45 protein-coding genes and 1 pseudogene (2 of these 46 cut by a window edge) are annotated in these 57,671 nt (G+C 66.6%); 25 read left to right on the forward strand and 21 right to left on the reverse strand.

The genetic code is table 11. From position 1 onward, the window contains the following. On the forward strand, window positions 1-1,243 hold the 3' portion of the coding sequence (locus ACZ0AE_RS20255) for an amino acid permease (protein ID WP_038691561.1). Its footprint begins 173 nt before the window's first position; only the last 1,243 of its 1,416 coding nucleotides appear in the window; the start codon falls outside the window, past its left edge; its stop codon occupies window positions 1,241-1,243. A gap of 296 nt (window positions 1,244-1,539) precedes the next feature. On the opposite strand, the gene ACZ0AE_RS20260 is transcribed toward ACZ0AE_RS20255, so the two are convergent. Together ACZ0AE_RS20260 and ACZ0AE_RS20265 are read right to left on the reverse strand one after the other, a co-directional pair. After that, on the reverse strand, window positions 1,540-2,790 hold the full coding sequence (locus tag ACZ0AE_RS20260) for a dipeptidase (RefSeq protein WP_463602009.1): 1,251 nt from the start codon (window positions 2,788-2,790) through the stop codon (window positions 1,540-1,542). A gap of 159 nt (window positions 2,791-2,949) precedes the next feature. After that, window positions 2,950-4,119: a class I SAM-dependent rRNA methyltransferase gene (locus ACZ0AE_RS20265; protein ID WP_038691557.1), complete on the reverse strand. Its 1,170-nt coding sequence runs from the start codon at window positions 4,117-4,119 to the stop codon at window positions 2,950-2,952. Window positions 4,120-4,533: 414 nt separating this feature from the next. On the opposite strand from ACZ0AE_RS20265, the gene ACZ0AE_RS20270 reads away from it, so the two are divergent. Further along, the gene (locus ACZ0AE_RS20270) at window positions 4,534-5,490 is read left to right on the forward strand and encodes a TerC family protein (RefSeq protein ID WP_038691555.1); all 957 of its coding nucleotides are present in this window, start codon (window positions 4,534-4,536) and stop codon (window positions 5,488-5,490) included. A gap of 96 nt (window positions 5,491-5,586) precedes the next feature. Further along, on the forward strand, window positions 5,587-6,372 hold the full coding sequence (locus ACZ0AE_RS20275; protein ID WP_038691553.1) for a rhomboid family intramembrane serine protease: 786 nt from the start codon (window positions 5,587-5,589) through the stop codon (window positions 6,370-6,372). A gap of 7 nt (window positions 6,373-6,379) precedes the next feature. Here ACZ0AE_RS20275 and ACZ0AE_RS20280 read toward each other — a convergent pair whose 3' ends face one another. The 8 genes from ACZ0AE_RS20280 to rpmH all read right to left on the reverse strand — a co-directional run bounded on the left by ACZ0AE_RS20280 (window position 6,380) and on the right by rpmH (window position 15,650). After that, a complete protein-coding gene (locus ACZ0AE_RS20280; protein WP_463602010.1) occupies window positions 6,380-7,339 on the reverse strand; it encodes a hypothetical protein in 960 nt (319 codons plus the stop codon). Window positions 7,340-7,420: 81 nt separating this feature from the next. Continuing rightward, the gene (locus tag ACZ0AE_RS20285) at window positions 7,421-8,476 is read right to left on the reverse strand and encodes a glycerophosphodiester phosphodiesterase (protein ID WP_051599025.1); all 1,056 of its coding nucleotides are present in this window, start codon (window positions 8,474-8,476) and stop codon (window positions 7,421-7,423) included. A gap of 194 nt (window positions 8,477-8,670) precedes the next feature. Then, on the reverse strand, window positions 8,671-9,057 hold the full coding sequence (locus ACZ0AE_RS20290) for a hypothetical protein (protein WP_244880152.1): 387 nt from the start codon (window positions 9,055-9,057) through the stop codon (window positions 8,671-8,673). Window positions 9,058-9,174: 117 nt separating this feature from the next. Continuing rightward, complete coding sequence (gene mnmE, locus ACZ0AE_RS20295) at window positions 9,175-10,524, reverse strand: tRNA uridine-5-carboxymethylaminomethyl(34) synthesis GTPase MnmE (protein WP_463602011.1); 1,350 nt, start codon at window positions 10,522-10,524, stop codon at window positions 9,175-9,177. A 3-nt stretch (window positions 10,525-10,527) separates the two neighbouring features. Beyond that, window positions 10,528-12,501 carry a polysaccharide deacetylase family protein gene (locus tag ACZ0AE_RS20300; protein ID WP_463602120.1) on the reverse strand — a complete coding sequence of 658 codons (1,974 nt, stop codon included), beginning with the start codon at window positions 12,499-12,501 and terminating at the stop codon, window positions 10,528-10,530. A gap of 811 nt (window positions 12,502-13,312) precedes the next feature. Continuing rightward, a complete protein-coding gene (gene yidC, locus ACZ0AE_RS20305) occupies window positions 13,313-15,013 on the reverse strand; it encodes a membrane protein insertase YidC (RefSeq protein ID WP_038691545.1) in 1,701 nt (566 codons plus the stop codon). Further along, window positions 15,013-15,504 carry a ribonuclease P protein component gene (gene rnpA, locus ACZ0AE_RS20310; RefSeq protein WP_081797298.1) on the reverse strand — a complete coding sequence of 164 codons (492 nt, stop codon included), beginning with the start codon at window positions 15,502-15,504 and terminating at the stop codon, window positions 15,013-15,015. The genes yidC and rnpA overlap by 1 nt, the downstream gene beginning before the upstream one ends. Window positions 15,505-15,509: 5 nt before the next feature. Continuing rightward, window positions 15,510-15,650 (reverse strand): 50S ribosomal protein L34, encoded by a 141-nt coding sequence (rpmH, locus tag ACZ0AE_RS20315; RefSeq protein ID WP_006404565.1) that lies wholly within the window; start codon window positions 15,648-15,650, stop codon window positions 15,510-15,512. A 253-nt stretch (window positions 15,651-15,903) separates the two neighbouring features. Here rpmH and dnaA point away from each other — a divergent pair, with 253 nt between their 5' ends. The 15 genes from dnaA (at window position 15,904) to ACZ0AE_RS20390 (ending at window position 33,324) form a co-directional block, all read left to right on the forward strand. Next, entirely contained in the window at window positions 15,904-17,238 is a 1,335-nt protein-coding gene (gene dnaA / locus ACZ0AE_RS20320; RefSeq protein ID WP_463602012.1) for a chromosomal replication initiator protein DnaA, read from the forward strand. Between the two features lie 276 nt (window positions 17,239-17,514). Then, window positions 17,515-18,615 (forward strand): DNA polymerase III subunit beta, encoded by a 1,101-nt coding sequence (dnaN, locus tag ACZ0AE_RS20325; protein ID WP_019184048.1) that lies wholly within the window; start codon window positions 17,515-17,517, stop codon window positions 18,613-18,615. A gap of 884 nt (window positions 18,616-19,499) precedes the next feature. Continuing rightward, entirely contained in the window at window positions 19,500-20,597 is a 1,098-nt protein-coding gene (recF, locus tag ACZ0AE_RS20330; protein ID WP_137191475.1) for a DNA replication/repair protein RecF, read from the forward strand. Window positions 20,598-20,706: 109 nt separating this feature from the next. Continuing rightward, window positions 20,707-23,166, forward strand: coding sequence for a DNA topoisomerase (ATP-hydrolyzing) subunit B (gyrB, locus tag ACZ0AE_RS20335; protein WP_038691537.1), 2,460 nt, complete (start codon window positions 20,707-20,709; stop codon window positions 23,164-23,166). Window positions 23,167-23,239: 73 nt separating this feature from the next. Further along, window positions 23,240-24,094 (forward strand): CPBP family intramembrane glutamic endopeptidase, encoded by an 855-nt coding sequence (locus tag ACZ0AE_RS20340; RefSeq protein ID WP_447729321.1) that lies wholly within the window; start codon window positions 23,240-23,242, stop codon window positions 24,092-24,094. Between the two features lie 72 nt (window positions 24,095-24,166). Beyond that, window positions 24,167-24,973, forward strand: a complete 807-nt coding sequence (locus tag ACZ0AE_RS20345) for a M48 family metallopeptidase (protein WP_463602013.1) — start codon at window positions 24,167-24,169, stop codon at window positions 24,971-24,973. A 132-nt stretch (window positions 24,974-25,105) separates the two neighbouring features. Further along, entirely contained in the window at window positions 25,106-26,305 is a 1,200-nt protein-coding gene (locus ACZ0AE_RS20350; protein WP_038691531.1) for a tetratricopeptide repeat protein, read from the forward strand. A 146-nt stretch (window positions 26,306-26,451) separates the two neighbouring features. Beyond that, window positions 26,452-27,120: an energy transducer TonB gene (locus tag ACZ0AE_RS20355; protein ID WP_038691530.1), complete on the forward strand. Its 669-nt coding sequence runs from the start codon at window positions 26,452-26,454 to the stop codon at window positions 27,118-27,120. 85 nt (window positions 27,121-27,205) lie between these two features. Next, window positions 27,206-27,967, forward strand: coding sequence for a TonB-system energizer ExbB (exbB, locus tag ACZ0AE_RS20360; protein ID WP_038691528.1), 762 nt, complete (start codon window positions 27,206-27,208; stop codon window positions 27,965-27,967). Between the two features lie 57 nt (window positions 27,968-28,024). Beyond that, window positions 28,025-28,450, forward strand: a complete 426-nt coding sequence (locus ACZ0AE_RS20365) for an ExbD/TolR family protein (protein ID WP_038691526.1) — start codon at window positions 28,025-28,027, stop codon at window positions 28,448-28,450. A gap of 3 nt (window positions 28,451-28,453) precedes the next feature. Beyond that, window positions 28,454-28,867: an ExbD/TolR family protein gene (locus ACZ0AE_RS20370; protein ID WP_038691524.1), complete on the forward strand. Its 414-nt coding sequence runs from the start codon at window positions 28,454-28,456 to the stop codon at window positions 28,865-28,867. Between the two features lie 600 nt (window positions 28,868-29,467). Further along, window positions 29,468-30,928: a cardiolipin synthase gene (gene cls / locus ACZ0AE_RS20375; protein ID WP_447591075.1), complete on the forward strand. Its 1,461-nt coding sequence runs from the start codon at window positions 29,468-29,470 to the stop codon at window positions 30,926-30,928. Between the two features lie 64 nt (window positions 30,929-30,992). Next, window positions 30,993-31,247: a hypothetical protein gene (locus tag ACZ0AE_RS20380; RefSeq protein WP_038692733.1), complete on the forward strand. Its 255-nt coding sequence runs from the start codon at window positions 30,993-30,995 to the stop codon at window positions 31,245-31,247. Window positions 31,248-31,251: 4 nt separating this feature from the next. After that, window positions 31,252-32,001 carry a pyridoxine 5'-phosphate synthase gene (locus ACZ0AE_RS20385; RefSeq protein WP_463602014.1) on the forward strand — a complete coding sequence of 250 codons (750 nt, stop codon included), beginning with the start codon at window positions 31,252-31,254 and terminating at the stop codon, window positions 31,999-32,001. A 231-nt stretch (window positions 32,002-32,232) separates the two neighbouring features. After that, window positions 32,233-33,324, forward strand: coding sequence for a PA0069 family radical SAM protein (locus tag ACZ0AE_RS20390; protein ID WP_463602015.1), 1,092 nt, complete (start codon window positions 32,233-32,235; stop codon window positions 33,322-33,324). A gap of 215 nt (window positions 33,325-33,539) precedes the next feature. Here ACZ0AE_RS20390 and ACZ0AE_RS20395 read toward each other — a convergent pair whose 3' ends face one another. From ACZ0AE_RS20395 to ACZ0AE_RS20405, 3 genes are all read right to left on the reverse strand, one after another. Continuing rightward, window positions 33,540-34,250, reverse strand: coding sequence for a 2OG-Fe(II) oxygenase (locus tag ACZ0AE_RS20395; RefSeq protein ID WP_463602016.1), 711 nt, complete (start codon window positions 34,248-34,250; stop codon window positions 33,540-33,542). 124 nt (window positions 34,251-34,374) lie between these two features. Further along, a complete protein-coding gene (locus tag ACZ0AE_RS20400; RefSeq protein ID WP_038691499.1) occupies window positions 34,375-35,391 on the reverse strand; it encodes a class 1 fructose-bisphosphatase in 1,017 nt (338 codons plus the stop codon). A 178-nt stretch (window positions 35,392-35,569) separates the two neighbouring features. After that, the gene (locus ACZ0AE_RS20405; protein ID WP_128095310.1) at window positions 35,570-36,772 is read right to left on the reverse strand and encodes an amino acid aminotransferase; all 1,203 of its coding nucleotides are present in this window, start codon (window positions 36,770-36,772) and stop codon (window positions 35,570-35,572) included. A gap of 175 nt (window positions 36,773-36,947) precedes the next feature. On the opposite strand from ACZ0AE_RS20405, the gene ACZ0AE_RS20410 reads away from it, so the two are divergent. After that, window positions 36,948-39,074: a TonB-dependent receptor family protein gene (locus ACZ0AE_RS20410; RefSeq protein ID WP_463602017.1), complete on the forward strand. Its 2,127-nt coding sequence runs from the start codon at window positions 36,948-36,950 to the stop codon at window positions 39,072-39,074. A gap of 47 nt (window positions 39,075-39,121) precedes the next feature. On the opposite strand, the gene ACZ0AE_RS20415 is transcribed toward ACZ0AE_RS20410, so the two are convergent. Further along, complete coding sequence (locus ACZ0AE_RS20415; RefSeq protein WP_463602018.1) at window positions 39,122-39,316, reverse strand: hypothetical protein; 195 nt, start codon at window positions 39,314-39,316, stop codon at window positions 39,122-39,124. A gap of 275 nt (window positions 39,317-39,591) precedes the next feature. On the opposite strand from ACZ0AE_RS20415, the gene ACZ0AE_RS20420 reads away from it, so the two are divergent. From ACZ0AE_RS20420 to ligD, 3 genes are all read left to right on the forward strand, one after another. Continuing rightward, complete coding sequence (locus ACZ0AE_RS20420) at window positions 39,592-39,990, forward strand: hypothetical protein (RefSeq protein WP_038691493.1); 399 nt, start codon at window positions 39,592-39,594, stop codon at window positions 39,988-39,990. Window positions 39,991-40,083: 93 nt separating this feature from the next. Further along, entirely contained in the window at window positions 40,084-41,031 is a 948-nt protein-coding gene (ku, locus tag ACZ0AE_RS20425) for a non-homologous end joining protein Ku (protein ID WP_463602019.1), read from the forward strand. Between the two features lie 6 nt (window positions 41,032-41,037). Continuing rightward, window positions 41,038-43,584, forward strand: a complete 2,547-nt coding sequence (gene ligD / locus ACZ0AE_RS20430; protein WP_463602020.1) for a DNA ligase D — start codon at window positions 41,038-41,040, stop codon at window positions 43,582-43,584. 74 nt (window positions 43,585-43,658) lie between these two features. On the opposite strand, the gene ACZ0AE_RS20435 is transcribed toward ligD, so the two are convergent. The 4 genes from ACZ0AE_RS20435 to adh all read right to left on the reverse strand — a co-directional run bounded on the left by ACZ0AE_RS20435 (window position 43,659) and on the right by adh (window position 47,266). Further along, window positions 43,659-44,045: a hypothetical protein gene (locus ACZ0AE_RS20435; RefSeq protein ID WP_448132628.1), complete on the reverse strand. Its 387-nt coding sequence runs from the start codon at window positions 44,043-44,045 to the stop codon at window positions 43,659-43,661. A 49-nt stretch (window positions 44,046-44,094) separates the two neighbouring features. Then, the gene (locus ACZ0AE_RS20440; protein ID WP_038691486.1) at window positions 44,095-44,472 is read right to left on the reverse strand and encodes a DUF779 domain-containing protein; all 378 of its coding nucleotides are present in this window, start codon (window positions 44,470-44,472) and stop codon (window positions 44,095-44,097) included. A 149-nt stretch (window positions 44,473-44,621) separates the two neighbouring features. Next, entirely contained in the window at window positions 44,622-45,650 is a 1,029-nt protein-coding gene (adhP, locus tag ACZ0AE_RS20445) for an alcohol dehydrogenase AdhP (protein ID WP_038691484.1), read from the reverse strand. Window positions 45,651-45,736: 86 nt separating this feature from the next. Then, window positions 45,737-47,266 carry an aldehyde dehydrogenase gene (adh, locus tag ACZ0AE_RS20450; RefSeq protein WP_038691482.1) on the reverse strand — a complete coding sequence of 510 codons (1,530 nt, stop codon included), beginning with the start codon at window positions 47,264-47,266 and terminating at the stop codon, window positions 45,737-45,739. Window positions 47,267-47,503: 237 nt separating this feature from the next. Here adh and ACZ0AE_RS20455 point away from each other — a divergent pair, with 237 nt between their 5' ends. After that, the gene (locus ACZ0AE_RS20455; protein ID WP_463602021.1) at window positions 47,504-49,390 is read left to right on the forward strand and encodes a sigma-54-dependent Fis family transcriptional regulator; all 1,887 of its coding nucleotides are present in this window, start codon (window positions 47,504-47,506) and stop codon (window positions 49,388-49,390) included. 3 nt (window positions 49,391-49,393) lie between these two features. Here the strand turns inward: ACZ0AE_RS20455 and ACZ0AE_RS20460 are convergent, their stop codons facing one another. The 3 genes and pseudogenes from ACZ0AE_RS20460 to ACZ0AE_RS20470 form a co-directional block, all read right to left on the reverse strand. Beyond that, window positions 49,394-49,855 (reverse strand): cupin domain-containing protein, encoded by a 462-nt coding sequence (locus ACZ0AE_RS20460; protein ID WP_463602022.1) that lies wholly within the window; start codon window positions 49,853-49,855, stop codon window positions 49,394-49,396. Window positions 49,856-49,971: 116 nt separating this feature from the next. Then, a pseudogene (gene eda, locus ACZ0AE_RS20465) lies at window positions 49,972-50,611 on the reverse strand (bifunctional 4-hydroxy-2-oxoglutarate aldolase/2-dehydro-3-deoxy-phosphogluconate aldolase). Further along, window positions 50,598-51,614 (reverse strand): sugar kinase, encoded by a 1,017-nt coding sequence (locus ACZ0AE_RS20470; RefSeq protein WP_448132632.1) that lies wholly within the window; start codon window positions 51,612-51,614, stop codon window positions 50,598-50,600. The pseudogene eda and the gene ACZ0AE_RS20470 overlap by 14 nt, the downstream one beginning before the upstream one ends. 270 nt (window positions 51,615-51,884) lie before the next feature. Here ACZ0AE_RS20470 and ACZ0AE_RS20475 point away from each other — a divergent pair, with 270 nt between their 5' ends. Further along, window positions 51,885-54,650: a TonB-dependent receptor gene (locus ACZ0AE_RS20475; protein WP_038691476.1), complete on the forward strand. Its 2,766-nt coding sequence runs from the start codon at window positions 51,885-51,887 to the stop codon at window positions 54,648-54,650. A 259-nt stretch (window positions 54,651-54,909) separates the two neighbouring features. Then, a protein-coding gene (locus ACZ0AE_RS20480) for a TonB-dependent receptor (RefSeq protein ID WP_463602023.1) crosses the window boundary here: on the forward strand, window positions 54,910-57,671 show its 5' portion. It continues 418 nt past the right edge of the window; the window shows 2,762 of its 3,180 coding nt (coding positions 1-2,762); the start codon lies at window positions 54,910-54,912; its stop codon lies off the right edge, out of view.

Consider the following 57,671-nt stretch of genomic DNA (forward strand, 5'->3'; position numbering starts at 1 on the left):
CGTGCTGATCTCCTTTGCCATTGCCGGTGCGGTCTGCGCCTGCGCGGCGCTGTCCTACGCCGAACTGGCCACGATGATGCCGGCCGCCGGCAGCGCTTACACCTACAGCTACGCCGCGCTGGGCGAGATGATCGCCTGGGTGGTGGGCTGGAGCCTGATCCTGGAGTACTCCCTGGTGGTGAGTACGGTGGCGGTCGGGTGGTCCGGCTATGCGGTGGGCTTCCTGCATGGCTGGGGCATCGACCTGCCGCTGGCGCTCACCGCCGGCCCGCACGTGGCCGGCGGCTTCATCAACCTGCCCGCGGTGCTGATCACCTTCGTGGTGGCCGGCATGCTGATGGCCGGCACCAAGGAAAGCGCCACGCTCAACGCCATCCTGGTGGTGGTCAAGATCATCGCGCTGACCCTGTTCGTGGCCATCGCGCTGCCGCACTTCGATACCGCGCACATGGACCCGTTCATGCCGTTCGGCTTCGCCAAGTCGGTGGGTGTCGGCGGTGTCGAGCAGGGCGTGATGGCGGCGGCGGCGATCATCTTCTTCGCCTTCTACGGCTTCGATGCGATCTCCACCGCGGCCGAGGAAACCAAGAAGCCCGACCGTGACCTGGCCATCGGCATCATCGGGTCGATGGTGGGCTGCACCATCATCTACGTGCTGGTGGCGCTGGCCGCGGTGGGCGCGATGAGCTACACCATCTTCGGCCAGAGCGCCGAGCCGCTGGCGCTGATCCTGCGCGAGCTGGGCAGCCCGGGCGCGGCCAAGTGGATTGGTGCGGCGGCGGTGATCGCCCTGCCGACCGTGCTGCTGGCCTTCCTGTACGGGCAGAGCCGCATCTTCTTCGTCATGTCGCGCGATGGCCTGCTGCCGCGAGGGCTGTCCAAGGTCAGCGCGCGCACCGGCACGCCCATCGCCACCACGTTGTTCACCGCGGTGCTGGTCGCCGCGCTGGCCGGCGTGGCCCGCCTGGATGAAATCGCCGCCCTGGCCAATGCCGGCACGCTGGCCGCGTTCACCGCAGTGGGCCTGTGCCTGGTGGTGCTGCGTGTGCGCGAACCGGGCCGCGTGCGCAAGTTCCGCACCCCGCTGGCCTTCATCGTCGGCCCGCTGGCGGTGATCGGCTGCGTGTACCTGTTCTTCAGCCTGCCCAGCAAGACCCAGCTGTATTTCCTGGCGTGGAACGTGGTCGGCCTGATCGCCTACTTCGCCTATGGGCGGCGTAACGCGGTGATCAACAAGGCCTGATTCGGGCGCGTGCCGACCAACGGTCGGCACCTACCGGGTGTGGCACACGGCAGCGGTGGGAAGCCGGGCAGAGCCCGGCTCTACGTGCTGCCGGCCATCCCGTTGTGGAAACACGGCGGCGGTGGGAAGCCGGGCAGAGCCCGGCTCTACGTGCTGCCGGCCACCCCGTTGTGGAAACACGGCGGCGGTGGGAAGCCGGGCAGAGCCCGGCTCTACGTGCTGCCGGCCACGCTCCCGTAGAGCCGGGCTCTGCCCGGCTGCTGTTGGCCATGACTGCGCGGCGCCCTCGCGCCTCGTCACTTCTTCGGCGTCGCCACCTTGTCCGCATGCGCCTGCGCCTGGGCCATCACCCGCAGCAGGTTGCCGCCCCAGATGCCGGCGATCTGCTTCTCGCTGTAGCCCTTGCGCAGCAGCCACGCGGTGATCTTCGGCAGCTGGCTCACATCGGGCAGGTCGGCCAGGCCGCCACCACCGTCCCAGTCCAGACCGATCCCGGCATGCTCGGGGCCGACCACCTTGAGGATGTGCTCGAAGTGGGCGAAGAAGTCATCCAGCGTGGCCTTGCGCAGCGGGTAGCGCTGATCGAGCGCGTCCAGCCCCTGCTTCAGTGCCACGCCCTGGGCGATCGTCATCCCGTCGTAGTCGCCGCCGAGCTGCTTCATCAACGCCTCCTCGGCCTGCGCGCGCTGCTCGGTCTTGCCGGTGTCGATCAGGTAACCGCCATAGGCGTTGACCTGGATCACCCCGCCGGCCTTGGCCAGCTGCTTCAGGCGTGCATCGTCGAGGTTGCGCGGATGGTTGTAGATCGCCTTGGCCGAACTGTGCGACAGGACGAACGGCACCGGCATGCGCTCGAGCAGGTCGTCGAATACCGCGTCGGAGGCATGTGACTGGTCGATCACGATGCCCAGCCGCACCGCTTCGTCCACCAGCGCCTTGCCGGCCGGGCTGAGGCCCTTCCATTCGGCGCCCTTCTTGTCGGTGGCCGAATCGGCGAACTCGTTGTTGGCGAAATGCACCGTGCTCAGCAGGCGCAGGCCCGCCAGGTGGTAGAAGCTCAGCAGCGAGGGATCGTCCACCAGCGGGCTGGCGTTCTCCATGCTGATGTAGACCACGCGCTTGCCGGCGGCCTTGATCCTGGCCGCATCGGCGGCGGTGAGCGCCAGCTGGAAGGTGTCCGGATGCGCGGCGAGCATCGCGCGGATTTCCATCAGCCGCAGCAGCCCCGCGTCGCGATCGTGCACGTGCGCGGCTTCGCTACGGTCGCCCTGGTCGGTGTAGATCGCCCAGAAACCGCCATCCAGCGCCCCTTCCACCATGCGCGGGTAATCCACCTGCGACAGCGCGTTGTGGTCGTGCCGCTGCTGGATGTCGAAGCCGGCGCGGTGGAAGTTGGCCGGTGTATCCAGGTGGCTGTCCAACGTGAGCAGCGTCTTCTGCAGGGCCGAGGCCCGGGCCAGTTCCTGCGGGGTGAACTCGATGGCGTGGGCGGCCAGCGGCGTGCACAACGCCAGCGACACCAGCAATGACAGACTGCGCAACGTCATGACGCTTCACCTTGGATGGGAAGCGTCAGACCATAGCGCTGTGAGGACAACAAACGGTAGTGCCGGCCGCTGGCCGGCTCCCCGCGACAATCGGAGTCCAAGAGGAGCCGGCCAGCGGCCGGCACTACCTGATGCCGAACGTAGCCGGGATCCTGCGAATCAGTCCAGCACGCGGCAGAACACCGCCTTGAGATAGCGCGATTCCTGCACGTGGGCCATGAACGGATGGTCCGGACCGGCGCCGGCCACCTTCAGGATCTGGATGGTGCGGCCGGAATAGAACGCCGCGCGGCGCAGCATGTCCAGGAACTGGTCCTCGGCCACCAAGCCGGTGCACGAGAACGTGGCGAACAGCCCACCGGGCTTGACCACGCCCAGCGCCAGTTTGTTCATGTCCAGATACTTCTTCAGCGCGGTGATGACCTGGTCGCGGTCGCGGGTCATCTTGGCCGGGTCCAGGATCACCACGTCGAACTGCTCACCGCGGTTGGCCGCATCGCGCAGCCACGGGAACACGTCGGACTGGATGAACTTCGGGCGCACGTTGTTGAGGCGCGAGTTGGCCTTGGCAATGGCGATCACGTCTTCATCGATGTCGATGCCGACCACTTCCGACGCACCGCGAGCAGCGGCGTACACCGCAAAGCCGCCGGTGTTGCAGCACAGGTCGAGCACGCTCTTGCCGTCCACCTGCTCGCTCAGCCACTGGCGGTTCTCGCGCTGGTCGGCGAAGAAGCCGGTCTTGTGCGCTCCGGCCGGGTCGGCGCGGAACTTCACGCCGTACTCGGTGATCACCGAGGCTTCGGTGGTGGTGTTGCCATGGAAGTCGAAGCTTTCCTGCTTCTGCACGTGTTCGTCGGCGAAGCTGTGGAAACGGCAGCCCGGGAACTGCTCACGCAGCGCTTCGTAGATCCACTCGCGGTGGCGGAACATGCCGGCGGCGAAGAACTCCACCACCACCAGGTCGTTGTAGCGGTCCACCACCAGGCCGGACAGACCGTCGCCTTCGCTGTGCACCACGCGCCAGGCGTCGGACACCGCGTCCAGCTTCAGCACGTCGCGGCGCAGCGAGACGGCCTGGGCGATCTTGCGCGAGAACCAGCCCGCGTCGACCGGAACGGCCTGGTCGGTTTCCAGGATGCGCACGGCGATGCGCGAATGGCCGTTGTAGAAGCCCCGGCCGATCCACTCCCCGTCCACGCCGATAACGTCGACGATGGCACCGGGTTTGGGACGGACGGCCGGCTTTTCGACCAGTTTCTGGAAGATCCACGGGTGGCTGGAGCGCCAGGCGTTCTTGAGGCGGACAACGGGGGCAGGGGTATTCATGGGCGTATTGTAAACGGGAAGCCTGCAGCCCTCGGCGTTGGGAGCGACACCGCCGGCGCTCTGGGAGTGACGGCCGCAGGCCGTCAGGGCGGTAAACCCGGCCGCTACCTGGTTGACGGCCAGCGGCCGTCACTACCGGTTGGGGCGTTTGGTTCAGCAGCACCGGGGCATGGAAAGGATTTGACGCCGGCCCGGCCACCCCGCAGAATCGGCCCCAGAAGGGGAGTAGCTCCCAGACGTTGTCGCCGTCAATTCGAGCCCGCAGGCTCCGGTGCAACGGCAGTCCCACCCATCGGGACTGCGAGCGAGACCTTCGCCGTATGGCGAAGCTCTGTTCCCCGGATCCCCCCGATCCTCCGTTGCAGATCCTCGCCGTCCGGCTTGAGGCAATCATTTTTCCAACGGATAAACCCAATGCAGACGATCGGTAATGTGTGGTTGTGGGGCGGCTTCGGCGCGGTGGTGATCATCGCGCTGCTGGTCGACCTCGTATTGATGCGACATGGCGGGCCGCACAAGGTCACCTTCAAGGAGGCCCTGTGGTGGTCGATCGGCTGGGTCGCCCTGGCCCTGGCCTTCAACGGCGGCCTTTGGTACTACCTGAACGAGACCGCCGGCCAGGTGGTGGCCAACAAGGTCGGCCTGGAGTTCCTGACCGGTTACCTGGTCGAGAAAGCCCTGGCCGTGGACAACATCTTCGTGTTCCTGATGATCATGGGCTACTTCGCGGTGCCCGAGGAGCAGCGCCAGAAGGTGCTCATCATCGGCATCCTGGGCGCGATCGTGCTGCGTACGATCATGATCTTCGCCGGTAGCGTGTTGCTGACCAAGTTCCACTGGCTGCTCTACGTGTTCGGCGCGTTCCTGCTGTTCACCGGCTGGAAGATGTGGTTCTCGGCCGGTAGCGAGCCGGATCTTGAGACCAACCCTGCCCTGCGCTGGATGCGCAAGCACCTGCGCCTGCTGCCCGACTACGCCGGCAACGCCATGAGCGTCATGCGCGATGGCAAGCGCTGGTACACCCCGCTGTTCGTGGTGCTGATCCTGATTGCGGTCACCGACGTGATCTTCGCGGTGGACTCCATCCCGGCCATCTTCGCCATCACCACCGACCCGTTCATCGTGCTCACCTCCAACGTGTTCGCGGTGCTGGGCCTGCGCGCGATGTTCTTCCTGCTGGCCGGCATGGCCGATCGCTTCCACCTGCTGCCGTATGGCCTGGCCCTGGTGCTGGCCTTCATCGGCATCAAGATGATGCTGATCGACATCTTCAAGATCCCCACCCCGATCTCGCTGGGCGTGGTGGCCGTGATCATCGCCGCCACCGTGGTGCTGAGCCTGAAGAACCCGCCGAAGACCGGCGACGCGTAACCGACGTGCCACCGGCGGGATTGTCCCGCCGGTGGCACTACTCTCTCCCGTCGCGTTGCCCTTGTGTTCAGCCCGGGCGACGCAATCCCTAAGGGTATGAACGCCAACCTGCCCCTGCCCGCCGGCGAACCGCCGACCTCTCCCCGCAACGACCGCGGTCGCGTGCTGCGGGCGTTCAACCTGAGCCTGGCCTTCGTGCTGGTGCTGGTGGCCATCTATACCGCGCAGGGTCATTTCGACTGGCGCCCGTGGGCGGTGGCCCCGCTGGACAAGGCCGGCCTGCTTGGCATCCTCGGTGCGCCGCTGCTGCACGGTTCGGTACAGCACCTGGGGGCCAATGCCTTCGCCTTGCTGATCCTCGGGACGCTCGCCGGCAGCGTCTATCCCAAAGCCACCCTGCGCGCGCTGCCCCTGCTGTGGGTCGGCTCCGGGCTGGGCGCCTGGCTGCTGGGCGACCTGGGCAGCCGCCATCTCGGTGCCAGCGGCATCACCCACGGCCTGATGTTCCTGATCTTCGTGCTCGGGCTGCTGCGCCGCGACCGACCGGCCATTGCCGCCGGCCTGATCGCCTTCCTTTTCTACGGCAGCATGCTCATCACCATCCTGCCGCACGAGCCGGGGGTGTCCTGGCAGTCGCATATGGGCGGTGCGTTCGCCGGCATCATCAGCGCGCTGCTGTTCCGCCTGTCCGACCCGATGGCCCCGCGCAAGCGTTACAGCTGGGAAGAGGAAGACGACGAGGACGACCTGCAGCTGCAGCGTGACAACGACCTTGAACCGCCCTCCCCGCACCGCGTGCCGGTGCTGTGGCAGCCGCGCGAAGGACAGGACTTTGTGGTCCTCCCGTTCCGTCCGCGCGATCCGGGTGCGCCGCGCGAATAACGGCGGCTCACTTCGGGGGCTTGATCACGCCGGTGGCACTGATGCGCAGGCATTGCCAGGCGATGTAGCCCACCACCAGCACTTCCACCACGCCGAACAGCGTGTGGACCGAGAACGCCATGGGGCGCTCGTCCCACAGGTAGCTGTGCGATCCGGTGCGGAATCCGCTGACACGCAGGCGTCCGGTGAACAGCGCAGTTCCCACGGCCAGTGCCTGGGACAGCTCCAGTACCGCCAGGAACAGCCCAAACAGCGCGACCACCGCACGGGCAAGGAGGCCGATCCTGTCGTTGGGGTCGGACGCATTCGGCGCATTGGGGGTGGACGCTTTCCGCACCACGCGCGGTGGCGGGGCATGCACCGCGTTGAATGCCTCTGCGCGCCGTCGCCAGGCCGGTAGTGGGGCCACCGGGCGGGCGTCTGCACCGGCAGCATCCCGTTCAACGCGGGTGACTGCCACCTGCAGGTAGCCGGCAACTTCGCCAAGCCACCGCTCTGTCGACGGTCGGCCCGGCAGAAGCGCGAAGTTGCCGGGGCTGAGGCAGTGTTCGCGTCCGTCGGGCAGGATCATCCAGAGCGTACCGATGGCTGGCCGGGCATCCTTGCGGACGCGCAACTCCAACGCGGTGGGTCGGCCAAGTGCGAACTGCTCGACCTGCTCACGCAGGCCCAGCAGCATCCGGCGGCGGCGTTCAACCACGTCGTTGCGCCGGGACACGGTGAGGATCTCCCGCGGCGCTAACGACCAAAGCGCCAGCAGGCTCATCGCGGGCGGCAACAGCATCGCCAACCCTGCCAGCAGCGTATTCACCAGTGAGCCGGCCTTCATTCCCGCCATCAGCGCCGCCGCGGGGATGCCGAAGCCGATAGCCAGGAACAGCAGCACCATGCCACCGAGCACATGGTTGTGTGAGCGAATGCGTAGATCGCCGTCCGGCGTGTGTTCGTAGCGATGCCCGATCAGCATGCGACCTCCTTGTCTGCCGGGCACGGTAACGCGCGCAGCGCGCGGTCGGCAAGCGCGGTTGGGGCATGCCCCGGTCGGTACCTACGGGTTTGCCACCGCCGTGCCATCGCCATCCACCGCGCGCCGGCCCAGCGCCGGGTCATCGGTGAAGAAGGCATCGATACCGGTGGCCAGATAGGCGCGCATCTCAGCCACGGAGCCATCGGCGTTGCGCGCGTTCGGTTCGCCCTTGCGGAACTCGGCGGCCTGGAACGGGTTCTCCGGGCGGAACGTGTACGGGACCACCATCAGCCCTGCCGCATGTGCATCGCGCACCAGCGACGTAGGCGTGCCGAGCGTGCCGGCGGCGTCCAGCGGAATGATCAGACGCAGGCTCGGGCCGATGCCGTCGGCATAGGCGGCCACCTGCTCCAGCCCGGCCGGGGTGATGATGTCGGCATAGCGCTGGCTGCCCTTGGCGGCCAGCACGTCGCCGGGCTGCTGCTTCGGGTCGCCGATCAACTGCAGCAGGCGGATGTTGGAATCGGGTGCCAGCTTGCTGCGCAGGTAACGCAGGTTGCCCACCTCGAACGACTGGATCGTCACCGGTGCCACGCGGGTATAGGCGTTGCCCTGCAGCGTGGCCAGCACCTTGTCTTCCATCGGCAGGCCGATGCCCTTGAAGTAGGTGCCGTGCTTGATCTCCGGCACCAGCCCGATGCCGCGGTTGGCGCGGCCGGCCTGCTGGACCAGGAAGGCGATGATCTCGTCCAGGGTGGCGATGCGGAACTGGCCGTCGAAGGCGGTGCTGCGCAGCTGCGGAAGGCGCTCGCGGGCGTACAGCGTCTTCAGCTCGGCCAGGGTGAAGTCTTCGGTGAACCAACCCTCCACGCGTTCGCCGTCGATGCTCTTGACCGTCTTGCGGCTGGCAAACTCCGGGTGCGCGGCCACGTCGGTGGTGCCGCCGATCTCATTCTCGTGGCGGGACACCAGCACGCCGTCCTTGGTCATCACCAGGTCCGGTTCGATGTAGTCGGCGCCGTCGGCGATGGCCTGGGCATAGGCGGCCAGGGTGTGCTCGGGCAGCAGCGCACTGGCGCCGCGATGGCCGTACACCGCTGCCTTGCGCGGCGCGGGAGGGGAAGATTCAGCGCTCATGGCCACCGATGGTGCCACGGTCAGCGACAACAGCAAGGCACAACCCCACGACAACTTCGACACTGCAAACCCCTGTTTGATGCGGCCCGCGCCAACGCGGCCGGGCGTGGATGGACCGGCGCATTGTGGTGGTGCGGTGTGACAGGGGGAAGAAACGGCACGCGGAAGGGCCGATGGACGTGGCAGAACCGGCTTCAGGAATCCTCGCCGGGCTGCCCTGATGCGCTACCAACCGCTTCCACCGCCTTTATCACCTTGTCGAAATCACTTTCGAACAATCGCGGGCTGATGGCATCGAGGTTGTAGTGGTCCACGCCTCGGGACACCGTGCGGCTGCCTTCCTGCTGAACTATCCGGAATTTCCGGAGGGTTGCCGCTGGGGTCAGCTCTTCGCTGTCAAAGATATTCTTCAGATGTTCATTGACCGTCCGCACGTCCACGCCGAACAACGCAGCCATCCGCTTCTGCGACAGCCAGATCGAATCGTCCTCGTAACGGGCCTCGATGCTCTGATCGCCCGTCTGGCTGGTGAAGATCAGGAACTCGACAGTGCTGTTGCGGATCAATGTTGTCGTGCCCATCACCGGATCCTCGAAGGGGCTGTCACGCGGACTGGGGCGTACTCCGTGGAGTCTGGTCGGTTTAATGCCGGGAAGGTGTGTCTGATGACGCACTTTCGGCGCTGACGATGATAGCCCCTACTTCCCAATGCAGAAGCTGGAGAAGATCCGCCCCAGCAGATCGTCGGCGCTCATCCGCCCGGTGATCTCGCCCAGTGCCTCATGCGCCAGGCGCAGTTCCTCGGCGGCCAGCTCCAGGTGTTCGTGGACCAGCTCGGCTTCGGCGCGCTCGGCGTGGCCGATGGCCAGCACGATGGCTTCAACATGGCGGGCGCGCGCGGAGAACTCGCCGTCCACGCTGTCGCCGGCGCTGCCGCTGGCCAGTTCGCGCAGGCGGGCGTGCAGGCGGTCCAGGCCCTGGCCGGTGGCGGCGGAGACGTGGACGACGTTCGCATCACTATCGGCGGGAAGGTGCTCCAGCAGGTCGCTCTTGTTGTGGATCCACAGCTGCTGCGGCACGCCGGCCAGGGCGTCGGCCACCGCGGCATGCCCGGCCTGCGGGTCGCGGGCGTCGAGCACGATGATGGCCAGGTCGGTGCGCTGCATCTCCACGTGTGCGCGGCGCATGCCTTCGCGCTCGATCGCGTCGCCGCCGTCGCGCAGGCCGGCGGTGTCGACCAGGGTCAGTTCGAGGCCATCGATGCGGATGGTTTCACGCAGGGTGTCGCGGGTGGTGCCGGCGATGTCGGTGACGATGGCGCGCTCGCTGCCGGCCAATGCGTTGAGCAGCGAGCTCTTGCCGGCGTTCGGCGGGCCCACCAGCACCGCATGCAGGCCATCGCGCAGCTTGCGGCCGCGCTCGGCATCGTCGCGCAGCTGCCCCAGCGCGCGCAGCGCCTGGCCCAATCCGGCCCGCACCTGTTCGCCGCCCAGCGTGTCCAGCGGCTCGTCGGCGAAGTCGATCGCCGCTTCAACATGGATGCGGAGCAGAACAAGCTGTTCTGCCACCTCGTCCACGCGGCGCGAGAACACCCCGTCCAGCGACCGCCGCGCAGCGCGCGCTGCGCGGGTATCGCTGGCCGCGATCAGGTCGGCGATGGCTTCGGCCTGGGCCAGGTCGAGCTTGCCGTTGAGGAAGGCGCGCTCGCTGAATTCACCCGGCCGGGCCTGCCGCGCGCCCAGCGCGATGCAGCGCGCGACCAGCTGCTGCAACACCACCGGGCTGCCATGGCCCTGCAGTTCCACCACGTCTTCGCCGGTGAAGCTGTGGGGGGCCGGGAACCACAGCGCGATGCCATCGTCGATCACCTCGCCCTGCGCATCGCGGAAGCGGGCGTAATGGGCCTGTCGCGGCTGCATCGTGCGCACGCCGATGGCATCGGCGATGCCGCGCGCACGCGGGCCGCTCAGGCGCAGCATGCCGACGCCGCCGGCACCGGGCGCGGTGGCGATGGCAACGACGGTGTCGATGTTGGACGGGGTGGTCATCGCTCAGAGCTTCTCCAGCTGGGCACGGGCCTGGGCCGCGGCGCTGCCCTGCGGTTGCAGGGCCAGATAGGTGCTGTAGGCCTGCTTGGCCTTGGCCTTGTCGCCGGCATGGAAGTAGGCGTCGCCCAGGTTGAAGTGGGCCACCGCCCGCGAGGGATCGATCTTCAAGGTGTTTTCCAGCCAGCGTGCCGCTTCGGCATAACGCTGCTGCCGGTAGTACACGAAGCCCAGGTTGTTGGCGGCCTGGGCGAAGTCCGGACGCAGCTTCAGCGCTTCGGTGAACTGGGCCACTGCCTCGTCGTAGCGCTTCTCGCGGTACAACTGCAGGCCGCGGTCGTTGGCCTGCTGCGCGCGCTGGCGGTCGGACGTCGGCGCAGCCGCCGGCACCACCAGCGTGCTCTTGCCGCCCTGCAGGTCGGCCACGGTCACCGGCGCTTCGTCCTTGCCCTTGGCGTCCTGCGCCGCGTCGACCTTGTTGTTCAACGCGATGGCGTCGGCCGACAACTGGCGGGTATCGGCGGTGAGGTATTCCTGGCTGTCGGGCACCTGGAACACGAACTCGCCGCCCTGCGACCCCGGCAGGCTGCCAAAGGCGGGCGTCTGCTGCGACACCGCCGACACGGCCGGGGCCACGTACGCGGCCAGCTCGGTACCAGTAATCAGTCCGTCGCCGTTGAGGTCGCCCTTGCCGGCCAGGGCCTGTAGCAACACCCAGGTGAACACCGAATGGCCGTTCGGGCCGGCATCGGCCACCTGCTGGTCGGCGCCACCGGCGGTGAGCATCTGGCGCGCGCTGCGGCGTGCGTTCTCGCGCAGGAACGCCGACGACGAGGGCCCGCCGCGGGTCAGGCCGAGGCCGCTGTAGCAGGCGTCCATCACGAACATCACGTGCTTGGCCTGCATGCTCTCGGCGATGTTCTGGATGTCGGTCATCGCGATGGCATCGGTGGCGAACTCATCCGGGTTGGAATCCACCGGGATGATGTAGCCCAGGTCGCGGCCCGAGGCCAGGCGGCGGGTGGCGCCATGGCCGGCGAAGAACACGAACACCCGGTCATCGCGCCCGGTACGGTCATCGGCCAGGCGATCATGGAAGGCGGCCAGGATGTTGTTGCGGGTGGCCTGCTGGTTCTTCAGCACGATCACCTGCGACGACGGGAAGCCGAACTGCCCGGTCAGGGTGTCAGCGATGGCCTGTGCATCGTGGCTGGCGTACTCCAGCTTCGGCCACTTGGCGTAGTCATCGATGCCGATCACGATCGCCCAGGACTTCTGGTAGCCGGTGGTGACCGTAGGCGCGCTGTCGGCTCCCTTGCGCGGGCGGGCCACGCTGAAGTCGCGGCCATTCCAGCCGGCGAACTGGTAGCCATCGGCAATCAGCCGGTCCAGGATCTGCGGCAGCGCCTTGACCGCGCGGTCATGGATGTCGTGGAACAGGATGATGCCGCGCTGTTCCTTCTGCACCTGGTCGACCACGCGCTGCACGATCGACTCGGGCACCGGGTCGGCCCAGTCCATCGAGTCGATGTTCCACATGATCGACTTCAGCCCGGCCTCGTTGAGCAGCTGCAGGCCTTCAGCGTTGCGCGCGCCATACGGGAAGCGGAACAGCGGCGCGCGCTTGTCATCCACGTCCTTGAGCAGCGTGTCGGTGGACAGCACCTGCTCGCGCAGCGCATCGCCGGTGGTACGCGACAGCTGCGCGTGGGTCAGGCTGTGGTTGCCCACCGCGTAACCCTGTTCCATCAGGTTGCGGCTGATGCCGGCCAGCGGGCCCAGCTTGACCTTGCCATCGGCCTGCACTTCACCGAGGTTGCGGCCCACTTCGAAGAACACACCAGGCACGTCGTAGCGCTGCAGGATGGCCACCACTTCGTCGGTATAGGCCTTGTGCGGGCCATCGTCGAAGGTGAGCACCACGGTCTTGGGCGGCAGGTCGCGGCCGAAGATCTCGCGGTCGCTGTCCTTCATCGACATCGGGTACGGTTCGATCACGCCGTAGTCGCGCAGGATGTCGGCGCGGCGGTACTGCGCGTGCAGGTGGGTGATGTAGTCGTCCCACTTCTCGCGCTTGAGCGCGATTGCCCGGGTGCGGTCGAAGCGGCTGAAGATGCGGGTGATTTCCTGGTTGTAGGTGCGCTCGATCTCATCCAGCGCCTCCAGGTCTTCCCCGATCCGCTGGTGCAGCTTCACCGCCGGCAGCGAGGAATCCTTGCCGACGCGCTCGTGCAGGTCGCGCAGCACTTCGCGGAAGGCCAGGCGGTCGGCATCGAACAGGTCCGGCGCCGATTCGATGTAGTCCAGCACCGTGCCCAGGGAGGCGAAGCGTTGCGGACTCGGGCTGCGCAGCAGCGTGTCGAACTGGGCGGCGATGGCGGCGCGCTGCGCCAGGCCGTCGTGGAACAGCTGCTGGCCGATGCGGCTGGAGGTGGCGCGATCGGCCGGCGACTGCTGCGCCTCGTCGGCCAGCAGCACGATGATGCGGCGGTGGCCGTCGAGCTGCTTCTGCAAGGCCGCCAACAGCGGCGCGGCCGCCGGATCCGCGGCGGCGGCGGCCGCCTGCGCGCGGGGCGTGGCCGGCGTCTGGGAGTCGGTCGCGTCCTGCCGGCCACAACCGGCCATCGCCAGGGTCAGCAGCAGCACGGGCACGGGCAGACGGAACAGCGACGACGCAGGGGGCATGGGGGGACTCGGGGAAACGCGGCAACGGTGGCGGGGATTGTATCGCCGCCAAAGAAAAACCCGCCGGATGGCGGGTTTTTCAGGGGCAACCAACCAGGGGTCGGTTTTATTTCTTCTTGATCGGCGCGGTGGTGGCCGGCACCGGGTCGCTGCCGTGGCGCTTGGTCATCCACCACTGCTGCAGCAGGCCCAGGCCACCGTTGACCACCCAGTACAGCACCAGGCCGGACGGCATGAAGGCCATCATGACGCCGAACACCAGCGGCATCATCTGCATCATCTTGGCCTGCATCGGGTCCATGCCCGGCGCCGGGGTCAGCTTCTGCGTGGCCCACATCACCGCCACGTTGATCACCGGCAGGATGAAGTACGGGTCGCGTGCGGTCAGATCCTGGATCCAGCCCAGCCACGGCGCCTGGCGCAGTTCCACCGATTCCACCAGCACCCAGTACAGGGCGAAGAAGATCGGCATCTGGATCAGGATCGGCAGGCAGCCGCCCATCGGGTTGATCTTTTCCTTCTTGTACAGCTCCATCATCGCGGTCTGGAACTTCTGGCGGTCATCGCCATAGCGTTCCTTGAGCTGCGCGATGCGCGGCTGGAAGCGACGCATCTTGGCGCCGCTCTTGTACTGCACCGCCGACAGCGGATACAGCACCAGCTTCAGCAGCACCACCAGGCCGACGATGGCCCAGCCCCAGTTGTTGACCACCTTGTGGACCTGGTTCAACACCCAGAACAGGCCCTGGCCGATGATGGCCATCAGCGAGAAGCGGCTGTAGTCGACCACGCGGTCCAGGCCCTTCACGTCTTCCTTGGCGAGCAGGTTGACCAGCTTCGGGCCCACCCACAGGCGTGCCTCGGTGCTGGCCTGCTGGCCGGCAGCCACGGTGAAGGCCGGGCCGGTGGCCTGGATCTGGTCGCGACCGTCATGCTGGGACAGCACGTAGTTGGCGGCCTGGTCCGGCTGCGGGATCCACGCGGTGAAGAAATGGTGCTGCAGCATCGCCAGCCAGCCGCCGGTGATGGTGCGGTTGAGGTTGCCGTCGTCCAGGTAATCCTTGAACGCGCGACGCTCATAGCCGTCCTGCGGGCTGAACCAGGTCGCGCCGTTGAAGCTGAACGAGTCCGGGTTGGTCATGCTGCGCGACAGGATGGTCGGGGTGCGGTCCAGGGTGCGGTACACGTAGCCGTTCCACGGCGCGGTGCTGCCGTTGACCACTTCGTCCTTCACCTTGATCGCGTACTCGTTGCGGCCCAGGGTGTAGGTACGGCGAATGGTCACGCCGTTGGGACCGTTCCACACGAACGGGATCTGCAGTTCCTTCTGGTCCTTGCCCAGCACGAAGTCGCGGCTGTCGCCGACCAGCTTGAAGCCATTGGCTTCGGGCACCGGCATGCTCTTGTCCTGACTGGTCCAGCCGCTCACCGCGCGATACGGGTGCGTGCTCTCTTCGGTCAGCAGGCGCACCGGCGGGCTGCCGTCGGCCTTGGTCTGCGGGAACTGCAGCAGCTCGGCGTCCAGCACCGTGCCACCGTCCAACACCAGGCGCAGGACGTCGGTGGTGACGGTCACGCGGGCGGCGCCGGCCTGGGCCTGGGCGGCCGGCTGGTTGGCCGGTGCGCTGCCCGGGGCCTGTGGCACCGTCGCGCCCGGGACCGACCCGGCGGCACCCGGCACGGTCGCCTGGGTCTGGGCAGCCACTGTCGGGGTGGCCGGCGCGGCCTTGTCGCGGCCCCACTCCATCCACAGCAACACGGCCACCATCAGCCAGGCAAAAATCAGGAAAACGCGGGTCTGGTTCATCAGCGGGCAGGCTCGACGGGGCCGGCAGGTGAGGCCGGCTCGGACTGGGAAAGGGGTGCAACGCCCAGGGGCGGCGGCATTGTGCCGTCCGCGCCCGGCATGGGCAATGCGCCAAGGCGGCGCAGCAGGCGTTCAAAGGCCTGACGGATGTCTGCATTGCTGGCGGTACGGGCGGCGCTACGGGCAACGACGACAAAATCGCCGGCACTCATCCACGGCCGTAGGTGGCGTGTGGCATCGCGCAGCACACGCTTCACTCGGTTGCGACCCACGGCTCGGGGATCGACTTTGCGCGACACGGCGAGACCCAACCTGGCTGGCGTATCGCTCTTCAGCCAGTGCAGGGTCATCAGCGGATCGGACACACGGCGGGCGCCGTTGAAGACCGTTGTATATTCGGCACGCGTACGAACCCGCGCAGAGCGAGGAAATCGCTTGCGCGGGTCGGAACTGCTCACAGTCAGGATTGCGTCTGCCGCGGGAAGCGGCATTGCAATCAAGCGCTCAGGACTTTACGGCCCTTGGCGCGGCGACGCGACAGGATCTTGCGGCCGTCAGCGGTCTTCATACGGGCACGGAAGCCATGGTCGCGCTTACGCTTGAGGTTGCTGGGTTGGAAAGTGCGCTTGGTGGCCATGCGGGCCTCTATATGAAGGGGACGGAAAGAACCGGAAATTCTATAGACCTGACCAAGGTGCCGTCAAGTGTCTGGCACTACGGGATTTCATCCGGCTGTGCAATAGCTGTGGATCATTTTGTGAATAACTTTGGGACAACCATTCCCGGCCCCCCTCGTCGGTGGTAGTCTGCGCCATCCATTCTTCCCTCCTTCCGGCCTGCGGTGCGGCGGTTTCCTACGCCTGTACGCTGGCCCCAGACGATTATTGCCGATGGATGCCTGGTCCCGTTGTCTCGAACGCCTCGAAGCGGAGTTCCCGCCCGAGGATGTTCACACCTGGTTGAAGCCACTGCAGGCCGATCTGCGCGTGGACAGCCTGGTGCTTTATGCGCCAAACGCCTTCATTGTCGACCAGGTGCGCGAGCTGTACCTGCCGCGCATCAAGGAACTGCTGGCGCACTTCGCCGGTTTCGGCGACGTTTTTCTTGAAATCGGCTCGCGTCCGCGGGCCGTGGAGGCGCAGGTTGCGCCGAATCCGGGCTTCAGCGCCCCGGCCGTGGCGGCCGAACCGCTGGTGCCGTTCGCCGGCAACCTGGATTCGCACTACACCTTCGCCAACTTCGTGGAAGGCCGCAGCAACCAGCTGGGCCTGGCCGCGGCGTTCCAGGCGGCGCAGAAACCGGGTGACCGGGCGCACAACCCGCTGCTGCTGTACGGCGGCACCGGCCTGGGCAAGACCCACCTGATGTTCGCGGCCGGCAATGCGATGCGCCAGGCCAACCCGGCTGCCAAGGTCCTGTACCTGCGCTCGGAACAGTTCTTCAGCGCGATGATCCGGGCGTTGCAGGAAAAAACCATGGATCAGTTCAAGCGCCAGTTCCAGCAGGTGGACGCGCTGCTGATCGATGACATCCAGTTCTTCGCCGGCAAGGACCGTACCCAGGAAGAGTTCTTCCATACGTTCAATGCCCTGTTCGACGGCAAGCAGCAGATCATCCTGACCTGCGACCGGTACCCGCGCGAAGTCGAGGGCCTGGAAGCACGGCTCAAGTCGCGCCTGGCCTGGGGCCTGTCGGTGGCCATCGAACCGCCGGACTTCGAGACCCGCGCCGCGATCGTGCTGGCCAAGGCACGTGAGCGTGGCACCGAGATTCCCGACGATGTGGCGTTTCTGATTGCCAAGAAGATGCGCTCCAATGTCCGCGACCTCGAGGGTGCGCTGAATACCCTGGCCGCACGCGCCAACTTCACCGGCCGTGCGATCACCACTGATTTTGCGCAGGAAACCCTGCGCGACCTGCTGCGCGCCCAGCAGCAGGCGATCAGCATTCCCAACATCCAGAAAACCGTGGCCGACTACTACGGGCTGCAGATCAAGGATCTGCTGTCCAAGCGTCGGACCCGGTCGCTGGCCCGTCCGCGCCAGGTAGCCATGGCGCTGACCAAGGAACTCACCGAGCACAGCCTGCCGGAAATCGGCGATGCCTTTGCCGGCCGGGACCACACCACGGTGCTGCATGCCTGCCGTCAGATCCGGACGTTGATGGAAGCCGACGGCAAGTTGCGGGAAGACTGGGACAAGCTGATCCGGAAGTTGAGCGAATGATGCATGCACGCCGCACAGGCGTCATCGCATAAAACGGTGCAGAATCCGCTAGCAAGCAGGGGACAGGGTGTGGATAAGAAATCGGGTAAATTTCCCGGGTGATTTATCCACAGCTTCACCCTCCCCCCGAGGGTTAGTAGTGCAGAGGGTTTCAGGCTCTGAAACTTCTTTGTTTACAAAGACTTAGCTGTGTTTTCCAGCGATTCTGTTCCTACCATCACCACCAAGCTTTTGATTTATTCCATATTTTTTTAAAGCATAGGGGCACGGAACCACATGCGTTTCACACTGCAGCGCGAAGCCTTTCTCAAGCCGTTGGCACAAGTCGTCAACGTGGTCGAACGCCGCCAGACCTTGCCGGTTCTGGCAAATTTCCTGGTCCAGGTGCAGAACGGGCAGCTGTCGCTGACCGGTACGGACCTGGAAGTGGAAATGGTGTCGCGGATCGCGGTGGAAGATGCCCAGGACGGCGAGACCACCATCCCCGCCCGCAAGTTGTTCGAGATCATCCGCGCCCTGCCCGATGGCAGCCGGATCACCGTCTCGCAGACCGGTGACAAGATCACCGTGCAGGCCGGCCGCAGCCGTTTCACCCTGGCAACCCTGCCGGCCAACGACTTCCCGTCTGTGGACGAAGTCGAAGCCACCGAGCGTGTGGCCATCGGCGAAGCCACCCTGAAGGAACTGATCGAGCGCACTGCGTTCGCGATGGCCCAGCAGGACGTGCGCTACTACCTCAACGGCCTGCTGTTCGATCTGCGCGGCGATGCCCTGCGGACCGTCGCCACCGACGGACACCGCCTGGCGCTGTGCGAAACCGAGCTGGAAAAAGCCAGCGGCGCCAAGCGTCAGATCATCGTGCCGCGCAAGGGCGTGACCGAACTGCAGCGTCTGCTGGAAAGCGGCGATCGCGAGATCGAGCTGGAAGTCGGTCGCAGCCACGTGCGGGTCAAGCGCGACGATGTGACCTTCACCTCGAAGCTCATCGATGGCCGCTTCCCGGATTACGAGGCAGTGATCCCGATCGGTGCCGACCGTGAAGTGAAGGTCGACCGCGAAGCACTTCGGGCCTCGCTGCAGCGCGCCGCGATCCTGTCCAACGAGAAGTACCGAGGCATCCGCGTGGAAGTCTCGCCGGGCAACCTGAAGATCAGTGCGCACAACCCGGAGCAGGAAGAAGCCCAGGAAGAGATCGAAGCCGACACCACGGTCAGCGATCTGGCCATCGGCTTCAACGTGAACTACCTGCTGGACGCGTTGTCGGCACTGCGCGATGAGCACGTCGTCATCCAGCTGCGTGATTCGAACTCCTCTGCCCTGGTCCGTGAGGCCAGCAGCGAGAAGTCGCGTCATGTGGTGATGCCGCTGCGTCTCTGACCTGACGCATGGTTCCACGTGGAACCGACGTGTTGAAGAAGCCCGGCCACGTGCCGGGCTTTTTTTGTTCCACGTGGAGCATTGCGGTTTTCAAGGTAACGCGCAGCGGTTTCGATCCTGGTGGATGGCTGCCGTCAAAAGCGTGGATCAACGACTCGCGACAGTGGGGGTCGCATCAAGTTTCGACGTCGGTAGATCCGACGCATTGCGCAGAGGTTTCCCCTGCTCCCAAGCCTTACTTTCGCGTTCCATGCCGACGGCTCGTTTGCCTGTCCGGATCACTGCTCTATGCTTTAAAAACTGTATATAAATCTAAAGCTAGGTGGTGGTGGTAGGGCCAGATTTGGTTGAAAAGTACCTTATCTTATTGAAATTCAAGGGAATGTTAGGCCTGAAACCCCCTACATAAGGCCCCCTGAGGCTGGGGGTGATCCTGTGGATATCTTTCAAGGCGGGTTTTGGGCCTGTTTTTATCCACAGCTCGTACATGAGTTGTGCATAAGTCATACAGAGACTCTGTGGACAGCGAAATTCAGCCGTGCCGTATTTGGCCAAATCTGAATAGGCATGCCGGGTCCAGTGCAGCAGATTTCAAAGAATTCACCCGTAGCGGGAATCGAACCCCGCGAAGGGTCAGGCGAAAGCCCATCAATTTTCTTGAAATCTGCAGGCCTGCCGCCCTGCCCGGCCGCCAGATTTCAAGAAATTCACGGTGCTGCGTGGCCATGTGGCGGGCGGCTCCGTGCCCTGCGCTGGTGGATCGACGTGGATCGGGGGGAGCAGGAAGCGCGTTCACCCCGCGGCCCACGTGAAACACACCCGATGCAGTAAGCTGATCGATTGCCCCTACCCGACTGCCGCCCTGTGCGGCCGTGATCGACTGCATGCACATCCGCCGCTTGTCCCTGCACCAGGTTCGCCGCTTTGACCACGTGGAACTGGCCCCCGAGCCGGGCATCAACCTGATTACCGGTGACAACGGCGCCGGCAAGACCAGCGTGCTGGAGGCCCTGCATGTGATGGCGTATGGGCGCAGCTTCCGCGGACGGGTGCGCGACGGCCTGGTGCGCGAAGGACAGGACGCGCTGGAAGTCTTCGTGGAGTGGGACGAATGCCGCGAAGGCGCGCCAAGTTCCACGCGGCGCAAGGCCGGGCTGCGTCACAGCGGGCAGGAATGGAAGGGTCGGCTCGATGGCGAAGACGTTGCGCAGCTGGGAAACCTTTGCGCTGCGCTGGCCGTGGTGACCTTCGAGCCCGGCAGCCACGCCCTCGTCAGCGGCGGTGGCGAACCGCGCCGTCGCTTCCTCGATTGGGGTTTGTTCCACGTGGAACCAGACTTTCTTGCATTGTGGCGGCGCTACTCGCGGGCATTGAAGCAGCGCAATGCCCTGCTGAAGCAAGGGGGCAACGCTCATGCGCTGGACGCCTGGGACCACGAGCTGGCCGAAGCTGGCGAACCGCTCACCACGCGGCGCCAGCACTACCTCGAGCGGCTGCAGGACCGGGCCACCGCGTTGGCCCAGGTGCTGGCACCGAACCTGGGCATACAGTCGATGACGCTGAGCCCGGGCTGGCGCAAGCAGGAGGTGTCCCTGTCCGATGCCCTGTTGCTCGCCCGGGAACGCGACCGCATGGCCGGCTACACCTCCGTCGGCCCGCACCGGGCGGACTGGAGCGTGGGCTTCGCCAGCATTCCAGGCCGCGACGCCTTGTCCCGCGGCCAGGCCAAGCTCACCGCATTGACCTGCCTGTTGGCCCAGGCCGAGGACTACGCCGAGCAGCGCGGCGAATGGCCGGTGATCGCGCTCGACGACTTGTCCTCCGAACTGGATCGCAACCACCAGGCCCGGGTTCTGGACCGGTTGAAGTCCGGGCCCGCGCAGATATTCATCACCGCCACCGAGACGCCGGCGGCGCTGCACGACGCAACCGATATCACCCGGTTCCACGTGGAACATGGGCAGGTCCAGCCTGTGCCATAGTGGTCGGGAGGGCGCATGCGCCCGGCTGGTATAATTGCTGTTGCAACCCCTTACCCACGGTGCCCCGCGTCAAGCGGCGGCCCGACCTGCGGAGCCTACGGCAAGCGCAATGACTGAAGAACAGAACACCCCGGCAAACAGCGGCAACTACGACGCCAACAGCATCACCGCCCTGGAAGGGCTGGAAGCTGTCCGCAAGCGTCCTGGTATGTACATCGGCGACGTCCATGACGGCACCGGTCTGCACCACATGGTGTTCGAGGTCGTCGATAACTCCATCGATGAAGCCTTGGCCGGCCACGCCGACCACGTGTCTGTGATGATTCACGCCGATGGCTCGGTTTCCGTCTCCGACAACGGTCGCGGTATCCCGACCGGCAAGCACGAGCAGATGAGCAAGAAGCTCGACCGCGACGTGTCTGCTGCCGAAGTGGTCATGACCGTGCTGCACGCAGGCGGCAAGTTCGATGACAACAGCTACAAGGTGTCCGGCGGTCTGCACGGCGTCGGCGTCAGCGTGGTCAACGCGCTGTCGCAGAAGCTGGTCCTGGACATCTACCAGGGCGGCTTCCACTACCAGCAGGAATACGCCGACGGTGCGGCATTGCACCCGTTGAAGCAGGTGGCCGCCAGCACCAAGCGCGGCACCACCCTGCGCTTCTGGCCGTCGTTGAAGGCGTTCCACGACAACGTGGAATTCCACTACGACATCCTGGCCCGTCGCCTGCGTGAGCTGTCCTTCCTCAATTCCGGCGTCAAGATCGTGCTGGCGGACGAGCGCGGCGATGGCCGCCGCGACGACTTCCATTACGAAGGCGGCATCCGCAGCTTCGTGGAGCATCTGGCGCAGTTGAAGACGCCGCTGCACCCGAATGTGATCTCGGTAACCGGCGAGTCCAACGGCATCACCGTGGACGTGGCGCTGCAGTGGACCGATTCCTACCAGGAAACGATGTACTGCTTCACCAACAACATTCCGCAGAAGGACGGTGGTACCCACCTCGCCGGCTTCCGCGGTGCGCTGACCCGCGTGCTCAACAACTACATCGAGCAGAACGGCATCGCCAAGCAGGCCAAGATCAACCTGACCGGCGATGACATGCGCGAAGGCATGATCGCCGTGCTGTCGGTCAAGGTGCCGGACCCGAGCTTCTCCAGCCAGACCAAGGAAAAGCTGGTCAGCTCGGACGTGCGCCCGGCCGTGGAAAGTGCCTTCGGCCAGCGCCTGGAAGAATTCCTGCAGGAAAACCCGAACGAAGCCAAGGCGATTGCCGGCAAGATCGTTGACGCTGCGCGTGCCCGTGAAGCGGCGCGCAAGGCGCGCGATCTGACCCGCCGCAAGGGCGCGCTGGATATCGCAGGCCTGCCCGGCAAGCTGGCCGACTGCCAGGAAAAAGATCCGGCGCTGTCCGAACTGTTCATCGTCGAGGGTGACTCGGCAGGTGGCTCGGCCAAGCAGGGACGCAACCGCAAGAACCAGGCGGTACTGCCGCTGCGCGGCAAGATCCTCAACGTGGAACGTGCCCGCTTCGATCGCATGCTGGCCTCGGACCAGGTCGGTACGCTGATCACCGCGCTGGGCACCGGCATCGGTCGGGACGAGTACAACCCGGACAAGCTGCGCTACCACCGCATCATCATCATGACCGACGCCGACGTCGACGGCGCGCACATCCGTACGCTGCTGTTGACCTTCTTCTACCGGCAGATGCCGGAGCTGATCGAGCGCGGCCACATCTACATCGGCCTGCCGCCGCTGTACAAAATCAAGCAGGGCAAGCAGGAGCTGTACCTGAAGGACGACCCGGCGCTGGATGCCTACCTGGCCAGCAGCGCGGTGGAAAACGCGTCGCTGATTCCGGCCGATGGCGAACCGGGCATCGAAGGTGTGGCCCTGGAAAAACTGCTGCTGTCCTACGCCTCGGCGCAGGAAGCGATCAGCCGCAACGCCCACCGGTACGACCGCCAGGTGCTTGAAGCCCTGATCGATTTCACCCCGATGGACCTGGAACACCTGCGCAAGGCCGGTGCCGATGAGGGCCTGGGTGCGCTGGCGACGCGTCTCAACCGCAGCAGCCTGGGCTCGCCCCGTTTCAGCCTGGAGCTGCAGGAACCCACCGAGGAGCGTCCGGCCGCGCTGCTGGTCACGCGCCGCCATATGGGCGAAGCGTTGATCCAGGTGCTGCCGTTGTCGGCCTTCGAAACCGGTGAACTGCGTGCCCTGCACCAGTCCTCGCTGCTGCTGCACGGCCTGGTCCGCGCCGGTGCGAAGATCAGCCGTGGCGCCAAGTCGGCCGAGATCGAGAGCTTCGCGCAGGCACGCGAGTGGCTGCTCGAGGAAGGCAAGAAGGGCCGCCAGATCCAGCGCTTCAAGGGCCTGGGCGAAATGAACCCGGAACAGCTGTGGGACACCACGGTCAACCCGGACACCCGCCGCCTGCTGCAGGTGCGGATCGAAGACGCCGTTGCGGCCGACCAGATCTTCAGCACCTTGATGGGCGATGTGGTGGAGCCACGTCGTGACTTCATCGAAGACAACGCGTTGAAGGTCGCCAACCTGGATATCTGACACAATCGGGACACGGTCGGCCGCCTGCGCACTGCAGGCGGGCCGGCCAACGTCTTCTGCTGCCAGGAATCCGATGTCTGCTACCGCACCGGCGTCCACCGCCACGCCCCCGTTGCCCCCTGCCTCGCCGTCGGCCTCCGGCGGCAAGCGCGGTTCCCCCGTTGCCGGCTTCTTCATCGACCTGGGCATTGCTGTCGTCGCGCTGTTCGGGCTCAGCCTGATCAGTGGACTGGCCTGGGGCCTGTATCGCGGTGCCGTGGTGGGTGCACAGGCAGCACGCGATGGCACTCCCCTCGACACCGGCGCGCTGTCCCAGCAACTGGGCCAGCCCGGCGCCCTGGCGCAGATCCTGATGGCGTTGATCGCCACCGGCGGTGCCGCACTTCTGCTGTATTTCCTGCGACGTCGTGCCGACGCCGCCGAACGGCATGCCTCGATGCAGGCCGCACGCCGTCCCTCGACCTGGGGCTGGACCCTGCTGGTGGCCACCGGCGTGGTGATCGGCAGCAACCTGATCGCCTATCTGGCCAAGCAGGCCGGCATTGAACCGGTTCCCACCAACCTGGCCTTGATGGAACAGGCGCTCAGCCGTTTCCCGTGGTTCCTGGCCGTGTTCGCCATCGTGCTCGCCCCCGCCTACGAAGAACTGCTGTTCCGCCGCGTGCTGTTCGGGCGCTTGTGGAAGGCCGGTCGGATCTGGCTGGGCGTGCTGCTGAGCAGTCTGGCCTTCGCCCTGGTGCATGAAATTCCCGGCACCAGCGCCAACGGCCCGCTGGAGATCGCGCAGCTTTGGCTGGTGTACGGCGGCATGGGCGCGGCCTTCGCATGGCTGTACCAGCGCACCGGCACCCTGTGGGCGCCGATCGTGGCGCACGGCCTGAACAACGCCATCGCCCTGGCCGCACTGGTGTTTTTGGGCCTTCACTGATCCACCGCTTCGCTTGACGAAAATTTACGGCGCGCAGTTCCACACTGGGCACATGAACACGGGGGAGCTTCGATGAAACCAGTGCTGTTCGGGGTCGCGTTGGCGCTGCTGGTCAGCGCATGTGCCACCACCACCTCACCCACCGGCCGCCGGCAGATGGTGGGCGGTGTGTCGCAGGCCGAACTGGACCAGTTGGGCGCGCAGGCATTCAACGAGACCAAGCAGAATGAAAAGGTCAGCACCGACGGTCGGCAGAATGGCTACGTGCAGTGCGTGGTCAATGCACTGGTCGCGCAGCTGCCGCCACAGTACCGGGGCGTACGGTGGGAAACCGCGGTCTTCGTTGACGCCGAACCCAACGCCTTTGCCCTGCCCGGCGGCAAGGTGGGGGTCAATACCGGCATCCTCACCGTGGCCAAGAACCAGGACCAGCTGGCGGCTGTGATCGGCCACGAGATCGGCCATGTCATCTCGCGGCACCACGAGGAGCGCCTGACGCGCCAGATGGGCGCGCAGACCGGCCTGGCCGTGCTTGGCGCGCTGGCCGGGGCTGCCTACGGCGATGGCGCCGCCGGCACGGTCAACCAGCTGGGCGGCATGACCGCGCAAACGGCCTTCCTGCTGCCAGGGTCACGGACCCAGGAAAGCGAGGCCGACGTGGTGGGCCAGCGGCTGATGGCCGAGGCCGGCTTTGATCCGGGCCAGGCGGTCAACCTGTGGCAGAACATGATGGCCGCCAGCGGCGGGCGATCCCCGCAATGGCTGTCCACCCACCCCGATCCGGCCAACCGCATCCGCGAACTGCAGCGTGACGCGCCGGCCCTGAGTGGGGTATACCAGCAGGCCCAGGCCGCAGGACGCAGGCCGAAGTGCGGCTGATACGACCAAAAGATGCTGTATTGCAGCATCGGAAACGATTTCTCACGCCATGAGTTTCTGATACGTTTGGCGGCTCAGATTTTTCTGACAGTCCGTTTTGATGCCGCTGCGGCGGTTCGATCGAGGTGAAAGATGATTTTCAGCAATTCAAAGCACGCCGTCCTTTCCGTCCTCATCGCGACCGCCATCGGTGGCGTCATGGTCACCGATGCGTTTGCCCAGTCGCGTTCGGCTGAACGCAACAATGAGCGCCGCGGTGGCAAGAACAAGGCCACCAAGGCCGAGCCGCTGTATCCGCAGGCGACCCGCCAGGAGCCGGATGGCAAGTCCTCGGCCAAGCTTGGCAGCAAGCTGCAGAAGCTGATTGACACCTACAACGACCAGAAGTTCCCCGAGACCCGCACGCTGGCCGATGAAATCCTGGCCAACAGCGCCGCCAACGACTATGACAAGTCGCTGGCCGCGCAGCTGGCCTCGCAGGCGGCCTACCAGACCGAAGACAACGTCGCGGCCAAGAAGTACCTGCAGCAGGTGCTGCAGTTCAACGGCCTGGACAACAACGGCCACTACCAGTCGCTGCTGATGCTGGCCCAGCTCCAGCTGCAGGACGACGAAACCGCCGCCGGTCTGGCCACGCTGGACAAGTACTTCGCCGAAACCAAGTCGACCAAGCCCGAAGAGCTGGTGATCAAGGGCCAGGCCCTGTACCAGACCCAGCGCTACGCCGAGGCCATCCCGGTGCTGCAGCAGGCCATCGCCGGCGCCGCCGAGCCCAAGGACAACTGGAACCAGCTGCTGATGGCCGCCATGGCCGAAGCCGGCCAGACCGGTGAAGCGGTCAAGCAGGCCGAAGGCATCGTCGCGCGCAACCCGAACGACAAGAAAGCCCAGCTGAACCTGGCCAGCATGTACATGCAGGCCGATCAGATGGACAAGGCCGCCGCGGTGATGGACAAGCTGCGTGCAGCCGGCCAGCTCACCGAAGAGCGCGAGTACAAGCAGCTGTACTCGATCTACGCCAATACCGAGAACAAGGAAAAGGACGTCATCGCGGTCATCAACGAGGGGTTGCAGAAGGGCATCCTGAAGCCGGATTACCAGGTTTACCTGGCCCTGGCCCAGTCCTACTACTATTCCGACGAGGTGCCGAAGGCGATCGAAGCGTGGCAGAAGGCCGCTCCGCTCTCCAAGGACGGTGAAACCTACTTGAATCTGGCACGCGTTTTGCATGCCGAAGGTCGCATCCCCGAAGCCAAGCAGGCTGCCCAGCAGGCCTTGGCCAAGGGTGTGAAGAATCAGGCGGATGCCAAGAAAATCATCAACCTGAAGTAAGTAGGAATAACGCCTGAACGCCTGCCACAGTGATGCGCAGGCGCTCAGGATTGGTATAAGCTTGGAGGTTCCTGCGGTGTCATGCACCGCTGATCATGGGCTACCTGTCCCCGGGTATCCCGGCCCCACTAATGAGCTCTTGGCGCATGACGGAACAACTAGTCGTTCACAGGTACGAACAACGCGATGACACCGGCTTAAGCTGGCCGCGAATCGTGGGTATCGCTTTTGTAATCGCACTGCATCTCGCCGCCTTCATGATGCTTCTGATCCCGGCTGTGGCTCCCAAGGCCGCTGCGGAGAAAGAACGCAACATCATGGTGACCCTGGTCGACGCTCCGCCGCCGCCCCCACCGCCGCCGCCGCCGCCGCCGCCGACGGACACCCCGCCGCCGCCGGTCAAGAACCTGTCGCCGCCCAAGCCCTCGCCGGTGCCGCCACCGCCGCAGGCCCCCGTGGTCGACGTGCCGGAACCGCGCGCCAACGACATCGTCACCCCGCCGAGCCCGCCGTCGCCGCCCGCGCCGCCGAGCACGATCGAGGCAAGTGTCGATATCTCCTCGAAGAACATGAACCCCCCGCGTTACCCGCCGGCCGCATTCCGTGCAGGTATCCAGGGTGAAGTCATCCTGATCATTGATGTCGACGCCAATGGCAACGTCACCAATGTGTCGGTCGAACGGTCCAGCCGTAACCGTGACCTCGACCGCGCCGCAATGGACGCAGCTCGCAAGTGGAGCTTCCGTTCTGCGGAGTCGGGCGGGAAGAAGGTCGCAGGTCGCGTTCGCGTCCCGGTCAACTTTGCGCTGAACTGATGGTCGCCGGTGGCCCGCCGGCCACCGCTCCGTCGGTCGTTTACAGCTACACCATTCATCACCACACACAACAAAGGTAAGCGTCATGCTGCAGGAACTCTTCATCGCCGCTGCTGCCGGGGGCAACCCGTCGAATGCCCTCTCGCAGATGGGCTTCGAGCATCTGATCCACGAAATGACCACCAAGCCGGGTGATTTCGCCGTCTCCTGGGTCGTGCTGCTGACCCTGATCATCATGTCGGCCATGTCCTGGTACTGGACCGTCATCAACATCTTCCGTGCTACCCGCCTGAAGAGCGCTGCCGACAAGGTCGTGAGCCTGTTCTGGGATACCCCGAACGCCCAGGACGCCATCCGTGCGATGGAAGAGCAGCCGGCTTCCGAGCCCTTCTCGAAGATCGCTCTGGACGCTGCCCAGGCAGCTGCCCACCACCAGCGTGCCGAAGGCGGCGCAACCGGTGGCCTGGGTGAGAACCTGAGCCGTTCGGAGTTCGTCGATCGCGCCCTGCGTCAGGCCGTGACCCGCGAAAGCAACAACCTGCAGTCGGGCATGACCCTGCTGGCCACCGTCGGTGCAACCGCTCCGTTCGTCGGTCTGCTGGGTACCGTGTGGGGCATCTACGGCGCGCTGATCAAGATCGGTGCCACCGGTTCCGCCTCGATCGACGCCGTTGCAGGCCCGGTGGGTGAAGCACTGATCATGACCGCCATCGGTCTGTTCGTGGCTATCCCGGCCGTGTTCGCCTTCAACTTCTTCAGCAAGATCAACAGCGCCACGATCAGCAAGTTCGATACGTTCGCTCACGACCTGCACGACTTCTTCGCCACCGGTTCGCGCGTTCGCTAATTGCGACGCGCTTTACCTGGCGAGAACGTAGTCAACACGATCTAGACGGAGCCCGTTATGGCTTTCAGTAGTGGTAACAGCGGCGGCCCCATGGCCGACATCAACGTTACGCCCCTCGTGGACGTGATGCTGGTGCTGCTGATCATCTTCATCATCACGGCGCCCCTGATGTCCCACAAGGTCAAGGTGGATCTGCCGGAGGCCAACCTGGTGCAGAACCCGGAAGACGCTGAGAAGCGTTCGGGCCCAATCACCCTGGCAGTCAAGGAAGACGGCTCGATCTACTGGAACGACGAGGAAATCAACAAGCAGACGCTCGAGTCGCGCTTGTCGACCGCCGCCCAGCAGACCCCGCAGCCCCCGCTCAATCTGCGTGGTGACCGCACCACCAAGATGCGTGTCATCAACGAGATGACCAAGATTGCGCAGGAGCAGGGCATGCTCGACGTTGGCTTCGTTGCCACCAAAGAGAAGGGGCAGTAAGCCATGGCGTTCAGTACTGGTGGTAACAAAGGCCCCATGGCCGACATCAACGTCACGCCCCTCGTGGACGTGATGCTGGTGCTGCTGATCATCTTCATCGTCACCGCGCCGATCATGACGTACCCGATCGCCGTGGACCTGCCGCAGCGCGTGCTCAACCCACCGCCGCAGCTGGTCGAGCCGCCGCCGCCGATCGAACTCAAGATCGACGCCAGCAACCAGGTCTCGTGGAACAACAGCCCGGTGGCAACCGGCGAGCTGCAGCAGCGTATGGAACAGGAGGTCCAGAAGGACCCGACGAACCAGCCGGAACTGCGCATCGACGCCAGCCCGGACTCTGAGTACGACGTGATGGCCAAGGTCTTGGCCGCCGCGAAGAACGCTCAGATGAAGAAGATCGGCTTCGTACAGCAGTAAATCGCACGACGCAGTCATGACGCGACTGGAAAACGCCCCTGGAGACAGGGGCGTTTTTTTTTGGTTCTTCGCCCATCTGCGGGGCACGCAAAAACGGGCCTTGAGGCTCTTCGGCGCGGCCGTCGGTGGGTCGGGCGCTGGGCCCCCATGCCCTTTCCGGCGAATGTCCCCCGGCGTCGGCCTGCGGCCGCCCCCTCCTCCTTTATTTCGCCTCCAAGGGCATGGAGGCCCAGCACCCGACCCACCGACCAGCGCCAGAAAAGCTGGCTTCCCCCTGCTTGCCGCAAGCCGAGCCCCGTAGCGGCCGGTAGGCCTCTGGGCAAAATAAAGGAGGAGGCCGCCACGCGGCCGGGGGACATTTGCACCAGGGGCCTACCGGCCGTTACGGGGCCCTCACGCTCGCGACCGGCCTGATCGGGGACGCCAGCCGATCCGAACGGCGCCTGCACACCCGGCCACCCGCGCACCGTCGTGCTCACTCTGCGACGGCCCTTGCAAAAAGACGCTCCCCTCCGTTGGGAGAAGAACCTTTTTTATGGGTCGGTGCCGACCGCGGCGCCGGGTACGCGCGCAACGCACGCGGCCCGCTATCATCCGCCCATGCTCGCCACCTACCCTGCCCTTGCGGCCTGGCTCGACGCCATCCCGCACCTCCGTCCCCTGCTGGTGGCGGCCTACATCCTCTACCTGCTGTGGCTGACCGGCTGGATCATGCTGCAGAAACGCGAGCCGGTTGCCACGTTGAGCTGGATCCTGTCGCTGGCCGCCCTGCCCTACCTGGGGTTGTTCATCTATTACCTGCTGGGCCCGCAGAAGGTGAAGCGGCAGCGCCTGCGCCGCGGTCGTGCGCGCTCGGGCATGGAGCACTACAGCAGCGTGTGCCCGCCGGATGCGGACTGCACCGAACTGGCCAAGATCGCCCAAGCCACCACCGGCCTGGCGCCCACCTCGGCCACCGAGGTCGAATGGCTGGTGGATGGCGGGGCCACCTACACCGCGCTGCTGGCGGCCATCGCGCAGGCCCGCGACCACGTCCACGTGGAGTACTACATCTTCAACCCCGACCATGCCGGCACCGCGCTGCGCGATGCGCTGGTCGAGCGCGCCCGCGACGGTGTGCGGGTACGCCTCCTGCTGGATGCGGTGGGGTCCTCGGCCATCCGCACGCGCTTCCTGCAGCCGCTGCTGGACGCCGGTGGGGAAGTGGCGTGGTTCCACCCGCGACAGCTGCTCAAGCCGTTCAAGCGCCCCTGGTTGAACATGCGCACCCACCGCAAGCTGGTGGTGATCGATGGGCGCACCGCCTTTACCGGCGGAATCAACATCACCGACGAGGAAGACGAACGCCGCCGCCCCGATGCCTACCGCGACCTGCACATGCGCCTGGTCGGCCACGTGGTGCGCAGTCTGCAGCTGGTCTTCATCGAAGACTGGATCTACGCCACCGCCCAGCCGCCCGAGCGCTTCGCCATCGCCCAGCTGTGGCCCAACGACATGCCCAGCCGCGCCGACGGGAGTATCGATGCGCAGGTGCTGGTGTCCGGCCCCGACTCGGCCTGGGAGACCATCCACCGCCTGCAGGTTGCCGCCATCCACGAAGCGCGCGAACGGGTCTGGCTGGTGACGCCCTACTTCGTGCCCGGCGAGGCCGCGCGGATGGCGCTGACCTCGGCCGCACTCGGTGGCCTGGACGTGCGCCTGCTGGTGCCGAAGATGAGCGATTCCTGGTTCGTCACCCAGGCAGCGCGCTCCTACTTCGACGAACTGCTGCAGGCCGGGGTGAAGATCTACGAATACGGCCCGCGCATGCTGCACACCAAGGCGTTCATTGCCGACCACGACGTCTGCATCGTGGGCAGCGCCAACTTCGACCACCGCAGCTTCCGGCTCAACTTCGAGCTGTCGATGATGCTGGTGGACGAAGACCGGGTGGCCGCGTTGGAGCGCATCCTGGCCGCCGAGTTCGATGCCTCGGTGCGCGTGCACAACGACCGCCGCCGCTCCCTCTGGCGGCACCGGGTACCGGAAGCATTCGCCCGGCTGGCCTCGCCGCTGTTGTGACCGCGCACGTGGAACCGCACCGGCCGGCGGCGCTACACTGGCGCGGTCAACGGGGAGAATGACGATGCATTGGCTGTTCCTGCTACTGGCGCTGGGCTGCTTTGCCCTGGCGCTGAAGGTGCCCCAGATGTCGCTGATGCTGCTCGCGCTGCTCGGTACGCTGGTGTTCCTGCTGATGTGGGTACGCGGGCTGTACGTGGCGCGCTTCGGCACCCTGCAGCGCGACATTTCCAGCGTGATCGACCCCACCGAACTGCGCCGGCTGCGCGAACAGGCCCAGGCCCGTCGCCAGCCCGAAGAAGACTCCGACACACCGTAGTGCCATGACCCAGCTCAGCGTCAACGTCAACAAGATCGCCGTCCTGCGCAACTCGCGCGGCGGCACCGACCCCGACGTGCTGCAGGCCGCCCGTGCCTGCCTGGACGCCGGCGCGCATGGCATCACCGTGCACCCGCGCCCGGACCGCCGCCACATCCATGCCGAGGACGTGCTGGCACTGTCGGCGCTGACCACGACACGTGGCGTGGAATTCAACATTGAGGGCAACCCCTTCGCGCCGCCGCGCGAGGGCTACCCGGGGCTACTGCCGCTGTGCGCGCAGACCCGCCCGGCGCAGGCCACCCTGGTGCCCGATGGCGACGGGCAGCTCACCTCCGACCACGGCTTCGACTTCGGCCGCGATGCGGAGCGGCTGCGGCCGCTGATCGCCGACCTGAAGGCGTATGGCTGCCGGGTCAGCCTGTTCGTGGATGCCGGCAACCCGGACCTGGCCCAGGCCGCCGTGATCGGTGCCGACCGCATCGAGCTCTACACCGGCCCCTACGCCGAAGCACACGCGGCAGGCGATGCCGGGGCCATGCTGGCCCTGTTCGCCGACGCCGCTCGCCGCGCGCAGGCCGCCGGATTGGGCGTGAATGCCGGGCACGACCTGTCGCAGGACAACCTGCGCGCCTTCCTCGCGGCGGTGCCGGACGTCCTGGAAGTCTCGATCGGACACGCGCTGATCAGCGAGGCCCTGTACGCCGGACTGGACGCCACGGTGAAGGGCTACTTGGCGCAATTGGCCCCCTGACAGCCCCGCGATGGCCGGTTCCAGGTCAGCGGCGATGTCCGATTCTGGCCTGTGGACAAGTATGGGGACCAATTCCGCCGATTTCGGTCAGAACCCAATGGTGGCAAGCCTTTCCCGGTTGACACAGGTCTGTGGTTAGCAATACTACTAACCCCGATCGATGGGTTACCGCGCATGCTTCCCCACCCTGCCGTCGCAGCCACTGCGACACCCCGGCGATAGCCTCGGCCGATGGGTATCGCGATCAAAGGCCGAGGCTCCACCACGCACCTGGCGGGCCGCTTCGAGGTCACCGCCAGCGAAGCCGTGCACGATGGCTGGGACGCCGAGGAGAGCGAGGAGTTTCTCGCGCCGCGCCTGCGCACCGAAGTGCGGGCCGAGACCGCGCGCAGCATCATCAGCCGCAACAAGTCGCCGGACGTGGGGTTCAGCCAATCGGTGAACCCGTACCGCGGCTGCGAACACGGCTGCTCGTACTGCTTCGCCCGGCCGTCGCATGCCTACCTCAACCTGTCGCCCGGGTTGGACTTCGAAACCAAACTGTTCGCCAAGACCAACGCACCGCAGCTGCTGCGCAAGGAGTTCTCGCGCCCCGGCTACGTGCCGCAGCCGATCGCCCTGGGCATCAACACCGACGCCTACCAGCCGATCGAGCGCAAGCTGAAACTCACCCGCCAGCTGATCGAAGTGATGCTGGAAACGCGGCACCCGTTCTCGCTGATCACCAAGAACGCACTGGTCGAACGCGACATCGATCTGTTGGCGCCGCTGGCCGAACAGAACCTGGTGAGCGTGCACTTCTCGGTGACCTCGCTGGACCCGCACCTGTCGGCGAAGCTGGAACCGCGCGCCTCTGCGCCGCACGCGCGCCTGCGGGCAATGCGCCGCCTGCACGACGCGGGTATCCCGGTCGGGGTGATGGTGGCCCCGGTGATCCCGTGGATCAACGACGCCGAACTGGAAGCGGTACTGGAAGCCGCGCGCGATGCCGGCGCCTCCACTGCCGGCTACGTGCTGCTGCGCCTGCCGCTGGAAGTGGCCCCGTTGTTCCGCGACTGGCTGGATACCCATCACCCCGATCGCGCCGCGCACGTGATGAGCACCATCAACCAGCTGCGCGGCGGCAAGGACTACAACAGCGAGTTCGGCAGCCGCATGCGCGGCGAAGGCGTGTACGCCGATCTGCTGTCGAGCCGGTTCAAACTCGCACGCAGGCGCTTGGGGTTCGACGCGCAGAACAGTCACTGGCCGAAGCTGGACTGCGACAAGTTCGTGCGACCGCTGCCGCCGCGGGTGGATTCGCCGCAGGGGTCGTTGTTCTAGATCGTCACCGGACGACGGAATGCGTGGGAACCTGCGCTGTACGCCATGCTGGATCAAGCGCGTGCACAGGGCACCATCAAGGACAGCTGACCATCTGCTCTGCCAGCTTGATGGTGATGCGCTGCGGACGCGTCGCCGTGATGGCGATGGGCCTGCGGTAGGGGTGTCGGGAGCCGGCCAGCGGCCGGCACTACCGGGGCTTGCGTGTGTCGTCGTCAGTTTCCTGCGAACAGCTTCTGCGCGGTCTGGAACAAAATCCAGCTGGTGGCGATGAACTTGTCCCCACCCTGCGGGCGGTTGCCGCGATGCGTGTGGGTGAACGCCGTCGGGGCGATCAGCAAGCTCCCCGTGCGCGGGGCGATCTTGCGGTGCTGGAACAGGAACTCGGTTTCGCCCTGCTCGAAATCGTCGTTGAGGTAGAGCGTCCACAGCAGGTGGCGGTGCAGTGTTTCGCCGGCGGGATCGCGCGGGTAAAGCTCGCAATGCCAATAGGGATAGCCACCCTCGCCCGCTGCATACCATTGCAGATTGATGGCACCGGGACGCAGGCACGTACGGGCCAGATCCGACAGCGTGGCATCGTCCATGCCGGGGAAATCGTCGGCCGCCAGACGGCGCGGTTTACCTTCGCTGTCTTGGATCTGCAACATCAGCGGCGAGATCAGCGCCTGTGGATAACGCCGTAGATAACTCAAAACACCGCGAAACACCGCTTGCTGCAACAGCATGTCCACATCGCGCCACGCCGCGTCGCCGCTGATGCGCAGATCCTTGCTGTGCTTGAGTTCCGGGAACACGCCGCTGCCCACTTCGCCGGGTCGCAACTGCGCACTGGTTCGCATCCTGGCCTGGATGGCGGCACACACATCGGCGGGGATGGCGTTGTGGATTACTTCAATGAAGTCGTGCTGCGTGTCGGCCGTCATGGGGTCATCCGTGGGCATCTGGCCCCGATGGTGACCGCTGCGCTGGCCGATGTCACGCCGTTGCCACGTTGGGTTTCTTCATGGCACACACGGGGCCGGCAACGGGCCGGCCCGTGCGTTGTCATCAGCCCTGCGCGCTGTCGTGCTCGCGGTGATAGCGGGTGGCTTCGGCCACTTCATTGCGCGAGCCGAGGAACACCGGCACGCGCTGGTGCAGCTGGTCGGGCTGGATGTCCAGGATGCGCTCGCGGCCGGTGGTGGCCGCGCCGCCGGCCTGTTCCACCAGCAGGCCCATCGGGTTGGCTTCGTACATCAGGCGCAGCTTGCCGGCCTTGGACGGGTCCTTCTTGTCCCACGGGTAGATGAAGATGCCGCCGCGGGTAAGGATGCGGTGCACGTCGGCCACCATGCTGGCGATCCAGCGCATGTTGAAGTTCTTGCCGCGCGCGCCTTCCTTGCCGGCCAGCAGGTCCTGCACGTAACCCTGCATGGGGGCTTCCCAATGGCGCTGGTTGGACATGTTGATGGCAAATTCCTGGGTGTCGGCGGGAATCTGCATGTCCGGCGTGGTCAGCACGAACTCGCCCTTCTCGCGGTCCAGGGTGAAGGCGTGGGTGCCGTGGCCCACGGTGAGCACCATCTGCGTGCTGGGACCGTAGATGCAGTAACCGGCGGCGACCTGTGCGGTACCCGGCTGCAGGAAGCTGGCGTCGTTGGGCTGTTCGGTGCCGGGCGGGCAGCGCAGCACCGAGAAGATGGTGCCGACCGAGACGTTGACGTCGATGTTGGAGCTGCCATCGAGGGGATCGAACAGCAGCAGGAAGTCACCGCGCGGGTAGGTGTCCGGCACGGGCTGGCAGTGGTCCATTTCCTCCGAGGCGCAGGCGGCAAGGTGGCCGCCCCAGGCATTGGCCTCGAGCAGGATCTCGTTGCTGATGACGTCCAGCTTCTTCTGCGCTTCGCCCTGCACGTTGCCGGTACCGGCCTCGCCCAGCACGCCACCGAGCGCGCCCTTGCTGACCGCGATGGAGATGCTGGTGCAGGCGCGGGCGACGACGGCGATCAGCTGGCGCAGGTCGGCGTTGATGCGGCCGGCATGCTGCTCTTCGATCAGGTACCGGGTAAGCGACGTACGGGACATGGAATGGCTGCCAAAGACATTTGGGGGCCGTATTGTCGCCCGTTGCCGCGGGCATTACGAGGCAGGCGCAGGACAGGCCGCCAGGTCAGGAAGGCAGGGCCGCGTACGCGGCAAGGATCTGGATACAGGAACGGCCGCACTGGGCGGCCGTTCCTGTGGGTGCTGCAGCGCGCGCCGATCAGCCCTTGGCGACGGTCGCCACGGCCTTGGCCACGTACGCCAGGTTGCCCTGGTTCAGCGCGGCCACGCAGATGCGGCCGGTGCCGACGGCGTAGATGCCGAACTCGTCGCGCAGGCGGTCCACCTGCGGGCGGGTCAGGCCGGAGTACGAGAACATGCCGGCCTGGTCGTTGATGAAGGCGAACTGCGGGGCGCCGGCGGCGACCAGGTTCTCCACCAGGCCGTGGCGCAGGGCGTGGATGCGCTCGCGCATCTCGGTCAGTTCCGCTTCCCACACCTGGCGCAGCTCAACGCTGTTCAGCACGCCGGCCACCAACGCAGCGCCGTGGTTGGACGGGCTGGAATAGATGGTGCGGATGATGCGCTTGACCTGCGACTGCACGGCCTTGGCCGAGGCCGCGTCGGGCGCCACCACCGACAGCGCGCCAATGCGTTCGCCATACAGCGAGAACGACTTGGAGTACGAGTTGGCGACCACGAAGCTGTCGATGCCGGCCTCGGCGATGATGCGCACCGCGGCGCCGTCTTCGCTGATGCCCTTGTCGAAGCCCTGGTAGGCCATGTCGATGAACGGGAACAGCTGGCGGTCCTTCAACAGCTCGGCCACCTGCTTCCACTGCGCGACGGTGAGGTCGGCGCCGGTCGGGTTGTGGCAGCAGGCGTGCAGCAGCACCACGGTGCCCGGCTGCAGCTTGCCCAGGTCGGCCAGCATGGCGTCGAAATCCACGCCGTGGGTGGTCGGGTCGAAGTAGCTGTACTCCACCACCTCGAAACCGGCGGCGCCGAACACGGCGCGGTGGTTTTCCCAGCTGGGGTTGCTGATGGCGATGGTGGCGTGCGGCAGCAGGCGGTGCAGCAGGTCTGCGCCCACGCGCAGCGCACCACTGCCACCGATGGTCTGCGAGGTGGCCACGCGACCGGCGGCCAGCAGCGGCGAGTCTTTGCCGAACACCAGCTCGCGGGTGGCCTGGTTGTAGGCCGGAAGGCCGTCGATCGGCAGGTAGCCGCGCGGCTTGGCTTCATCGGCCAGCTGCTGTTCGATCTGCTTGACGGCGCGGAGCAGCGGAATGCGGCCGCTTTCGTCGTAGTAGATGCCCACGCCCAGGTTGACCTTGGTCGAGCGGCTGTCGGCGTTGTAAGCCTCGGTCAGGCCCAGGATCGGGTCGCCTGGGACCAGTTCCACATTTGCAAAGAAGGACACGGCGGTACTCATTCGGATGACGGAAGGGGGGAGGTTGGCGCGACGCAGGTTGCGGCAGAATCAGCCAAAACCAAGCCATCCTAACAAAGCCGCGCCGTGGGCGCGGCGGCTGCCGTCACGTGATCTTCCGTACCATGGCGTGCGGCGTGCCCTGCCGCTGAGGACCCCTGCCCGTATGCTGCGTTTTTCCGCGTTTGTCGTCCCCTCCGCGCTGCTTTCGGCGGCGCTGTTGCCGAACCCGGCACAGGCCGCGCCTGCCCCGGCCGATGCCCCGCCGATCGAGCGCCTGCCCACGGTTCAGGTGCAGGCCGCACGGGTGCAGCAGGTGGACGATGCGGACCTGCCGGCGTCGATCAGCACGGTCTGGCTGGATGACGACGCCAATGGAACCCTGGCCCAGGTGTCCGAAGCGCTGGGCGGCATCCCCGGCGTGGTGGCGCGCGACCGCCAGAACTATGCGCAGGACACCCAGCTGTCGATCCGTGGCTTCGGCGCACGGTCCACCTTCGGGGTGCGCGGGGTGCGCGTGCTGGTGGACGGCGTGCCGGCCACCATGCCCGACGGCCAGGGCCAGCTGTCGCATGCCAGCCTGCTCTCGGCGCAGCGGGTGGACGTGCTGCGCGGCCCGTTCTCGGCGTTGTACGGCAACTCCTCCGGCGGCGTGGTGCAGGTCTTCAGCGCCGACGGCGCGCCCGGCGACCCATGGCGGCTGCGGCTGGACACCGGCAGCGACAATACCCTCAGCGCCGGTGCGCAGCTGCGCGGCCAGCAGGGACCGATCCGCTACAACGTGGCCGCCAACCACTTCCGCACCGATGGCTGGCGCGACCACAGCGCGGCCCGCCGCGAGTCGGTCAATGCGCGGCTGGGCACCGACGTGGGCGGCGGCCAGCTGGACCTGGTGCTGAACTACTTCGATTCGCCCGATGCGCAGGACCCTCTCGGCCTGAGCCGGGCCCAGGTCAGCGCCGACCCGCGCCAGGCCACCGCCGTGGCCAGCCAGTACAACACCCGCAAATCGGTCCGCCAGGCCCAGGCCGGGCTGGTCTTCACCCGCACCGACGGCGCCCACACCTGGCGGGCGATGGGCTATGCCGGGCAACGCAGCGTGGAACAGTACCTGGCCATTCCCCCCGGGCCGCAGGCCAACCCGCTGCATGCCGGCGGGGTGATCGACCTGGACGGCGACTACGGCGGCGTGGACGCGCGCTGGAGCTGGCACGGCGACTGGGCCGGACGACCGCTGGATCTGGTGATCGGCGCCAATGCCGACCGTCAGCTGCAGGATCGCCGCGGTTACGAGAACTTCGTGGGCGATCAGCTGGGCATCAAGGGCCGCTTGCGCCGCGACCAGGCCGACCGGGTGGAGAACATCGACCAGTTCGCCCAGGCGTGGTGGCAATGGGCCCCGCGCTGGTCGCTGCTGCTGGGCCTGCGCCACAGCACGGTGCGGTTCCGCTCCAACGACCACTACATCACCGCCAGCAACCCCGATGACAGCGGCGCGCGCCGCTACGCGGCCACCACGCCGGTGGCCGGGGTGGTGTTCCGCGCCAGCGATGCCTGGCGGCTGTACGCCTCGGCCGGGCGAGGCTTTGAGACGCCCACCTTCAACGAGCTGGGCTACCGCGCCGACGGCCAGGCGGGCTTGGCGCTGGACCTGTCGGCCGCGCGCAGCCGCAACCTGGAAGTGGGCAGCAAATGGCACGCGCAGAGCGGGGCGCGGCTGGAGGCGGCCGTGTTCCGGGCCGACACCGATGACGAACTGGCGGTGGCCAGCAACAGCGGCGGGCGTTCCACCTACCGCAACATCGGCCGTACCCGGCGGCAGGGCGCCGAAGCCAGCTACGTGCAGCCACTGGGCGCGCAGACCGAACTGGCCGTGGCCTACACCTGGATCGAAGCGACGGTGCGCGATGCGTACCCGCTGTGCGGTACCGCCGGCTGCAACACGGTGCAGGCCGGCGCGCGCCTGCCCGGCGTGCCCCGGCAGCAGTGGAACGCGCGGATGCAGTACACGCCCGGGCCGTGGCAGTGGGCCGCCGAGCTGGTGGCCTCCAGCGACACGGTGGTGAACGACCTGGCCACCGAGAAGGCGGCCGGGTACGCGTTGCTGAATCTGGAAGCGGCGCGCCGCTGGCAGACCGCGCAGGGCACGCTGCGGGCGTTTGCGCGCATCGACAACCTGCTGGACCAGCGCTATATCGGCTCGGTGATCGTCAACGACGGCAACCAGCGGTACTTCGAGCCCGGCCCGGACCGCCGGGTGGGCGTGGGCCTGCAGTGGCAGTGGGCGCCGTGATCACCGGGCCGCTGGCGGTATAGCGCGGCCCACCCAACGGGCTGCCGCTAGCGCGGGATCTTGGCCGGCACGAACGGCGAGGTCGGGTCGCTGGCGGGGAAGGTTTCGTCCAGGGCTTCATCCTGGTTGTCGCTGGCGTGCTCCTTGCGGGCCTGGCGTTGTTCCTGGTTTTCCCGCCCGCCCGGGTGCGGCACCCCGGTGGGGTCCTTGCGGTCGCGATAGCCGTGGCTGGGACCGGACACCACCGGCAGGTGGTCCGCTTCGGCCGGGGGGACATGCCGGCGCCGCGGTCTTCGGCGTCCTGGTTGTCATGTTTGGCGTGTTGTTCGCCAGGCACCGGGGTGCTGGCTTCGCGCAGGGGATCGCGTGGCATGGGAATCACTCCGGAACGGGGGAACTCCACTACAGCGCTTGGCGGGTGAAGTCCCTGCGAATCGCCTGCCCTGAACACATCTGTCACGGCTGGCTAACGGCGGCGGGACTATTTCTGCCTGCCCTGTACCGCCGGAGTCGTGCCATGCCCCGCCTGGACCGTCGCGCCGCCCCCGCGCTGTTCAACGCCTACCTGCAGCCGACCCGGAACACGCGCCGCGTGCGCCGTGAGCGCACCGAGGAAGCCCAGGCGGTGGCGCAGGACTACCTGCAGTACATGCGCAACGACTACGAGCGACGCCGTGGGCACGGCCACCGCAGCTGGCGCGATCTGTACCCGGCGTACGCGTTCGCCCTGACCACGCACTATGCGGCCTGGCCACGCGGCAACGATGACGACACCGACGGCGAGCTGGCCGAGCACTGGGAACAGATGCGTGGGCAGTCGCGGTTGGGCTGGGGGCAGGCACGCGGCATCGTCGAGGACGCCTGGCTGGCGCTGGACCACATGCCGCCAGCGGCGGTGCACGGCCTGCTGCAGTAAGCCGTAAAGGGCCCCTGCACGGTGCGGACACGGGCGTTTCACGCCTGCCGCGGTACAGCTGCCCTCCCCCTGTAGCGTTGGAGTGGCCCTGCCATGGCCCGACCGATCTGGACCGGTACCCTCTCGTTCGGCCTGCTCAATGTCCCGGTCTCGCTGATGTCCGGCGAGCGCAAGGTCGACCTGCAGTTCCGCATGCTCGATTCACGCGACCGCAAGCCGATCCGCTTCGAACGGGTCAACGCCGATACCGGCGAAGAAGTGCCGTGGAAGGACATCGTCAAGGCCTACGAGTACGACAAGGGCAGCTACGTGGTGCTGGAGGAAGACGACATCCGCTCGGCGGCGCCGGAGAGCCATGAGGCGGTGGAGGTGGAGACCTTCGTGGATGCCAGCACCATCGACCCGCGCTACTACGAGAAACCCTACCTGCTGGTGCCGGCCAAGAAGGCCGAGAAGGGCTACGTGCTGCTGCGCGAAACCCTGCGCAGGACCGACAAGGTGGGCATCGCCCGGGTGGTGGTGCGCACCCGCGAGTACCTGTGCGCGGTGATGCCGCATGGCGACGCGCTGGTGCTGATGATCCTGCGTTACCCACAGGAACTGGTCGACCCGGAAGACTACAAGCTGCCCACCGGCTCACTGGCCGACTACCGGATCACCAGCAAGGAAACGGCCATGGCCGAGCAGCTGATCGCGTCGATGTCCGGCGAGTGGAAACCCGATGACTACCACGACGAATTCCGCGAACGGCTGCAGGTGCTGCTGAAGAAACGGATCAAGGCCAAGGGCGGCACCACCAAGGTGGAGGAAGAACCCGCGCCGCGCGAGGACGACGCCACCAACGTGGTCGACTTCATGTCGCTGCTGCAGAAGAGCCTGGATGCCAAGAAGCGCACGCCGGCCAGGAAGACCGCCGTGACCGCTGCGCCGAAGAAGGCCGCCGCCAAGAAGGCCAAGGCACCGGCGAAGACACCGGCCAAGGCGGCCAAGGCCGCGAAGAAATCCACCAAACGCGCCACCCCCACGCGCAAGGCCGGGTAAGCGCCGATGTCACTGCAGGAATACCGCCGCAAGCGTCGTTTCGACGGCACCCCCGAGCCGGACGCCGACCGCCGCGGTGCGCCGGCGCGGCGCCCGATCTTCGTGGTGCAGTTGCACCATGCCAGTTCGCGCCACTACGATTTCCGGCTGGAAGCCGATGGCGTGCTGAAGAGCTGGGCGGTACCCAAAGGGCCGTCGCTGCGCGCGGGCGAGAAGCGCCTGGCGGTGGAGGTGGAGGACCACCCGCTGTCCTACGCAGGGTTCGAAGGCGATATTCCCAGCGGCCACTATGGCGCCGGGCATGTGGAGGTGTACGACCACGGTACCTGGGCCTGCGACGGCGACCCGCTGGAGGCGATCGCTGCCGGCAAGCTCGACTTCGTGCTGCACGGTGAGCGCCTCAACGGGGGCTGGAAGCTGGTGCGCACGGCGATGAAGGGCAAGCAGCACCAATGGCTGCTGATCAAGCGCGACGACGCGCAGGCACGGGACGCAGAGGCCGATGACATGCTGGACACACCGCCGCCACGCGGCGCCGCCCGCAAGCGCGCAGCGGGGACCAAAGCTGCGCCGCGCGCTGCCGCAAAAACAGCCAAGCGCCCGGCCACGCCCGCGCCTGCACGCAAGGCCGACGCGCGCTGGCGCAAACGCGCGTTGGCGCTGGAGGGCGCGCGCGACGCCCCCTATCCACCCGGCTTCAAGCCGCAGCTGACCGACCACCGCGCCACCGCACCGGACGGCGACAGCTGGCTGCACGAGATCAAATGGGACGGCTACCGCCTGTTGGCCGAGGTCAACGACGGGGTGGTCGCGCTGCGCTCGCGCGGCGGCCTGAACTGGACCGACGATTTTCCCGAAGTGGTGCAGGCCATTGCCGCGTTGCCGGTGCGCGACCTGCGCCTGGACGGCGAGCTGGTGGTGCTGGATGCGCAGGGCCGCAGCGACTTCACCGCCCTGCAGAAGGTCATCGACGGCACCGCCAGGCAGCCGCTGCGCTACGTGGTGTTCGACATGCCCGGCATTGCCGGGGTGGATATCAGCCGCTGCGGGCTGCTGCAGCGCAAGGCGCTGCTCAAGGACCTGATCGGTCCGGGTCCGGGCACGCTGGCCTACAGCGACCACGTGCTTGACCATGGACCGGCCGTGTTTGCCGCCAGTGGCGAGGCCGGGTTCGAAGGCATCATCAGCAAGCGCGTGGACGCGCCCTACGTCAACGCGCGCTCGCCGGCGTGGATCAAGATCAAGCACGAGACCACCGACGAATTCCTGATCGTGGGCTACACCGATCCCAAGGGCGCGCGCAGTGGCTTCGGCTCGCTGCTGATGGCCACGCCCGAAACAGGTGGCCTGCGTTACGTGGGCCGGGTGGGTACGGGGTTCGACGATGCGTTGCTGCGCACGCTGACCGCGCGGCTGAAGCCGCTGGCGGTGAAACAGGATGTGCTGGCACTGCCGGCACACGTGCCGTTCAACGCGCGCAGCGTGCATTGGGTGAAGCCGGTGCTGGTGGCCGAAGTGGCCTTCCGCGGCTGGGCCAAGGAAGGGCTGCTGCGCCAGGCCAGCTTCAAGCGGCTGCGCGAGGACAAGCATCCCGGTGACTTGGGGGCGGCCGGCCAAGGGCTGGCGAAGGGCAAGGCTATGAAGAAAGCAACGACGCGCGGCAAGGCCAGCGCGCCGACCGCAGGTGGGGCCGCGGAAGACGTCAGCATCAGCCATCCCGAGCGCGTGGTGTTCGCCAAGGCGAAGATCACCAAGGGCGAGGTGGCCGACTACTACCGGCAGATGGCGCGCTGGGTGCTGCCCGAAGTGGCGCGGCGGCCGCTGTCGGTCCTGCGCTGCCCGGACGGGGTGGACAAGCCCTGCTTCTTCCAGAAACACCACGGCACCGGGCTCGGCGAGGCGGTGCGCGCGATCCCGCTGGAACAGAAAAGCGGGCGCGAAGACTACCTGTACATCGAGGACGTGGCCGGGCTGCTGCAGCTGGTGCAGATGAACACGCTGGAGCTGCATCCCTGGGGCGCCACCGTGGCCGATCCGGAGCATCCGGACCGGCTGGTATTCGACCTGGATCCCGGTGACGGAGTGAGCTGGGCGCAGGTGAAGTCGGCCGCGCGCGATGTGCGCGATCGGCTGTTGGATACCGGCCTGCAGAGCTTCGTGCGGCTGTCCGGTGGCAAGGGCGTGCACGTGGTGGTGCCCTTGCAGCCCAAGGCCGACTGGGCCCAGGCCAAGGACTTCTGCGACGCGTTCGCGCAGGCCATGGCCGAACATGCGCCGGACCGCTACGTGGCCACCATGAGCAAGGCCAAGCGCAATAGGGTGATCTTCATCGACTGGCTGCGCAATGCACGCGGCGCCACCAGTGTCAGCTCGTGGTCGCTGCGCGCGCGGCCCGGTGCCGGCGTGGCAGTGCCGCTGCGTTGGGAAGAGCTGGGCCGCATCACCGCCGCCGATGCGTTCCCCATGGCCAAGGCGCTGCAGCGTGCGCAGCGCTTGAAGCAGGATCCATGGGAGGGAATCGAGGCGGTGAAGCAGGTGCTGCCGGGGGCGTGACGCCGTAGGGAGTGCGCGGGTGGTGCGTTTGCCCCGGCAGTCGATCGGGATGCGACCCTACCGCGTAGTTCGCCTCACTGCGGGCGATAGCGCGCGCCCAGCCAGATGCCGGCGGCCTGCAGCGGCAGCGAGAGCAGCAGCACCAGCACGAACCAGAACGGGAAGTCGTTGCCCAGGTCCCAGGCGGCATAGGCCGACGCAGCGGCGATCACCGCCCACACCACCCCACCGTGGACGTAGGGCAGCGCCGGCGCGTAGCGCGCGGCGAACGCAGTGGCCGCCAGGCCGCCGAGGATGGTCCAGCCCAGGTCCCAGGCCAGGCGCGCCTGCCCGCCGTCGCCCAGGCCGATCCACGGCGCGATCCAGCCGGCCGCGCCGCTGACCATGCCCAGCACGAACAGCGCCACCACCACGCACAGCACGGACAGTACGACGGTCTTGGCAAGCGACAACGTGGACATGGCGATCCAGGGCAACGGGACGGTGCCCATTATGGACGCGTGCGTGGGTTCAGACCTTGCCGGCGTCTTTCAGCTGCGCGAACTCGTCATCGCTGAACAGCCGCGAGCGCACCAGGAAGCGCACGCCCTCGCCGTTCTCCAGCGAGAACATGCCGCCGCGTCCGGGCACTACGTCGATGATCAGCTGGGTGTGCTTCCAGTACGCGAACTGCGACGGGCTGATGTAGAACGGGGCGCCGCCGATCTCGCCGAGCTGCACGTCGCGGTCGCCCACGATGAAGTCACCCTGGGCAAAGCACATCGGCGAGGAGCCGTCGCAGCAGCCGCCGGACTGGTGGAACAGCAGCGGGCCGTGGCGGGCGTGCAGCGTTTCGATCAGCTGCAGTGCCGCCAGGGTGGCGGTGACCTGGGGTGGTTGGGCGCGCATCGTTGGGTTTTCCTGGGAGCCGGCCAGCGGCCGGCAGTACCGGGTTCTGGGCATTGCGGGGAGCCGGCCAGCGGCCGGCACTACCGGGTGGTGGTGCGGCCTGCCTTCGTTGGGAGAGGAGGAACGAAGACAGGCCGCGGCACGAGCGGTTACGCGTTGAGATCCAGCACCACGCGGCCTTCGATCTTGCCGGCGTGCATGCGCGCGAAGATGTCGTTGATGTTCTCCAGGCGGTCGCTGGTGACCGTGGCCGCCACCTTGCCCTGCTCGGCGAACTCCAGCGATTCCTGCAGGTCCAGGCGGGTACCGACGATCGAGCCACGCACGGTGATGCCGTTGAGCACCATGCCGAAGATGTCCAGCGGGAAGTTGCCCGGCGGCAGGCCGTTCAACGACACCGTGCCACCGCGGCGGACCATGCCCAGTGCCTGTTCGAAAGCCTTCGGCGATACCGCCGTGACCAATGCACCGTGCGCGCCGCCGATTTCCTTCTTCAGGAACGCGGCCGGGTCGGTGGTGCGCGCGTTGACGGTGATCGTCGCGCCGAGGCGCTCGGCGAGCTTCAGCTTGTCGTCGTCGATATCCACCGCAGCCACGTTCAAGCCCATGGCCCGGGCGTACTGCACCGCCATGTGGCCCAGCCCGCCGATGCCGGAGATCACCACCCACTGGCCCGGACGGGTGTCGGTGACTTTCAGGCCCTTGTACACCGTCACGCCCGCGCACAGGATCGGTGCGACCTCGATGAAGCCCACGCCCTTGGGCAGCAGGCCCACATAGTTGGCATTGGCCAGCGCGTATTCGGCGAAGCCGCCGTTGACCGAGTAGCCGGTGTTCTGCTGCGCTTCGCACAGCGTTTCCCAGCCGCCCATGCAGTGCTCGCAATGGCCGCAGGCCGAGTACAGCCACGGGATGCCGACGCGGTCGCCTTCGCGGATATGGCTGACACCCGCACCCACCGCCACCACGTGGCCCACGCCTTCGTGACCGGGAATGAACGGCGGATTGGGTTTGACCGGCCAGTCGCCCTCCACCGCGTGCAGGTCGGTGTGGCAGACACCACACGCCTCGATCTTCACCAGGATGTCGCCGGGGCCGGGCCGCGGTACCTCGACTTCCTCGATGCGCAACGGCTTGCCGAATTCGCGGACGACAGCGGCCTTCATGGTCTTGTTCATGCATGGATCTCCGTGGATTGCCAATGACAGCACTGTGGCGCCGGCCTCCGGCCGACGCCTTGATCGTGATCAAGCAGGGCGCGGGCTCAGAAGAAGCCCAGTTTCTTCGGCGAGTAGCTCACCAGCAGGTTCTTGGTCTGCTGGTAGTGGTCGAGCATCATCTTGTGGTTCTCGCGGCCGATGCCGGACTGCTTGTAGCCGCCGAACGCGGCGTGTGCCGGGTAGGCGTGGTAGCAGTTGGTCCACACGCGACCGGCCTGGATGCCGCGGCCCATGCGGTACAGGCGCGAGGCGTCGCGGCTCCACACGCCCGCACCCAACCCGTACAGCGTGTCGTTGGCGATCTCCAGCGCTTCTTCCTCGGTCTTGAAGGTGGTCACCGATACCACCGGCCCGAAGATTTCTTCCTGGAACACGCGCATCTTGTTGTGGCCCTTGAACACGGTGGGCTTCACGTAGAAGCCACCGGCGAGGTCGCCGTCGAGGGTGGCCTGCTCGCCGCCGATCAGCACCTCCGCGCCTTCCTGCCTGCCGATATCGAAGTAGGACAGGATCTTCTCCAACTGCTCCGACGACGCCTGCGCGCCGACCATCGTGTTGGGGTCCAGCGGGTTGCCCTGCTTGATCGCGGCCACGCGCTTGAGCGCGCGTTCCATGAATTTTTCGTAGATCGATTCCTGGATCAGCGCGCGCGACGGGCAGGTGCACACCTCGCCCTGGTTGAAGGCGAACAGCACGAAGCCTTCGATGGCCTTGTCCAGGAAATCATCGTCCTCGGCCATGACATCGGCGAAGAAGATGTTGGGCGACTTGCCCCCCAATTCCAGCGTCACCGGAATCAGGTTCTGGCTGGCGTACTGCATGATCAGGCGGCCGGTGGTGGTTTCACCGGTGAAGGCGATCTTGGCGATGCGCGGGTTGGACGCCAGCGGCTTGCCCGCCTCCACGCCGAAGCCATTGACCACGTTCAGCACGCCGGCCGGCAGCAGGTCGCCGATCACCTCCATCAGCACCAGGATCGAGGCGGGGGTCTGTTCGGCCGGCTTGAGCACCACGCAGTTGCCGGCCGCCAGCGCCGGGGCCAGCTTCCAGGCGGCCATCAGCATCGGGAAGTTCCACGGGATGATCTGCCCGACCACGCCGAGTGGCTCATGGAAGTGGTAGGCAATGGTGTCCTTGTCGATCTCCGACAGGCTGCCTTCCTGCGCGCGTACCGCCCCGGCGAAGTAGCGGAAGTGGTCGGCCATCAGCGGGATGTCGGCGTTGAGCGTTTCGCGGATCGGCTTGCCGTTGTCCCAGGTCTCGGCATGCGCGAGCAGGTCCAGGTTCTCCTCGATCCGGTCGGCGATCCTGTTGAGGATGTTGGCGCGTTCGGTGGTGGAGGTCTCGGCCCAGGCGCGTTTGGCGGCATGCGCGGCGTCCAGCGCCGCTTCGATGTCCTCAGCGTTGGAGCGGGCCACCTCGGTGAAGACCTTGCCGGTGACCGGCGTGGTGTTCTCGAAGTACTGGCCGCTGCGGGGTGCCACCCACTGCCCGCCGATGAAGTTGCCGTAGCGCGGCTTGAAGATGGACTGCGGGTCGGTGGCGTGCGGCTTGGCGGACGTGACGGCGTTCATCGGGGTGCATCTCCGGCAGGTAGGGAAAGGCCCGTAAGGGTCCTTCCCTGCCGCAAGGACGATGCCAACTCCGGCCTGCTGCGCTGCGGCACGCCTTCCGGCCGCGGCCGGCCACGGGACATGCTTGTGATCTGCGGCGGTGCAGCAGCGAAGGTCATTGCGCAGTAACGCTGCCTGTGCTGTTTATCGGAACAGGTCCCGCTACAACTGTCGCAGATTGCGACACTGGAGAAACAGGTGTCCCAGCAGCCGCTCCTGCACCGTGTCGGCAATGCGCGTCGTTCGTTCTTCGAGCGCGGCGCGACGCCGGTCGGCATCGTGCCCGACACCATCCTGCAGTCGTGGCAGCGCTGCCTGCGTGGCGGGCTGTCGGTGGATGCGCAGCCGGAGGTGGAGCCGTTGCCGGATGCACGCCTGCGCGAACTGCGCGAGCGCCAGCAGAAGCTGTGGCGGCTGGCCCGCCCCGAGCTGGACGGGCTGGCCGCCGACATCGCCGCCGCCGGCAGCATCGTGCTGCTCACCGATGAAGACGGCTGGATCCTGGATGCCGAAGGCAGCCCGGGTTTCCTCGACAAGGCCGGGCGCGTGGCCCTGATGCCGGGCGTGCGCTGGGACGAGACCACGGTGGGCACCAACGCCATTGGCACGGCCATCGTGGAAGGCCGCTCGGTGGAAGTGCGGGGTGGCGAGCACTACTTCGCCCCGCACGGCATCCTGACCTGCTCGGCCACGCCGATCTTCGACCCCTACGGCCAGCGCGTGGGCGTGCTGGACATCTCCGGCGATGCACGATTGCAGCACCTGCACGCGCGGGTGCTGGCGCGGCAGGCCGTGGCGCACATCGAGCACCGCTACTTCGACGCGGGGCTGGCCGACTGCGAACTGGTGCGGCTGCACCACGACCGCACCCTGCTGGGCACCCCGCGCGAAGGCATCCTGGGCTTCCGCGGCGGCCGCCTGGTGGCTGCCAACCGTACCGGCCTTGCCCTGTTCGGGCTGGAGCATGCCGATATCGGCCATGCGCCGTATGCCGCGCTGTTCGATGGGCCGTTGGCGCGCCTGCATGACGACGGCGCGCTGATCGACCGCCAGGGCCGCGCGCTGTACGGCCAGCTGGGCGACGGCCAGCGCGCGCCGGTGCGGGGCCGTGCGGATGCGCGGCCGGCAGCACTGCCGATGGGATCACGCCGACCGGCGGCCACTGCGGTGGATGCCACCCCGCTGTTCGATGCCGACCAGCAGCGCGCGCTGGACCGCGCCTGTCGCGTGCTGGATGCGCAGTTGCCGGTGCTGCTGCAGGGTGAGACGGGCACGGGCAAGGAAGTGTTTGCCCGCGAACTGCACCGGCGCAGCCTGCGCGCCGATAAACCCTTCGTCGCGGTCAACTGCGCGGCCTTGCCGGAGGGCCTGATCGAGGCCGAACTGTTTGGCTATGAGGAAGGCGCGTTCACCGGTGCCCGCCGCCAGGGCAGCACCGGCCTGCTGCGCCAGGCGCAGGGCGGCGTGCTGTTCCTGGACGAGATCGGCGACATGCCGTTGGCGCTGCAGCCGCGGCTGCTGCGCGTGCTGCAGGAACGCACGCTATCGCCCCTGGGCGGCGGCAAGCCGGTGCAGCTGGATTTCGCGCTGATCTGTGCCACCCACCGCGACCTGGACCTGGCCATGCAGGCGGGCGATTTCCGCAGCGACCTGTACTACCGCATTGCCGACCATGCGGTGCCACTGCCGGCGCTGCGTGACCATCCTGATCGGGCCGAGCTGCTGTGCGGCCTGTGGCAGCGCCTGGGCCAGGGCCGCACGCTGGCCGACGCCGCGTTTGCCGCACTGGCCGCGTATTCCTGGCCGGGCAATCTGCGCCAGTTGTGCGCGTGCCTGCGCACGCTGGTGGCATTGAGTGAGCCTGGCGAGGTGATCGCCCTGGATGCTCTGCCGGGCTACGTGCGCGTGCCGCTGAGCATGCAGGCCCCTGCCCCGCACGCCGATGCCGGCGCGCTCGACGCGATCGCCGAATCCGCGATGCGCGCCGCGCTGGCCGATGCCGGCGGCAACGTGGCGCAGGCGGCGCGCAGGTTGGGCATCAGCCGCAGCACTCTGTACCGCAGGCTGGGACGTCCGGTCCGCTGAGCATCAACGCGATGCCGGTACCAGGTCGAAGTTGTTGGCCTGGTACTGGAACAGCAGGCAGTCGGTGCCGGCCTTGCACCCGCTCTCGTGCACCCGGTTGGCTGGCAGGCTGTAGTAGGAGCCGGCCGGATACAGCACTTCCTTGCCATCGATGCGCGCATAGAACGTGCCGCTGAGCACCACCGTAGGCAGCGTCTGGCTGTGCGTGTGCAGGCCGTTGTCGGTGCCTGCCTTGAAGCGTACGAACGCCGAGTAAAAGCCCTCGCCATCGCTGAGGATGTTGCCCTGGGTATTGGCGTAGCTGACCGCGCCCTGGGTGCCCGGCACGTCCTGCCAGTGCAGCTGTGCCGACGGCAACGAGACCAACGGGTCGGTGCCGGTCGTCGGGGCGGGCGGGTTGGCGGCGCAGGCGCTGCCGGCGAGGGTGATCAGGGTGGCTAGGGCAAGGCGGTGGGTGAGGATCATGCGGGGCTCCCGGCTCGGTTGAGGAGGCGCCACTGTAGGAGCGCCACCCTCTCGCAAACAGCCACGCGCGCAGACACCACCTGTGCGGAATGCGCACAGGTGGCGCCCTGCGTGACCTATCCGGCCAGCACCGACGCCTGGTGTGCCAGCTGTTCAATGCCGGCCCAATCCCTGGCCTGGATCAAGGCCCGCGTGGTCAGCCATGACCCGCCGACGCACAACACGTTGGGCAGGTGCAGGAACTGCGAGGCGGTCTGCGCGCTGATCCCGCCCGTGGGGCAGAAGCGCACGTCGCCGAACGGCCCGTTCCACGCCGACAGCATCGCTGCGCCCCCGGCCTGCACCGCCGGGAAGAACTTGAAGGTATCCAGGCCGTGCTCCAGGCCCAGCATCAGCTCGGACGAGGCTGCGCACGCCCGGCAGGAACGGCAGGTCGGTGTCGCGCGCGGCGGCGTACAGGCGCGACGTGGCACCCGGCGACACCGCAAACCGGCCACCCACCTGCTTGACCTGTTCCATCTGCGCGGCGGTCAGCACGGTGCCGGCGCCCACCACCGCATCGGGCACGGCCTCGACCATCGCCTTGATGGCGTCCATCGCCACCGGCGTACGCAGCGTCACCTCGATCACCGGCAGGCCACCGTTGAACAGGGCGCGCGCTACCTCGACCGCATCGTCGATGTTCTCGGGGGTGAACACCGGAATCACCGGGGCCAGTTTCAGGACAGCACGTACACGTGGATCAGCGCCGGACATCGAATCGCTCCTCGCCCGTCAGGGCCATCACGTCAGCCTCGCTGACAGGGTTGAAGTCGCCCGGAATCGAATGCTTGAGGCAGGCCGCAGCCAGGCCGAAGCGTACGATCGCCTCCGGTGCGAAGCCGCGCATCATGCCATGCAGGATGCCCGCGGCGAAGGCGTCGCCGCCGCCGATGCGGTCCACGATGCCGATCATCTCGCGGGTTGGCGCTACCGCGCGGGTGCCATCGCGGCCGACCAGCATCGCCCCGAGCGCGTGGTTGTCCACACTGTGCGGCGTGCGCTGGGTGCAGGCCATCCACTGCAACCGCGGGAACGCGGCGAACGCCTGCGCGGCGGCCGCATCGACACGCTCACGCACATCGGCCTGCTCGAATTCACCGCCGAGCACCACGCCGATATCGCGGTAGTCAGCGAAGACCAGATCGGCGCAGGCGAACAGCTGGCGCAGGATGCCGGGCGCATCGCCCTGCCAGCGCGCCCACAGCGACGGCCGGAAGTTGCCATCGAAGGACACCCGCACGCCACGCGCGCAGGCCGCCTGGGCGGCCACCAGCGTGGCCTGGGCCATGGCCGGGTTCAGGGCGGGGCTGACCCCGGACAGGTGCAGCCAGTCTGCGCCATCCAGCAGCGCGTCCCAGTCGTAGTCGGCCGCGCTGCCGCAGGCGAATGCCGAGTCGGCGCGGTCGTAGACCACTTCGCTGGCGCGCTGTACCGCGCCGGTGGTGAGGAAGTAGAGGCCCATGCGGCCGGGCCGAACCTGCACGTGGCTGGTGTCCACGCCATGCCGGCGCAGCTCGCCGCTCACGAACCGGCCCAGCGGGTTGTCCGGCAAGGTGCTGACCATCGCCACCGCATGCCCCAGGTGGGCCAGCGACACGCCCACGTTGGCCTCCGCGCCGCCAGCATGCACCGCCAGCTGCGCGCTCTGCAGCAGCAACTCGCGGCCGGGGGCGCTCATGCGCAGCAGCAACTCTCCGAAACAGACAACACGACTCATGGCGGTGGATCCTTGTGAAAGCGAGGGCGCCTGCGGGAGCGCCCGGATGGAATGGCTAGCGGTGTCATTCTAGCCTTGCGGCGCCTGCCGTCTACCGGCTGGAATGTCGAAAGCATTGTCCCGCAAGCCTCCGGGGGACATTGAAAATCTGTTGCGCTGCAAGATGCTCCTTCTGGAACGGGCTGTTAACGTCCGCCCTGACCAGCGGTGTCATTGCACTGACATGTCGCCGGATAGCTGTTTCATGTAGCACCTTGGGAGAGGGAAAACATGCAATCTCGAAACATCCAGAAAAAGACACCGGTTACCTTGCTTGCCCTGTCGATCGGCCTGGCGCTGAGTGGTACCGCGCTGGCCCAGGAAACCCCTACCGACCTGGACACTGTCACCGTCACCGGCTACCGCGCCAGCGTCGAGAAGGCGCTGGACATCAAGCGCGGCGAAGCCGGCGTGGTCGATGCCATCGTCGCCGAGGATATCGGCAAGTTCCCGGACCTCAACCTGGCCGAGTCGCTGCAGCGCATTCCGGGCGTGGTCATCACCCGTGAAGCCGGCGAAGGCCGCAACATTTCCGTGCGTGGCCTCGGTCCGGACTTCACCCGCGTGCGCATCAACGGCATGGAAGCGCTGACCACGGTCGGCGCCGGTGACCAGAGCGGCGGCACCAACCGCGGCCGCGGCTTCGACTTCAACGTGTTCGCCTCGGACCTGTTCTCGCAGCTGCTGGTGCGCAAGACCGCCTCGGCCGACGTCGAGGAAGGCTCGCTGGGCGCCACCGTGGACCTGCGCACCGCGCGCCCGTTCGACTACGACGGCTTCACCTTCGCCGCCAGTGGCCAGGCCAGCTACAACGCCATGGCCGAGAAGGCCGATCCGCGCGTGGCCGCGCTGATCTCCAACACCTTCGCCGATGGCACCTTCGGTGCGCTGTTGTCGGTGGCCTACTCCGAGCGCCAGGCGCTGGAGGAAGGCTCCAACACCGGCCGCTGGGCCAACGGCCCGAGCAACAGCAACTTCAATGCCGACTCGCCGTTCGCGGAGGCGCGCAACGCCAACGTCTACCACCCGCGCTTCCCGCGGTACGTGCAGATGGAACACGAGCAGAAGCGCCTGGGCGTGACCGGCACCCTGCAATGGAAGCCCACCGACGCCACCGAGATCTCGCTGGACGCGCTGTACTCCAAGATCGATGCCAAGCGCGACGAGCACTACATCGAGGCGATCTCCTTCAGCCGCGCCCGCGATTCGGCCACTGGCGCACTGCGCCGGCCCGAGCGCGACGGCAAGCCGTCCATGATCGTCAAGAACGGCGTGATCGAGAACAACGCGCTGGTGTACGGCGAGTTCGACAACGTCGATATCCGCAGCGAGAACCGCCACGACGAGTGGAGCACCGAGTTCAAGCAGATCGCGCTGAACGGCCAGCACCGCTTTGGCGATGCCTTCACCTTGTCCGGCAAGGTCGGCATCTCGCGCTCCAAGCACGAGAATCCGGTCCAGACCACGATCATCATGGACAAGTATGACGTGGACAACTACAGCTACGACTACCGGGGCAACAGCCGGTTCCCGACGCTGAACTACGGCATCGACCCGACCAACCCCGCTGGCTGGGAACTCGCGGAAATCCGCCTGCGCCCGCAGTACGTGGACAACGACTTCGACACCGGCCAGATCGACTTCAACTGGAACATCAGCCCCGGCTTCCGCCTGAAGGGCGGCGTGCTGGCCAAGAACTACACGTTCAAGACCGTCGAGCTGCGTCGCGGCAGTGAACTGGTGGTGCCCACCTTCGCCGACGGCACCAAGATCGTTCCGGTGGACATGACCCAGCAGGAAGGCCTCAAGGGCATCACCGGCAGCCCGAACAACTGGGTGGTGCCGGACCTCAACGCGGTCGCCAACCAGTTCGACATCTACAGCAACACCGGGATCTTCGCCGTCGCGCCGCGCGCCAACAACGTGCGCAGCGTGGAAGAAGAAGATCGCGGCGGCTACCTGATGGGTGAGTTCTCCACCGAACTGGGCAGCATCCCGTTCTCGGGCAACTTCGGTGTGCGCTACGTGCGCACCAAGCAGAGCGCCACCGGCCTGTCCACGCTGACCACCACCACGATCTCCACGACGGCCAACCGCACCTACGACGACACCCTGCCCTCGTTCAACCTGGTGGCGGAGATCACCCCGGACTTCCTGATCCGCCTGGGCGCGGCCAAGGTGATGAGCCGTCCGGGCCTGGGCAACCTGACCCCGGGTTCCACCGTGGCCGTGGCCGGCTCGGCGCGCACCATCGCCACCGGCAACCCGGATCTGGACCCGATCCGCGCCACCAACGTGGACCTGGGCTTCGAGTGGTACTTCGCCGAAGGCGCGATGGCCGGTGTCGGTCTGTTCTACAAGGACATCGACACCTTCATCCAGACCACGCGCGAAACCCATCCCTACAGCTTCAGCGGCTTGCCCGACGCGCTGCTGATCGGCACCGGCGCCAACCCCGACAGCGACTTCACGTACACCAAGCCGGTGAACACCCCGGGTGGCGAACTCAAGGGCGTGGAAGTCAACTACACCCAGCCCTTCACCTTCCTGCCGGGCAAGTGGTCCAACCTGGGCGTGCAGCTGAACTACACCTGGGTCGATTCGCAGATCCAGTACATCAACTCCAGCGGCCAGCCGGTGCTCAAGGCCGACCTCACCGGTCTGTCGCGCAACTCCTGGAACGCCACGCTGTTCTATGAAGGCAAAGTGTTCTCCGGCCGCGTCTCGGCGACCAACCGCGACGACTACCTGACCCAGGTGACCGGCACCGAAGCGGGCTTCAACCTCGATGGTTACCACGGCATGACCGGTACCACCTTCATCGACGCCTCGATCCGCTACGCGATCAACGAGAAGCTGGAGCTGAGCCTGGAAGGCATGAACCTGACCAACGAAGCCAGCGACGAGTGGGTGTACTCGCCGTCCACCGGTCGTTTGCCACTGCAGTACACCGAAACCGGCCGCCAGTTCATGCTCGGCGTGCGCTACAAGTTCTGATTCACCGGCAGGACCCAGCGGCGGCGTGAGCCATCACGCCGCCGGCTGCGCGCGCCGCCGTCGTTGCCATCCACGCCCGTATCGCATGCAGCCACGCTGCTGCGGCGCAAGATGCCGCCGCGTGAGGGGTTTGTTACGTTTCGGATGACCAACGGTGTCACAGCGGCACATGCGCGACAGACGCTCCGGGGGAGGCCGGACGTCCATGACTCATCACCATCACGCTCGCATGGCGGCGCACCCTGGAAGGAAACACACGATGGATCGACCGTTCTCCTGTAAAAAGACACCGGTTACCGTACTTGCGGTCGCCATTGCATTCGCCCTGCAGGGCACCGCCGGCATCGCCGCGGCCCAGCAGACGCCGGAAGCGGCGGCCGCACTCAACGCGGTGGACCTGGACAAGGTGGAGGTCAAAGCCACCTACCGCGAAAGCCTGCAGCAGTCGCTGGATGAAAAGCGCTACAGCGTCGAGCAGGTGGATGCGATCTACGCCGAAGACATCGGCAAATTCCCCGATCTGAACCTGGCCGAGTCGATGCAGCGCATTGCCGGCGTGTCGATCGACCGCGAAGGCGGCGAAGGCCAGCAGATCTCCGTGCGCGGCCTGGGCTCGGATTTCACCCGCGTGCGCATCAACGGTCTGGAAGCACTCTCCACCGCCGGCAGCGGCACCACCGGGGTCAACCGCAGCCGCGGCTTCGACTTCAACACCTTTGCCTCTGAACTCTTCAGCCGGGTCAAGATCAACAAGACCCAGTCCGCGCAGACCGACGAAGGCTCGCTGGGCGCCACGGTCGACCTGCGCGGTTCGCGCCCGTTCGACTTCGAGGGCTTCCAGGCATCGCTCGGCGGCCAGTACGGCTACAACGAGTTGTCCAGGAACAAAGACCCGCGCATCTCAGGGCTGATCAGCAACACCTGGGCCGACGGTCGCTTCGGCGGGCTGATGTCGGTGGCCTACAGCAAGCGCACCATTTTCGAGGAAGGCTACAACCCGGTCCGCTGGGAGCACGGCAACTACCGCAACTCCAACCAGAGCACCGCGGCCAACAACGGCACCTACGGTTTCTGCAGCCCGGCCGGCTACGACCCGCAGACCCCGCGCAACCCGCTCGCCAATGAAACCGCCGCCGGTGTGGGCAGCGCCGCCAACCAGGCGCGCAGCAACGGCTGGGGCAGCTACGGTATCGACGCCACCCACTGCGGCCCCGGCCTGGACCGGCCCGCCGCCACGGCCGAAAACATCGCTGCCTACGAGACCGCGACCAACGCGTGGATCCCGCGCTACCCGCGCTACGTCCGCACCGAACACGAGATCGAACGCCTGGGCGTCACCGGCGCGCTGCAGTTCAAGGTCAGCGACGACACCCAGTTGAACCTGGACGTGCTGTATTCCAAGCTCGACAAGGACGTGCGCGAAGACTCCATCGGCGCCAACCTGCACCGCACCGCGCAGTACGGCGGCAAGACCCAGATCGTGGTCCGCGAGGCGCAGGCCGACGCGCAGAACCGCCTCACCTACGGCGTGTTCGACAACGTGGACTTCCGCACCGAATCCACCGCGATCGAAGAGAGCACCGAGTTCAAGCAGTTCAGCCTGAACCTGGAACACCGCTTCAACGACGCGGTGCGGCTGGACGCGGTGGTCGGCCATTCCGAGTCGAACTACGCACGACCGGTGTTCTCGATGGTCAGCTTCGACAACAGCAACCTGGACGGCTTCGTGCTGGACATGCGCAACGGCAAGGTGCCGGCGATGTCGTTCCCGTTCGACCTCAGCGCCGTGGACAACTGGCAGTGGCTGGGCTATGGCAGCACGCCGGTCAATGCCAACGGCACCGCGCGCGGCGGCAACATCAGCGAAGTGCGTTTGAACCCCCAGTACGTCGACAACGCGTTCGACACGGCCAAGGTGGACCTCACCTTCGTCATCAATCCCACCTTCACCCTGCGCGGCGGTCTGGCCTACAAGGACTACGACATGAGCACGCAGGAGTACCGCAACATCAGTTACGGGCGCCTGTCGCAGGCGCTGCCCGACGGGGTCACCGTGGGCGACCTCAGCAGCTCGCTGAACGGCTTCGGCAAGGGCATGGATGGCAGCCTGCCCAACGCGTGGCTGGTGCCGGACTTCAAGCAGATCGCCAACCTGCTGGACATCTACTGCAACTGCAACACCGGCACCCTGGGCGGCGACTACCGGCTGGCCAGCGTCGGCCACTTCGGCGCGTCCAACAACAACTTCGACGTCAACGAAAAAAGCTACGGCAGCTACCTGCAGCTGGACTTCAACACCGACCTGCTGGGCCGCGCGTTCCGCGGCAACCTGGGCGTGCGCTACGTGCAGACCCGCATCACCGCCGATGGCTATGCGCCGTGCACCGCCACCAACGCGAACGACCTGTCCTCGGCCTGCGCACCGTTCTTCGGCGTGGCCAGCGCAACCGCCGACCCCGGCGAGCGTCTGCAGGTCGGCACCCGTGTCGGCCACAAGTACGACGACTGGCTGCCCTCGTTGAACCTGGCCTGGGACCTGACCGACACCTTCGTGCTGCGCTTCGGCGCGGCCAAGACCATGGCCCGCCCGACCCTGTCCAACCTGTCGCCGAGCGTCAGCGGTGGGCCCACGGCGTATTTCGACGACGACCGCGCGTACTCGATCAACCTGGGCAACCCGAAGCTGGATCCGTTCCGCTCGACCAACTACGACCTCAGCGCGGAGTGGTACTTCGACGAGGGCGCGCTGCTGTCGGCGGCGGTGTTCTACAAGGACATCGACAGCTACGTGCAGCGCACCCGCCTGATGACCACCTGGGCGGACATGGGCTATTCGCTGGATCTGCTGCCGACCGGCTTCAGCCCGGACACCGTGTTCAACGTGCAAAGCTACTTCAATACGCCCGGCGGCCCGCTCAAGGGCTACGAAGTGTCCTACCAGCAGCCTTTCAGCTTCCTGCCCGGCTTCTGGCGCAATTTCGGCGTGCAGCTCAACTACACGCACGTCGAATCGAAGATCAA

The sequence above is a fragment of the Stenotrophomonas sp. AC248 genome (genome assembly GCF_979258185.1).

What these genes read in the sequence shown, in the direction of transcription:
- ACZ0AE_RS20260 (WP_463602009.1), bottom strand. Translation starts at nt 2,790, where the DNA reads ATGACGTTGCGCAGTCTGTCATTGCTGGTGTCGCTGGCGTTGTGCACG.
- ACZ0AE_RS20265 (WP_038691557.1), bottom strand. Translation starts at nt 4,119, where the DNA reads ATGAATACCCCTGCCCCCGTTGTCCGCCTCAAGAACGCCTGGCGCTCC.
- ACZ0AE_RS20270 (WP_038691555.1), top strand. Translation starts at nt 4,534, where the DNA reads ATGCAGACGATCGGTAATGTGTGGTTGTGGGGCGGCTTCGGCGCGGTG.
- ACZ0AE_RS20275 (WP_038691553.1), top strand. Translation starts at nt 5,587, where the DNA reads ATGAACGCCAACCTGCCCCTGCCCGCCGGCGAACCGCCGACCTCTCCC.
- ACZ0AE_RS20280 (WP_463602010.1), bottom strand. Translation starts at nt 7,339, where the DNA reads ATGCTGATCGGGCATCGCTACGAACACACGCCGGACGGCGATCTACGC.
- ACZ0AE_RS20285 (WP_051599025.1), bottom strand. Translation starts at nt 8,476, where the DNA reads ATGAGCGCTGAATCTTCCCCTCCCGCGCCGCGCAAGGCAGCGGTGTAC.
- ACZ0AE_RS20290 (WP_244880152.1), bottom strand. Translation starts at nt 9,057, where the DNA reads ATGGGCACGACAACATTGATCCGCAACAGCACTGTCGAGTTCCTGATC.
- mnmE (WP_463602011.1), bottom strand. Translation starts at nt 10,524, where the DNA reads ATGACCACCCCGTCCAACATCGACACCGTCGTTGCCATCGCCACCGCG.
- ACZ0AE_RS20300 (WP_463602120.1), bottom strand. Translation starts at nt 12,501, where the DNA reads ATGTCGATGAAGGACAGCGACCGCGAGATCTTCGGCCGCGACCTGCCG.
- yidC (WP_038691545.1), bottom strand. Translation starts at nt 15,013, where the DNA reads ATGAACCAGACCCGCGTTTTCCTGATTTTTGCCTGGCTGATGGTGGCC.
- rnpA (WP_081797298.1), bottom strand. Translation starts at nt 15,504, where the DNA reads ATGCCGCTTCCCGCGGCAGACGCAATCCTGACTGTGAGCAGTTCCGAC.
- rpmH (WP_006404565.1), bottom strand. Translation starts at nt 15,650, where the DNA reads ATGGCCACCAAGCGCACTTTCCAACCCAGCAACCTCAAGCGTAAGCGC.
- dnaA (WP_463602012.1), top strand. Translation starts at nt 15,904, where the DNA reads ATGGATGCCTGGTCCCGTTGTCTCGAACGCCTCGAAGCGGAGTTCCCG.
- dnaN (WP_019184048.1), top strand. Translation starts at nt 17,515, where the DNA reads ATGCGTTTCACACTGCAGCGCGAAGCCTTTCTCAAGCCGTTGGCACAA.
- recF (WP_137191475.1), top strand. Translation starts at nt 19,500, where the DNA reads ATGCACATCCGCCGCTTGTCCCTGCACCAGGTTCGCCGCTTTGACCAC.
- gyrB (WP_038691537.1), top strand. Translation starts at nt 20,707, where the DNA reads ATGACTGAAGAACAGAACACCCCGGCAAACAGCGGCAACTACGACGCC.
- ACZ0AE_RS20340 (WP_447729321.1), top strand. Translation starts at nt 23,240, where the DNA reads ATGTCTGCTACCGCACCGGCGTCCACCGCCACGCCCCCGTTGCCCCCT.
- ACZ0AE_RS20345 (WP_463602013.1), top strand. Translation starts at nt 24,167, where the DNA reads ATGAAACCAGTGCTGTTCGGGGTCGCGTTGGCGCTGCTGGTCAGCGCA.
- ACZ0AE_RS20350 (WP_038691531.1), top strand. Translation starts at nt 25,106, where the DNA reads ATGATTTTCAGCAATTCAAAGCACGCCGTCCTTTCCGTCCTCATCGCG.
- ACZ0AE_RS20355 (WP_038691530.1), top strand. Translation starts at nt 26,452, where the DNA reads ATGACGGAACAACTAGTCGTTCACAGGTACGAACAACGCGATGACACC.
- exbB (WP_038691528.1), top strand. Translation starts at nt 27,206, where the DNA reads ATGCTGCAGGAACTCTTCATCGCCGCTGCTGCCGGGGGCAACCCGTCG.
- ACZ0AE_RS20365 (WP_038691526.1), top strand. Translation starts at nt 28,025, where the DNA reads ATGGCTTTCAGTAGTGGTAACAGCGGCGGCCCCATGGCCGACATCAAC.
- ACZ0AE_RS20370 (WP_038691524.1), top strand. Translation starts at nt 28,454, where the DNA reads ATGGCGTTCAGTACTGGTGGTAACAAAGGCCCCATGGCCGACATCAAC.
- cls (WP_447591075.1), top strand. Translation starts at nt 29,468, where the DNA reads ATGCTCGCCACCTACCCTGCCCTTGCGGCCTGGCTCGACGCCATCCCG.
- ACZ0AE_RS20380 (WP_038692733.1), top strand. Translation starts at nt 30,993, where the DNA reads ATGCATTGGCTGTTCCTGCTACTGGCGCTGGGCTGCTTTGCCCTGGCG.
- ACZ0AE_RS20385 (WP_463602014.1), top strand. Translation starts at nt 31,252, where the DNA reads ATGACCCAGCTCAGCGTCAACGTCAACAAGATCGCCGTCCTGCGCAAC.
- ACZ0AE_RS20390 (WP_463602015.1), top strand. Translation starts at nt 32,233, where the DNA reads ATGGGTATCGCGATCAAAGGCCGAGGCTCCACCACGCACCTGGCGGGC.
- ACZ0AE_RS20395 (WP_463602016.1), bottom strand. Translation starts at nt 34,250, where the DNA reads ATGACGGCCGACACGCAGCACGACTTCATTGAAGTAATCCACAACGCC.
- ACZ0AE_RS20400 (WP_038691499.1), bottom strand. Translation starts at nt 35,391, where the DNA reads ATGTCCCGTACGTCGCTTACCCGGTACCTGATCGAAGAGCAGCATGCC.
- ACZ0AE_RS20410 (WP_463602017.1), top strand. Translation starts at nt 36,948, where the DNA reads ATGCTGCGTTTTTCCGCGTTTGTCGTCCCCTCCGCGCTGCTTTCGGCG.
- ACZ0AE_RS20420 (WP_038691493.1), top strand. Translation starts at nt 39,592, where the DNA reads ATGCCCCGCCTGGACCGTCGCGCCGCCCCCGCGCTGTTCAACGCCTAC.
- ku (WP_463602019.1), top strand. Translation starts at nt 40,084, where the DNA reads ATGGCCCGACCGATCTGGACCGGTACCCTCTCGTTCGGCCTGCTCAAT.
- ligD (WP_463602020.1), top strand. Translation starts at nt 41,038, where the DNA reads ATGTCACTGCAGGAATACCGCCGCAAGCGTCGTTTCGACGGCACCCCC.
- ACZ0AE_RS20435 (WP_448132628.1), bottom strand. Translation starts at nt 44,045, where the DNA reads ATGTCCACGTTGTCGCTTGCCAAGACCGTCGTACTGTCCGTGCTGTGC.
- ACZ0AE_RS20440 (WP_038691486.1), bottom strand. Translation starts at nt 44,472, where the DNA reads ATGCGCGCCCAACCACCCCAGGTCACCGCCACCCTGGCGGCACTGCAG.
- adhP (WP_038691484.1), bottom strand. Translation starts at nt 45,650, where the DNA reads ATGAACAAGACCATGAAGGCCGCTGTCGTCCGCGAATTCGGCAAGCCG.
- adh (WP_038691482.1), bottom strand. Translation starts at nt 47,266, where the DNA reads ATGAACGCCGTCACGTCCGCCAAGCCGCACGCCACCGACCCGCAGTCC.
- ACZ0AE_RS20460 (WP_463602022.1), bottom strand. Translation starts at nt 49,855, where the DNA reads ATGATCCTCACCCACCGCCTTGCCCTAGCCACCCTGATCACCCTCGCC.
- ACZ0AE_RS20470 (WP_448132632.1), bottom strand. Translation starts at nt 51,614, where the DNA reads ATGAGTCGTGTTGTCTGTTTCGGAGAGTTGCTGCTGCGCATGAGCGCC.
- ACZ0AE_RS20475 (WP_038691476.1), top strand. Translation starts at nt 51,885, where the DNA reads ATGCAATCTCGAAACATCCAGAAAAAGACACCGGTTACCTTGCTTGCC.